This window comes from Levilactobacillus cerevisiae (assembly GCF_003946245.1).
In the GTDB taxonomy this organism is placed as follows: domain Bacteria; phylum Bacillota; class Bacilli; order Lactobacillales; family Lactobacillaceae; genus Levilactobacillus; species Levilactobacillus cerevisiae.
This window is the reverse complement of the sequence record NZ_RHNN01000027.1, coordinates 1-46,145: the sequence shown is the minus strand read 5'-3', so window position 1 is coordinate 46,145 and position 46,145 is coordinate 1. Positions and strand designations below refer to the sequence as shown.

The following is a 46,145-nucleotide window of genomic DNA, read 5'->3' as shown; positions in this document are numbered from 1 at the left end:
ATACCAAGTATCAAACCGCCCTACACATATTTGGTTTGTCGAAACAATGTTCAGTTTTCAAAGGTCTACCAAGTTATCAGAGAAGTAAGTGCTCCGTGACAACTTTTAAAGTATATCATTTGGTCAAAAACGTGTCAACTAATTTTTAAACATCTTTTTGAATAAATATCGATGTTTTCAACAACTAATTGAATAAATATTCTCAACAACGTTTACTACTATATCAAGAATTCTCAAGACCGTCAAGCCTTTTTTAAAATTACTTGAATCTTGTATCAACGTTGTCGATGCAACGCTTGTTTGCGTAATTGACAACAAAAAATAGTTTACCAATATCCGCCGCATTGGTCAAGGGTAAAATGAATATTTACTGAAAATAATTTCAACTTTCTGCCGCTGCTCATCACAATTGGCCACAGACCTCCGCTTGCTTGCTGACTACGTGAACAAATCGGTCTACCCCTGCATGACTGAGAGCGCCCTCTCTAAGCAGCAATCGGAACAATGGCTGCAACGCACTTATCCTTTTGATCCAAGCCATCATATACATATCCCGCCAAAACTACCGGCTTGCCTTCATCTCTTTACCTATCCAAAATTAGTAGCCCTAAAGTCAAACACTTAAAACACGAAGCCACACCGACGAAACAAAAAAGGCTTCACGCCACAACAATGTGGGCGTGAAGCCTCTAGTAGATTCAAAACGATTATTTCAACTCTGGTGCATCGGTCTTGTAATCAGTTGTTTTCCCGTCATTCTTTGCCAATGCGCTCGTCTTTTCCTTCTTTTCAGCTTCAGCAAGCTTCGCCATCGCTGGTGTGTACTTGTACGTAAAGGAAGACTTATCGACCTTGGTAAAGTTCTTAGGCGTGTAGAACCGGAGTAAATCACCATAGATGACCCGATCAGAAAGAGACAGCTCGGTCGTCACGTGGTTTTGCATCTGGTCAACGACCTTCTTCTGCGCCGCCGTGAGCTTCAGGACTTTCCCCGTCTTGGTATCATAGACAGTCCCACCAATCTTCGTATAGGTCGGCGAGACAAAGTTCCCATTTCTAAAAGCAACCGTCTGATTGCGATTCTTCGCCAGGAGATCTTGGCCAAACTGAATCGTATCCGTATTTTTGACTCCTAACAAGTCCAGCAATGTTGGCAAGACGTCAATCTCACCACCATACGTGTGGTTAATACCACCCTTAAGACCCGTCGCATGAACCATGAATGGCACCTTTTGGAACTGCGCTAAATCAAAGTTAGTGATCTTGCTCTTCCCTAACAGCTGGGCGATTGCTGGTCTATGGTTGTTGGAAATACCATAGTGGTCCCCATAGGCCACAATCACACTATTCTTGTAGAGCCCAACCTTCTTCAAGTAGGTTAAGAATTCCGCAAACGATTGATCCAAGTAGTGGGCCGTCTGCACGTAAGGATCCACAGTCTTGTCCCCCGTCTTGGTCGCCGGGAAGTCCGTGTTTTTCTTATCTAGTTCGTAGGGGTAGTGGTTGGTTAACGTAATCAGTTTCGCATAGAACGGTTGTGGTAACTGTTCTATGTACTTAGCTGATTGTTTGAAGAAGATTTTGTCCTTCAGACCATATCCCACCGTATACCCCGACTTCTCCGTATAGTAACTGGAGCTGAAGAAGTATTGGTATCCCCAGGATTTATAAGTGTTGTCCCGATTCCAGAAACTCGGAACATCCCCATGGAATGCTGCCGTCGTGTAACCGGCCTCCTGACTCAGAATCGCTGGTGCTGCCTGGAACGTGTTCTGTGTCCCATAGGTGGTCATCGCCGATCCTTGAGGTAACCCAAAGAGTGAGTTCTCCAACATCATTTCAGCATCGGACGTCTTTCCTTGGGCCACCTGGTTATAGAAGTTGTCAAAAGACAGTGTGTTCTTACTATGATAGAACTTGTTCAGTGTCGGGGTAACTTCCTTCCCATCAACTTTGTAGTCAATCAGGAATTGTTGGAAACTCTCCAAGTGAATCACAAAAACGTTCTTGCCCTTTTCCTTGCCGTAGTACGACACGTTCGGACTCACCCGATTTTGCTTGAGATACTTCAGGACACTCTTCATGTCACTGGCATTCGCACTCGCGCGGGTGGCACTTTCCTTTTGCGTTTGGTACGCGTTAAACGCTGCGTACTCGTTCAGGCCCATATACTTCACGATATAGTTGTTGTCAAATGTCCGCGTTAACAAGCCGGAACGATCCGCATTTGCCATCCCAAACTCCGCAAACATGAGGCCGAACGACAACACCGTGATTGAAAAGGCGTACCGACGTTTGAACGGCCGCGCGTCAATCCGAATCACATGGGTGACTAACAAGACAATTAGAATAATGATATCAATGTAAACAAAGAAATCATAGAAGTGCGTGATCTGAGCCATACTCTTGCCCAGGTTATTCCCCACGTCGCTGGAACCCTTCATAATCCCGAAGGACAAGAAGTCAGAAAACTCTCGGTAGTACAGGACGTTTGCAAAAATCCACGTCGATTCCAAGACGTTGATAATCATCATTAGCCAATAAGCCAACCGCCCCCGGAAATACAGGGCAATCCCAAATATCAGTAATGCCGCCGGGACTGGATTAATGAACAGTAGAAACTGCTGTACACTCCCCTTTGCCCCCAACGTGAACTCTGTTTGGTAGGCAATGTAAGTTTTTGCCCAAAACAGAACGATGGTCAACAGGAAAAAGCCCATGCGGGTGTTTATCCAGTTCATCTTCCCTTTAAAAAAATTCGCCATGAGACAGCCTCCACAAAATAGTTAACATCACTACAGTATACCGAATCCTATCGGGGTTTCAATCTGATTAAGGAACCTTTGAAAAAATTCAAGTTTTGGTCACCATTCCGTCATAAACGCGCTGATGCACGTGATGGTCGTTACCGGCTTGGGACCAACCATTAGGTCAGGAGAATTGTAAACGCCACCACGTTTTTATCTAAAAAAAACAAAACTATGGCAACCATAGTTTTGTTATTAGTTATCCGTCAATAAGTCAAACAATTCGATAGCCACCAAATCAATGTTATCAAATTCAAAAGTCGTTTCCGGATTGTGTTCAGTTAACGTGTAAGTGTGGGTCAGTTGATTAAACACGACCGTTGCTTGTTCCACGCCTTCTTTTTCAAAACGACGGGGTTGTGGCTCGTCGGTAGCATCCTCTTGCATCGCCTTTAAGCGATTGATGATGCCAATCAGTTGAGATTCTTCCATGGTTGGTCCCCTTTCTAGCTTTCACTATGATTTTACCAAACTTGGGCCACTATGGCACGCCCTAATCGCGAAAATATCAGGATTTCCTCAATCCGCTTCTTCTCGCACCTTGTCTGGACGAATCACCATCGCTACCAGACCGGCCAGCATGCCTAGATAGTAGGTCAATAAGCGCCATAAAATCATGGCCAGAACTAATTTACTATTTGAGGAAATATAACTCCGAAAGATCATTTCAAAACTGTATTCGGCACCCCCAGAACCACCAGGAATGGGAAAAAGTGAAATCACCATGACGATTAAAATGTGCAGACTCGTTACCATGACGATGTTGGCGGTCGTGTACCCTAGGGCCAACATGATGAAGTACGGGATTAAGTAATAGAACATCAATTGGAAAAAGGTAATCACAAACACGCGTAGCATCAACTTGCCTTGCCCACTGATCCGGACACTTTCCGCGTAGAAGGAATCAATCTTGCTGTTGATATTCGTTTCCATCCGAGCAAAGCGTTCAGGCTTCATGAACCAGCTCATGGGTTTCATCACCACAGCGACGGCTTTTTTGGTAAACGCATGCCAGAACATCACCATCAATAGACCAATAATCACGGCTAAATGAATGCTGAACCCAAAGACAACCAGCCAGGCCAATGCGTGGAGCTTGTCTTGAATACTCTGAAAGCCAATGACCAGCGCAAACAGGAAGTTGATGACAATCATGGACTGATAGACCACGAACTTCATCAGCAAGACCGAACTGGCCTTCCCCGCATCCACCCCTGTTTGCATTAAGGCAATCAACTGGGCGGGCTGACCACCAGATGAAAATGGTGTGATCCCGTTGAATAACTGTTCAACCATGGGGATTCGCAGGGCATCCTTGAACGTAAAGCCCTCGATTCGGTCAGAGATGAACACCTTGACGATCCAGGCCTCTAACCCCAGGTAAATGGCCATACACAGGACGGCCACCCCAAACCACCAAAAGTTAATATTAACAAAATCATTGATTAAAACTGAAAATTTAATGTCACGGAGAGAAAAAGCAAAGATAGCGATCCCCAAGAGCAACATCAACGCTAAGACCCATTTATTTCGACGTGACATTCAGCTACCCCTCTTTTGCTTGTTGCGTATAGAACTCACGCCAAATCTCCGTGAGATGTTCTTCGGAGTAACGGTCAGCGGCAGCCAGGCTCTGTTGCCGCCAATGCGCCAACGCGGCCGGATCCTGCGGCAACTTGTGTAATTGTACATTCATTTCATCGTAGTCCTGCGCTGGTTGATAATCCCCCGCGATAATCGCCTTGTATAAGTCGAGATCTCGCAATAGTACTGGCGTCCCGGTGCTGAAAGCCTCGAGGACGGACATGGGAAACAGCTCGTTGAATGACGGCAACAGGAACAAATCAGCCATGTTGTAGTAATCCACTAACTTATCGCGATCAACAATTCCTGGAAAACTCAGGTTGGCCGGTGGATTGTCGACGACCTTCTTCAACTCGGCGTAACCATCCGTCATGCGGCCGAACGAAAAGCCCCCGGCCCAAATAAATTGCAACGTCGGGTTGTTTTCAGCTAATTTGATAAAATCAAACAAGCCCTTCCGTTCCTGAATCTGCCCAATACCGAGGATGGTAAACCGTTGCGCGTCATACTGATACTTGTCGCGTAACGCCAATTTCTGCTGATTATCGACCGGATAGAACTCCTTACGGCTGACGAAATTGGGAATATACGTCACCTTGTCGGCTGGAATTCCGGCAGCCACCAGTTTAGGAATAAACGTCGGATTGACCACAACGATGTGGTCCATCCGCTTGTAAAAGGCAATCACGTACCAGTAAAAAATGGACCGGAACGGTTGAGGAATTTTCAAGCTTCCCTCCAGAGTTTCCGGCAAAAAATGCACGTAACCAATTTTACGGCCACGATGGGGCATAAACGTTGATAAATAGTAGGAAAAATTAATCGTATGGTAGTGGGTTAAGTCCACCCGGCGGTAACGATTGACGGACACATCAAATTCGTCCGTTAACCGGGTTGCCAATAGGTTCATGAGTTCATTGTAGGCACTCCCCACACCCTGACCCTTGACGGAATCAGCCGCCGAAAACATGTTGATTTTTAACATCCAATAACTCCTCTAATCGCTAAAGTCTGGGGTATCTTCGTGAGACTCTTCGTAGCTGGCTTGGGCATCCTGATAGAACGAAATCACGTGCTGACCAAAAGTATCTGCAGAAATTTCTGCCAGTTTGCGTGCCAACAAGTCTGGGTCCTGCTCCTCGTCGCCGTGCAGCAGGTAATCCACCACGTTGGTCACCATCTTGTCTTCCGTTGAGAAAGTCACCCCCAACGTCCGACTCGATAACAACTCATCGGTGTAAGGACTGGTCATGACGACAATTTTGGTACCCGCTGCCATGGCTTCAATGTAGGTTAACCCTTGAGACTCAGAATCTGACGACGATAGAAAAACGTTGGCCATATGGTAGTAACGGAACACGTCGTCGTTATTCACTTCGCCCGTAAATTTAATGTGGTCGCTGTAAGGGGTTGCTTGAGCCTGAGCTTCCAGGTCCTCTTTGGCCGGGCCATCCCCTACAATCAGTAACTGTGCGTTAGGGACTTGTTCCAAAATCCGAGCCATTGCAGAGATGCTGGCCTTGATGTTCTTTTCGTAGGCCAACCGACTCAGTGACAAGATGACCGGTGTATCTGGCGCGTAACCCAGCTGTTGCCGCAAGTGTGCCGTATCCGGTCGTTCATATTGATGCAAATTAACACCGGTCGGAATCACCCGAATTGGCGTCTTCACCCCATAATCGGTTAAGGTCGTCAACACCCGATCACTGGGCGCCACAACCCCTGTCAAGTGGTAGCAAAAAGCAAGAGTGGCCTGCTTCACGTGGACGGGTTTCAGAATCTTGCCGTTCGCCACGTAATGCAAGTAGTCTTCATACATGGTGTGATACGTATGCAAGCACGGAATTTCAAGGTTCCGGGCGACAAATTTGCCAATCCACCCCATTGAAAATTCTGTTTGCGTGTGAATCACATCCAAATTCAGTTCCTTCGCAATTTGGTAAGCCTGAAACAGCCCCCGTACCGCAATCCGGCGTTCTGTAAACGAAACGAATGGAATACTGGAGAACCGGAAAACGTTACGCTCATAAACGTTTTTTTCAACCTTTGGATCGGTCGTTGTAAAAATGTAGACTTGGTTACCTTGTTTTTCCAGTTGGTCACGTAACGTCTTAATCGACGTGGCCACCCCACTCACTTGAGGGAAATAGGTATCCGTAAATATGCCAATGTTCATTGCCAATCCCCCTTGCATCTTGTGTGTTGTCTATTTTTAAGTTACTCTCTTCACTGGATGACCACTGTAATCAACATGACTCCGGACCAACAACCCCTTGAACCCGGCCAGTACAGCACCCATTCAAGCAATTCCCGTGGCACCCAGCTATCTTCATATTTTACAATCATCACAATTATATGGGTTTGCCTAGGTGATTGCAAACGACAACGGGGGTTGACGGAAATTTAATCGGTCTCTGCTCGATCACGGTCCGTTCAAAACCAGTGTTTTAGCCAGTTTCCACCCGCTTATCTCTAAATTGAAGATCGAAAATTGAAATGTCGGCAACACTGTCTAGGTCTGCCGGCTTACCGTTCACCAAATTTAGGCCGGAACGCTGTGGGCAGGACGGTCCGAGCCAAAGAACGGTCTTGGACCTCGGCTGAGCCTAAATTTGGCTTACTCACGCCTACATAGGTAATGGTCAATTATAGCAGACAACCGGTGCTAGGCTAGGCCAGCGATGACCACATCAATTTTGTGGCAAAGAGCCAATCATAACCGGAGGATGCCAGAGATGCAGGTAGCTGTGACAACGGTGTCAGCTGGGAACCAGCTTACAGCGTGGGACGCGTTTGGAGACTGTCGGGTCTGGACAGGCTTCAAACCGAGCCGGAGGACCGAACCTCAGGCCGCAGGCGGTCCCCATAGCAGCCGGAATCTCTGGCAGCCGCAGGTGGCAATTCCCAACTATTTTTGCGGCTTGAATCTCTATTAGCTGAACCTGTCCAGCTGTCGGTAATCTTTCAAGTCTTTAGCCCTAAATATACCATAGTAAAAAAGCACCTCCCACTAATGTTACTTGGGAAGTGCTCACATTCATTGCTGGTTAATTTTGTGTTAGCACGCCGGGAACCGCCGCCTGTACCATGGTGATGACTTCTTGGCTAGTGCTTGCTGAATTCAGCGCTGTTTCGACCAACGACTGCAGGTCCTTGGCGTTCAGCTGACCAATCAACTGGCGGGTCTTTAGGATAGCCCCCGCACCCATCGAGAATTCATCAAGGCCCATACCTAGTAGCAAAGGCACGGCAATCGGATCGCCAGCCATTTCACCACACATGGCAACGGGAATCCCCGCCGCGTGCCCAGCCGTAATGATCCGGTCTACTAACCGTAAAATTGCCGGGTGATAAGGCTGATACAAGTAAGCCACGTCTTGATTGGTCCGATCGGCCGCCATGGTGTAGCCGATGAGGTCGTTGGTGCCAATGCTCATGAAATCAACTTCTTGGGCAAACCGGTCCGCCAACATCGCCGCAGCGGGCACTTCGACCATCATCCCCACCGCAATTTTTCCGAGTGGGACTTCCTCCGTGGTTAGTTTCGAACGTTCATCATCGTAAATGGCCTTTGCCTGGCGAAATTCATCCAGCGTCGCAATCATGGGAAACATGATTCGTAAATTACCGTATGCAGACGCCCTTAACAACGCACGTAACTGGCTCCGGAAAATATTTTGGTGAGCGAGGCTTTCTCGAATTGCCCGGGCCCCTAAGAAGGGGTTGGCCTCGGGTTTTTGCTTCAGATACGGCAACGGCTTATCACCACCGATGTCCAGTGTCCGAATCACCACTGGCCGGGGCGCTAACGCCTGGACGACCTGCTTGTAAATGGCAAACTGTTCGTCCTCGGTTGGTAACTGTTCAGAATCCATGTAGAGAAATTCCGTACGCATTAGTCCCACAGCCTCCGCACCATTCTTTAGCACGTTAGGAATATCACTAGCCGTACCCATATTGGCTGCCAGCATGACGCCAACGCCATCCTTACTCGTGGTCGTATGGTGCCGCAACGTGGCTAGTCGCCGCATATTGGCTGCGCGTTCTCGCATTTTTTGTTGTGCCGCGGCTTGTTCCTGCTGGGAGGGATTGTTGACCACGTTACCCATTGTCCCATTCACAATGACCGTCGCCCCGTCAGCTAACTGTGACGTCGCGTCCTGGGTCCCCACTACAGCAGGGATATTTAAGGAGCGCGCCAAAATTGACGAGTGTGAGGTGCGCCCACCCAAGTCAGTGACGAAGGCCAAAATGTATTTGGCATCCACCGACACCGTGTCACTGGGAATGAGATCGTGCGTCACAACCACGACGGGTTCCGTGAGCAAAGACAAGTTCGGTAGCTTGACGCCTAGTAAATGGGCCGTCACCCGCTTGATGACATCGTGGAGATCCGTGGTTCGTTCTTGCATATAGGTATTATTATCTAACCCTTTTAGCTGTTGCTCGTAGTCGGCCGCCACGTTTGCCAAGGCAAACTCTGCGTTGACGTGCTCGGCGGTCACTTGTGCCTCAACCGCACCGATCACTTCAGGGTCCTGGAGCATTGCTATGTGCGCACTAAAAACCTGGGCACCATCGGCACCCAGGGTTTTAGTTGCACGAGTTTTAATCGTCTCTATTTCTGAGACGGCTGCTTCAAGGGCCTGATGGAATCGATTTAATTCGTAATCAAGATTAGTGATTGACCGCTTTTCAATCGTGAGGTCTGGTTCTACAAACCGGTAGACCCGGCCGCAAGCCATACCATCACTGGCGGCAATTCCCTTGAGCATCGTTCTCATTAGTCAGATAAACCCTCTTTTTTCAATGTTTCCGCCACAGCGTTCATGGCATCTGCTTCGTCGTCACCGTCAGTTGTGATGGTGATGCTAGCATTTTGGCCAACACCTAATGACATCACACCCATGATGGACTTCAAGTTAACGGACTTGTCTTGGTACTGCAAGCTAACTTCAGAGTTGAACTTGCTAGCAGCCTGAACTAATAAAGTTGCTGGACGTGCATGGATACCAGTTTCTGCAGTGACACGAAATTCGCGTTTTTCCATAATTGATCGATCTCCTTTAAGCTTAGGTTGATTTTTTACGAACGTAACCCACCCTGACCTTGCGCATTGGCCAAACAACCATTTTGTGAGTCACGCCTACCTACTAAGAATATCAATATCGGTACTAAATTACAAGCATTCATGAACCGCTTACATCAAATAAACCCAATTCATCTTGACGCGTGCTCGGCTAATCATGCTTAGACTTACAGGCCACCCGGTACCAACACCGCGTTATACCCATGAATAACTTTATTGACGAGTCGAGCTAATCCGTATCCTGTTGACCATCATCGTCGTAACGATAAATTAATTTACCGCCCTTATCCGCCTGACCGACGACCCGTTTCCGCGTTTCAAACGCCATGAAGGCCTTTTGAAACGCCGGGAACTCTTCAGGGGTGACTTCAAACTCGTCTAGTTCTTTATCCTTTAATTGGTTCATCAACGCCGTAAAATCTTTATCCACAATTTTTTCTCCCTCTTACTGATTACCGACAAGTTTCATTCAGCTGATCTAGTATTCGAATAATAACCCACTACTTAGTTGCTTAGTAGCCTATCACAAACGGCTTCCTTAAATTATCACGCATCTGCCACTACAACGCAACCCGTTAGTCTCTTTGCAGCAACGTACCGTTCCTCTTCGTATGAACGACTTGATTAGCGACCTCCATCATTAATTTTAGAAATAAATTCCCAATCCAAGCGTCGTTTTTAGCATTCTACTAACGAGAGTGCTAAAATGAAATTGTTCGCTGGAAATGCCGCCAGTACCACTGATTTCGTCGCGAAACAAAATACTTGCACGGCGAAACAAACGCGGTATAATGTGGTCAATGGTCAAGAAAGGTCAAATCTTTTCTGATAGTGACCTGCGTGGGTTTCCCACGAGAATTCCAGGCAAGAAAGGAGACGACAAGATGCTATGTCAAAATTGCCACCGCAATGAAGCAACGATTCACCTTTACATGAGTGTAAACGGGCAGCGGCAACAAGTTGACCTATGCCAAAATTGTTACCAACTGCTTAAGCAGCAACAAAACGATTCTGGAAATGGAGGTGGCCGTATGGCACAAGATCCATTCGGCTTTGGTAACCTGGATGATATTTTCCGGGCTATGCAAGACGGCAATAATAATGATCAGGCTGACTACCGGCAATCCGGTGCACAACCTGGCCAACCGACGCAACCCTCTGGTACCCAAGGCAACGGAAACGGTTTACTCAGTCAATATGGGTTAAACCTGACTAAATTAGCCAAGGATGGCAAGGTTGATCCCGTCATTGGTCGTGACAAAGAGACGGCTCAAGTCATCGAAATTCTCAATCGCCGGACTAAGAACAACCCCGTTCTAATTGGGGAAGCTGGTGTTGGGAAGACGGCCGTCATCGAGGGCCTTGCGGAACGTATTGTTGAAGGCAACGTTCCCGAAAAGCTCGCTAACAAGCAAATTATTCGATTGGACGTCGTGTCACTGGTTCAAGGAACCGGGATTCGGGGCCAATTTGAACAACGCATGCAACAATTGATGAAGGAAGTTCAAAGTAGTCCGGACATCATTCTGTTCATTGACGAAATCCATGAAATCATGGGTGCCGGCAATGCTGAAGGTGGTATGGATGCTGGGAACGTTTTGAAACCAGCCCTTGCACGGGGGGACTTCCAACTCATCGGGGCAACGACTTTAAATGAATACAGAGATATTGAAAAGGACCAAGCCCTCGCACGGCGGTTCCAACCCGTCACGGTTGATGAACCAAGTGCAGATGAAGCCATCAAGATTTTACAAGGGATCCAAAAGAAGTACGAGGATTACCACCACGTGACCTACATGGACGATGCCATCAAGGCCGCCGTTCGTTTGTCCGACCGTTACATCCAAGACCGGTTCTTACCCGACAAGGCCATTGACCTGTTGGATGAGGCTGGTTCACGGAAGAATTTAACGATCAACGTGGCGGACCCTAAGGCCATTGATGAGAAAATCAACAGTGCCGAGAGTCAGAAGCAGGCCGCTTTGAAGCAGGAAGACTACGAAAAAGCCGCCTACTACCGTGACCAGGTCAACAAGTTAGAAAAGTCCAAGGAAACGGCTAAGACCGCTGATCAAAATCAGTCGGCCACCGTCACCGTTAAGGACATGCAAGACATCGTTGAGCAGAAGACGTCCATCCCCGTGGGTGAGCTCGCAGCCAAGGAACAACATCAACTGCAGAGCCTCTCCCCTGACCTGGAGAAGCACGTCATCGGCCAAAACGAAGCCGTCGACAAGGTTGCCCGGGCCATCCGTCGTAACCGAATTGGTTTAAACGGTACCGGCCGGCCAATCGGCTCCTTCCTGTTCGTTGGCCCTACTGGGGTCGGCAAGACGGAGTTAGCTAAGCAATTGGCTAATGAACTCTTTGGATCTCAGGAAGCCATGATTCGTTTCGACATGTCTGAGTACATGGAACCACATTCCATTTCTAAATTGATTGGGTCACCACCTGGCTATGTCGGCTATGAAGAAGCTGGCCAGTTGACGGAACAAGTTCGTCGGCACCCGTACACCCTGATTTTATTGGACGAAATTGAGAAAGCCCACCCGGACGTCATGAATATGTTCTTACAGATTCTTGACGATGGGCGTTTGACGGATTCTCAAGGTCGGACAGTGTCTTTTAAGGATACGCTGATCATTATGACCAGCAACGCTGGGACCGGTGACGCTGAAGCCAACGTTGGCTTTGGAGCTGCTGCTGAAGGGACGACCCACTCCGTTCTAGGTAATTTGACCAATTACTTCAAGCCTGAATTCTTGAACCGTTTCGATGACATCATCGAATTCAATTCTCTCAGCAAGGAAAACTTGATGCACATTGTTGATTTGATGATTGGCGACGTTAACCAAATGCTGGCTGGCCAAGGCCTCCACATTCACGTCACGGAACCTGTCGAAGAACAACTCGTTACCAAAGGCTATAACCCCGCAATGGGTGCTCGCCCGTTGCGGCGAGTGATCCAAGAAGAAATTGAAGATCGGATTGCTGACTTCTACCTCGATCACGCGGATGTTAAGAACCTCGTGGCCAAGATTGAAGACGGCAAGATTGTCTTAGCTGCTGAAACTGCACCGGCCAAGCCAACAACGACCGATTCCTCTACAGATAAGCAAGCTTAAAAAATGTTAACTGAATGTTAACGCACAATGAAGCGGGACTGTGACAGCTGTCACGGCTCCGCTTTTTTATTATCCGTAGTGTTTATCCATATCCTCATTTGTGCGGTCGATAGTCAATTGACCACTGGCTTTTAGTCCCCCGATAATCTCTCCTTCTCCAACCCGGCGGCACCTTACTGGAAGCGTTTTGAAAAAGGACCTGCAACCGACTAGCAGAATGCGGTATACTGTATTTTAAAGGAAACTTCTGGAGGTGAAAGGAAATGGCTTTTTTTGACTGGCTTCGCAACGTCATCGAACCGAATCGGTCGCCGAGACGTCGGCCCCGCCACGCGCAATCGCGACGGGTCCCAACCCCCGTCGGACCGACACCCCCCATACCACCCGAACCAGTTACGCCAGCTCCTTCGCCACAAGCTCTGCCACTGACAACGGCCGCCAAGCCCGTCAGCCAACCGGAACCCGCTACACAACCCGCAACCCTGGTCGTCCGCTTAGTGGACGATCAAGGCCGCCCCTTACAACCAGCGTTAGTCTTGACGGGTTATCTGAATCAACCCGTTAATTTCCGCTTTCCTAAAATTGCTGGCTACGCGTTGCGTGACGTCCACGGCTTCACTCAAGATTACATTTCAGAATACGGATTGACCACTTTGGTCTACGTTCGCCACTGGGGGCAACCGATTATTAGCTACCTGGTCGATTACGATACTGGCAGGTTACTGGAACTGCCTGGCATTCTGCGCGGTCGGTTGGGAACCTCCTTCTCGTTGACCCCCCCACCAGTTACCAACTACCATATTTTCCAGGCGCAGGGCACGCAACGGGGAACCTTTTCCCAGCAACCCGGTCAAGTGGTCTACTACTACCGGCGAGACTCCTGGCAAACGGTGCAGCGCGTTCATCAATTTGTCTTTCTCCAAACCAATCACCAGGTATACGACGAACCCGGCGGACAGGCGTACGGCTATCAGTTCCCCACCGATTCCTTGTGGCGGTTGTTCATGGTCATCACCCTGACCAACGGCGACGTTTGGTATAACCTCGGTGGCGAACAGTGGCTCTCCGCCAAGGACACTGTCCGGCGGGAACACCAATTTGTCGACCTGGGTCTCCCGGCACCCGATAAATGGCAGCCAGAAACTTTCGAGCGCATCGGCACGGTCGATTACGTGCCCGGTAAAGCCGTTTCGTTCTACCAGGAACCATATGGTGAAACGGCTGGCCAACTCAAACACGGCGAGGCACTGGATGTCCGTGGCCGGGTGGTGGACGACCAACACCTCGTCTGGTACCAAATTGGACCCAAGGCATACATCAACGCGCGTTACGTCCGGTTGGCTAAGATTGCTTATGCTTGATTGGACTAGCTGAGAACGAATTAAAAATGGGTATTTAATCTGATAAACCTAAAAGGAGTCTGGACAAAATCCCAGACTCCTTTTTCATCTTCAATTCTATGTTGCTGAAACGTGGAACGAAAGCCTAACCGCCTTTTGTCCCACTCTTATTTTCTAACCGTTCTTACGTTGCCCTAGTCAATTTCTGCGACCCAGTTAGTCGTGGATCGCCGTTGCCAGCGTTTGGCAATTTCTAACACAATTGTGGGAACAAACATCGCTGGTACCACAATCAGCCAAGCGACAGCGGGTAAGCTAATGAGTCCAAACATGCTCTGAAGTCCCGGAACAGTCGCGATTGCGATAACCAAAGCAACGGCCAATGCCATCGCCCCATTCAAGCGGGGGTTCCGTTTCAGACTCTTAAGCGTCAGCGGTTGCCGGTCCTTGATGGCGTAGATGTCGACCATCGAGCCGACCGCCAACACCAGGAAGACCATCGTCATCCCCATCGTGGCTTGACCAGCGGTAAGACCGAAGCGGCCAATCGCGTAGATTCCTAGCGTCAGGAAGGTAAACGTCACGGCACGAGTAGCTAGTCGACTCCCCAGCCCGCGGGCAAATAAACTTTCGTCGTTGGCCACCGGTGGCTGTTCCATGGCTTCCTTTTCGCCCGGTTCACGGGAGATGTAAAAACCAGGAATCCCATCGGCTAACACATTGATCAGTAAGAGTTGTTCCGCCAAGAGCGGAGCGCCCCATCCCATCAGAACGGCGCCAACCATCAAGAAGATTTGCGCAAAGTTGACCCCAACTAGGAATTCAACCGCTTTTAAAATGTTTTGATAAACCGTTCGGCCTTCACGGACCGCGGCAATGATCGTTGCAAAGTTATCGTCCGTTAAGATCATGTCGGCGGCACCTTTGGAAACTTCCGTACCTGTAATGCCCATGGCAATCCCAACGTCAGCAGCCTTGAGTGCCGGCGCATCGTTCACGCCGTCACCCGTCATCGCCACCGTCTTGCCGGCGTTCTGCCACGCCTGGACAATCCGAATCTTATCCGTTGGTGACACCCGAGCGTACACGGCAATGTCTTCGATCTGACTGGCTAATTCAGCGTCCGTCAGCGTTTGGAGTTCATCCCCAGACATCACCAGTTGTCCCGGCGTCAACAGGCCAATTTCCTTAGCAATCGCTTCTGCCGTCACCATGTGATCCCCGGTAATCATCACCGGCTTGATGCCGGCGCGTTTGGCTTCCCGGATTGCCGGAATCACTTCTGGCCGTGGTGGGTCAATGATCCCCACGAGACCAGCAAACGTTAAGTTCTTGGTGAGTGTCGCCCAGTCATGGGTCGTTGTCGCGGGCACCACTTTGTAGCCAACCGACAAGACCCGTAGTGCTTGTTGGCCAAATTGGTCATGAATCGCTTGTGCTTGGGCCAATTGGTCTGGCGTCCAAGCGATGGGTAGCCGGTCAAAGGCCCCCTTCACAATCACTAACTGTTGGCCATCAGCCAGACTGTGCACCGTTGCCATTGTCTTTTTCGTGGAGTCAAAGGGATTTTCCGCTAGCCGTGGTGCTTTTTTCTCAAACTTTTGGCGACTGCGATCGTGACTGCTCATCCACCGAACAATTGCCAATTCTGTCGGGTCACCCATCGTTTCTTCCTTGCCATTGACCACCTGAATTTCGGCGTTGGTCGCCAGTCCCAGGTAGCGCATCAACTTTTCACCAGCTGGCGTCAGGTCTTCTGCCGCCGCGGCGTTTGAGTTGGGTGTCCAGTAACGGGTAATTGTCATTTGGTTCTGGGTCAACGTTCCCGTCTTGTCGGAAGCAATCACGTCGACGCCCCCGATTGTTTCCACCGCATTCACCCGGCGCATGATGGCATTACGCTTAGCCATCCGTTTCACACCGTGGGCCAGACTGATCGTCACAATGATCGGCAACGTTTCCGGTACGGCCGCCACGGCCAGGGAAATCCCAATCATCAGGCTGTCAGCCAGGCCTTGATTTTGCATCCAAATACTCAGGGCAAAGATAACCATCCCGCCCAATACGGCAAACGTCGTCAACCAAGCAGACAGCTTATTCAGCCGTCCTTGGAGTGGCGTTGCCCGCTTCTTGGTCTTGTTTAACAGACCAGCAATCTGGCCCAGCTCCGTGGCCATCCCAGTCGTCACTACTTGAATGACAGCGGTCCCGGCAGTCACCGCCGTGCCAGAGAACACTTGTTGGCTTTCAGTGGCACCAGCAGGATCCGTCAATTTTTCCTTGGTAACCGGCACGCTTTCACCCGTCAAGACTGCTTCGTCTACGGTTAAATTCGTGCTCTGGAGCACGACGCCATCGGCTGGCACTTGGTCGCCCGCTTTTAGGAGCACCAAGTCACCAGGAACAATGTCCTTCGCCTTGAGGGTCTGCGCGATACCATCCCGCCGAACGGTTGTTTCGGGCAAGCTCATGGACTGCAACGCGGCTAAAGCTTTTTCCGCGGAAGCCTCCTGGTACATCCCGATAGTCACGTTGATCACCAGGATTGAACCAATCACAATTGTCTTAGTCCAACCGCCACCCTGGAATAGAGCCATGTAGCTGGCCAAACCCACGGCGAACAGCAGAACCAGTGAGGACACGTCGCTCAAGTGGCGGGCAATCTGTTGCCACAGGGCTGGCTTTTTTGCCGCAACCAATTCGTTGGTTCCAGTCGCAGCCAGGCGTGCTTGGGCTTCTTTAGCCGTCAGCCCCTGCTGCGCCGTTAACTGAATCTTCGTCATCTCTTTTCTCTTCATAATTAAATCCTCCGTTATATAAATGAGTCATCGTGTAAATTACTATAATCTTATTATGACGAAAAGTTTTGCGTAGATTTGGAGAAAATTGTGAAGATTTTTGGAGACTTGCTGTTTGGTTAACCCTATTCAGTGTCTGCTAGCATTTATGCCCCACGAAAAACAGCGCCACTCACTTGGTCTGACCAAGCGGTGTGCGCTGTTTCAATCGGTACTTATTTACTTTAGAAGCTATTCGGAACAACTTCGAGATTGACTTGAAGGTCCCTATGTTTCCTAATGTGACAGAAATATCGAACTAAAGTAGTGGCAATACTGGCGGAAAACACCGGCGTACCCTTCACATGGATAACCGCCAATTATTCTGGATAACCGTTGCCAGCCCAACGATGTTCACATCACTGACATGGTAAAAAACAATCATAACCGGAGGCGGAATCTCTGGCAGCCGCAGGTGGCGGAATTCAACCAATTTTGTGTTTATCTTGAAAACCGTTCTTACAGGTTCTTATCCATATTAAACGTCAGGTGCGACAAAGTCAGACCCTTTTCAATCAGGTCATTAGTCAGTTGCGTCGTGACTTTACGCATATCCGCGACGACCTGGTGGTTCTGGTCAGTCAGGTAGGCCGTGAGTGCATCGCCAGAGAGATCCTTTGCCCCAGCTAGGGCAGTAGCCACGTGCGTGCGTAAGTCTTGCTTAGCTGCAGTCACGTAGTCGGTGTTCTGTTCAATGAACTGGACGTAGTGAGATTCCACAATCATCGACATCTTCCGGTACATCCAGTACGCGCTGACGTCGTCCAAGTGGAGTGGCGTTTGGCTATAGGCGGGATCCGTGTCCGTGGCATTGGCAAAGAATGGCACGTAAGGACTGAAGGATGGCACCCCAAAGTTTAACCAGAAAATAGCGGAGCGGTCCGCTGGCACATCGTTTCGTAACTGCAACACGTGCGAGTTCTGCGTCCGGTTCATGGCGATTGGCCGGAACTTGAACTTCTCTTCACTCTCACCCGGGCCCAGTGGATCGTAAACCGTTTCGTTGTAGTGGGAACTTAAAATATATTCAACGTCTTCAACGCTAATCTTGTGACTAGTCCGGCAAATAAATGGGAGGTCACTGGATTGCGGGTCCTGGTGAATTTCAGGATTCAACACGTGCTGGCCAAACCAGACCCGCGGCGTGTTATAGTGCCGATCCTTTTCGGTGCTCGTGCCAAAGATGTGGCGGAAATTCCAGCCATCTTGGTCGGGGTTCAAGTGGTTCTCGGTAACAAAGTCTTGAATCCCCTCAGAAAACATAAAATTATCGGGATCATCGAAGCTGACCTGTTGAATTGCGACCTGGTTGGCAGTCACTGCATAGGCATCATCTGGAATGCGTTGCGCAACCCAGTGGTGACCGGTGACGATTTCCATATACCAAACTTCACCGTGATCGGAGAAGAGCACCCCGTTGCCTTCGGGTGACCCGTATTCTTTGATGAGATTCCCCAAGTAACGGACCCCGTCGCGGGCTGAGTTGATGTAAGGCAAGACTAAGGTTTGTAGTGAATCTTCGGCCAGCCCATTGGCAATCAAGGGATCAAAGGCTAAAGCGTCGGGATTACCATACACACTTTCGGTCGCGCTCATAGCCACATTCTGTTCGTTGAACCCGCTTTCGGCGTAAACGCCTTCCTTGTCGACGTCCGCGTTAGGCGTTGCCATGTAGCGGTAACCGTCGCTAGGAATCGGTGCCGTGAACCCATTTTGATTGGATACCCAGGTCCGCTGTGGTTGGTCATGCTCTGCGGGATGCACGTAGAACCGTTGCGGCGTTAAAGCTAAAAAGGTGTCGTCATTCCGTGCAATCAGCGTGGACCCATCCACCGTAGCTTCTTTACCAACCAGAACGGAGGTACAGGCCGAGAGATGCTTTGCTACTTTTGTCATTAAAAGAGTCACTCCTTCACTTGAATACCTGCGAGTTCGCCCACTAGTGAGCTTGCAGATTTATCTCTGCTTATTAGTTTACCGCTTTTCTTGAGACAAAACTAGCTTCGGGTTCTCCCTCCGTAAATAACAAAATGGTAACACTTTCAAAAAAGTGTTGACATTAACGACGAATTGTCTAAAATAGAGTTGTAATCAATTGAAAGAGTTTTCACATGGCTATGCTTGTGAAATACCTTTCAATAAATCTTGTTTTGGGAGGCAACACCATGAAAGTCACAGTTGTTGGTTGTACACATGCAGGAACCTTTGCCATTAAACAAATTTTAGCAGAACATCCGGATGCAGAAGTTACCGTTTACGAAAAGAATGATAATATTTCCTTCTTATCCTGCGGGATTGCTTTATACCTCGGTGGTAAAGTCGCCGATCCTCAAGGCCTGTTCTACTCAAGTCCTGAAGAACTGAAGAGCCTAGGTGCTAACGTTCAAATGAGCCACAACGTTTTAGACATCGACCCCGACCAGAAGACAGTCACGGTTGAGGACTTAACCACTCACGAAAAGACGACTGAAACCTACGATAAATTAGTGATGACTTCTGGTTCATGGCCAATCATCCCTAAGATTGCTGGGATCGATGGCGACCACGTGAAGCTTTGCAAAAACTGGAATCACGCGCAAACCTTAATCGAAGAAGCTAAGACTGCTAAACACATCACGGTCATTGGTGCCGGCTACATCGGTGCTGAACTGGCAGAAGCCTACTCAACGACCGGCCATGACGTCACCTTAATTGATGCGATGGATCGGGTTATGCCCAAATACTTCGACCAAGAATTCACCGACATCATTGAACAAGACTATCGCGATAACCACGTCCAATTGGCCTTAGGCGAAACGGTTCAAAGTTTCACCGACACTGGCGATGGCGTCACAATCAAGACCGATAAAGGAAGCTACGACACCAACCTGGCTATCCTTTGCATCGGCTTCCGGCCCAACACCGACCTACTCAAGGGTAAGGTTGACATGGCTAAGAACGGTGCCATCATCACTGATGATTACATGCGTTCATCCAATCCTGACATTTTTGCTGCCGGTGATAGTGCAGCAGTTCACTACAACCCAACGCATCAAAATGCCTACATTCCACTGGCCACTAATGCGGTTCGTCAAGGTATCCTGGTTGGTAAGAACCTGGTCAAGCCAACCGTGAAATACATGGGCACCCAGTCTTCTTCTGGATTGGCACTGTACGGCCGGACGATTGTCTCTACTGGTTTGACGCTGGCTGCTGCTAAGCAACAGGGTATCAAAGCCGACCAAGTCATCGTTGAAGACAACTACCGTCCCGAATTCATGCCAACGACGGAACCCGTACTGATGTCCTTGGTTTATGATCCAGAAAGCAAGCGAATTCTTGGCGGCTCTCTGATGAGCAAGTACGACGTCTCACAATCTGCCAACACCTTGTCCGTTTGCATCCAGAACGAAAACACGATCGATGACCTGGCAATGGTCGACATGCTCTTCCAACCCAACTTCGACCGTCCATTCAACTACTTGAACATCCTGGCACAAGCTGCTCAGGCCAAAGTTGCCAAGCTGGAGACTACCAAGTAAACAAGTTTTAAACAATTGCTCCTAAATAAAGTTGTGGAAACTAGTAAAAGGCTTCGCTAATCCAATGATTGGCGAAGTCTTTTTCTGTCCATATTTATCAGTGTTTCATCAACTGTCGCAAGGTCTCATGTGGCCCCTTCATCATTCGGGTACGTTGTTCAACGACCAGGTCACCGTACTGCTATACTTTCCCTGAACGGCAGCGGAGTTCACTTCCAGTAGGAGCCCGCTGTCCTCGTCCCAGTCATCAATGACGTTCGTCAGGTCATCGTTCCCGGTAGACTCGCCCTGCCCCACAGCAATGGGCGTGTCGCTAATGGGGGTCCGGTCATCCCCATCATAGTAGCTCAGGGTTCCCGCTAACTTTTGACCGTCAGCCCGAGTAAAGTCAGTACTGGTCACCTGGAGCGACCATTTGGCCCCGGCTTCGCGGGTGTCCAAAATTTCCACCTGCCAGTCGAGGGTTCGTTTCACCTTCTGTTGTGCACCAGTCAAGGTCGTGTCCTCGAAGGAGCTCTTCTCCGCCACCGTGTTGAAGACCAGCTGCGGACTAACCGTGATGGTAAACGTCACGGTGTTGGACACGTTGCCGTACGGATCCTCCACGGTGGTTACCAAGGTGTTCTTACCAGTCTGGAGATCCGCAGCGGCCACCGTCACGTCAAACCGACCACTTGCCGGATCACTCCCATCGGGAATTTTGAAATCAGTCTGGGATTTGCCATTTAAAATGGTGTGCACTGTCATGTCAGCGTTGGTTAAATTAACCCCCTCTGGCACAACCACGATTCCTTTCATGGTTGCGTCTTCCCCGGCTTCCACCTGGGTGCTGGACCCCGACAGCGAGGCTGCGTACAACTCAAGGGTCGGATTCAGCGTGAAGGCGACCGTCTCAGCTGACACGACACTGTTGACCGCGCTAAAGGTACTGGCCGCTGCATCAACGTTGACCGGCGCCTTCGGATTCGAGGCCGTCCCGGTCAACTTAATCGTCGCCTCATCGTTGGCTTCAGACAAGGCCTCACTTAACTTGATGGTCAACTGGTTGTCCGTTAAATTGCTAACATCCACCACCGTTGATGAGCCATCGGCGTAGGTGACCTCAGCTGTCTCATAGGTCAATTCTGCAGGTAGTTGGAGCTGGGCTTGGATATCTTTCCAGGACTGCTTCCCACTGAGGTAATTTAGCTGATACGTCAATTCAAAAGTGTCCTCGCCTTTCATGACATCGCCGTCATTAATTTTCTTTCCCGTCGTCGTGTCGGTCAGCGTGCTGGTTGCCTGAGCATCGACTAACCCGGGAACTTCTTCCATGACCACTAAATTATTTTCGTAGCTGTCACCAGTGGCCCCCGTAAATCCCCAGCGCGCCTCACCGGTATCGTTCGGATCAATTTTTACCAGATCTAAAGTTGCGCTCTCCGAAATACCCGTTTGAACTTTGCCAGTTGCCGGGTCCTTATCATCAAACGTATAGGTCATCTTTTTCCCTTTGGCGTTCCAATTCAGCGTCAAATGATGCCAAGCACCATTGGCGAGCATCGTGTAATCTCCTTTCAGCACACCCTCATGCGTTTGCGTGGCATAATAACCCACGCTGTAGATGGGTATCAGGGTAGACGTCCGCACCATTTGATAGGTGCTCGTTTCGGCCGGATAGTTGTTGGCGATATGCGGCCCGGAAATCCCCACGTCAAAGGAATCTGCGTCACCAGTATTCCCGTAATTCGTCGACGTATTTAGGTGCGTATCAAACTCCAACGCCCAACTATTTTGAATTGCCTTGGTGGCTAATTTATCGGGTGTCGTCTGCTTCTTGTCCGTATCTACGCCCCACACGCCCAAGGTTTCACCCGAAACGGTTTTGCCGTAGCCTGGCGTTGCAGCTAAACCGTTTTCATCATTTTGTAAGACAAAGGCCATTCCATCGGCCGCCTTCTTGCCTGTATTCCCAAAGTACAACCACATCGAAGCCGATTGGTTCTTCGTCAGGTCAAACACGTTGTCACTCGTGGACCACAGCGCCCCAAATTGCTTTTTCCCGTTGTTCACCTTAGCCGCCTGGGTGCCACTCGCCGCTGGATTCGTGGTTGTGACCACTGAGGCCTGATTATTACTGGTCGTCCCCGGTGTAAAGATATTGTCCAGCGAAATGCCTTGTGGCGCAGTCTTCAAAGCTTGATCATAATCCGCATCCGCATGACCGACTACACCACTCATTCCCAAAATACTGAGGCCCAGTAAGAGCCCCAACCAATTTCTGAACTTCATCGCAATCGCTCCTCTCCATCCCCCAAATGGTTGTGGGACACAATCTATGCACGTTACCGTCTATCATTTCGTTTATAGTGTAACATAATGAAATTTATGACGGGGCTTACACGCAAAATTCGAAGAACAGCCTTCGGGATTTGACGAGTCGCTGTGAAAATGCACTAGTTTCACCGAACGAAAAAAGAGCCCGAAAATAATTCGGACTCCTCGACTATTTCTATGATTACCCACTGGAAATCATTCCCAGCGGACTTAAATCGTTTAAGCTTACAGCTTGGAAGTCAGTTCAACGTCTGGATACTTGTCCTTAAACCAGCGTTCGGCGAAGTGATTTTCAAACAAGAACAGGGGTTCACCGCGGTTGTCCTTGACCAAGAGATTCCGGGATGAAGACATCCGTTCGTCCAATTGATCAGGGTTGATCCAGCGCGCAGTCTTCTTGCCCATTGGTTCCATGATGACTTCAGAATTGTATTCGTTTTGCATTCGGAACTGGAAAACTTCAAATTGTAGTTGGCCCACGGCTCCAAGAATGTAATCCCCGGTGGTGTAGGACGTGTACAGCTGAACGGCCCCTTCCTGAACCAGTTGGTTGATCCCCTTGTGGAAGGACTTTTGCTTCATCACGTTTTTAGCAGAAACACGAACGAACAGTTCTGGCGTAAATTGCGGTAATTTTTCAAACTTAATCTTATTCTTACCGGTATAAATGGCATCACCGATTTGGAAGTTACCGGTATCGTACAGCCCAATAATGTCCCCCGCTACGGCCGTCTCAACGTTTTCACGCGTGTCGGCCATGAACTCCGTCACGTTTGAAAGCCGCAACTTTTTCCCGGTGCGTTCCTGAATCACGTCCATGCCACGGTCAAATTCACCCGAGCAGATCCGGACGAAAGCAATCCGGTCCCGGTGATGCGGATTCATGTTGGCTTGAATTTTAAAGACAAATCCAGAGAATTCGGCATCCGTTGGGGCAATGTCGGTGTCCTCTTCCGTGTGGTGGCTAGCGGGCTTAGGCGCGTATTCCAGGTAGGTATCCAGGAACGTCTTGACCCCAAAGTCAGCTAGAGCGGACCCGAAGAACACGGGCGTTTGGTCCCCGCTGGCAATCTTGGCTTGATCAAACTGGTTACCGGCCTCACCGATCAGTTCCATGTTATCACGTGCATCCCGGTACCAACTGTCTTCTTCTAGCTCATTGTGTTCGACTAACTCACCATCGTCGTTCAATGGCAGGTATTGGTGAGCCTCGTCTTGGGGCCGGAACAAAGCAACGCGGCTATGATAACGGTCATACAGTCCCTTAAGTTCCTTCCCCATTCCGATCGGCCAGTTCATTGGATACCCTTCGATGCCCAGGACATCTTCCAGCTCGGCAATCAGGTCCATGGGATCACGACCGTCTCGGTCCAATTTGTTCATGAACGTAAAGATCGGAATGCCCCGCATCTTACAAATTTGGAAGAGCTTCTTCGTTTGGGGTTCGATCCCCTTGGCAGAATCAATCACCATGACCGCTGAATCAACCGCCATCAGTGTCCGGTAAGTATCTTCAGAAAAGTCCTCATGACCGGGGGTATCCAAAATATTGATCCGTTTCCCCTGATAGTCAAATTGCATCACGGAACTGGTCACGGAAATTCCCCGCTTCTGTTCAATTTCCATCCAGTCAGACTTGGCGAAGTTACCACTCTTCCGCGCCTTCACGGTACCGGCTTCACGAACAACGCCCCCAAACAGCAGTAACTGTTCAGTAATCGTTGTCTTCCCGGCATCGGGGTGAGAGATAATGGCAAACGTTCGGCGTTTATCGACCGCTGACGCTAAAGTTTTTTCACTCATATTTTTTCCTCACAAAATTTATTTTAATTATTTAGGTTCTCGTTTAAATTCAATCGTCACAGCTAGTAATTTTACCACATTTAGCCCGACAATTCACGGTTTGTTGGTCCTCATCGCCAATCAACCACAATTCGTGGTATCATGGAACAATGAAGTTTATTTAGAAACGGGTGAAACTATGTCGGCGTCTACTGAAACTATGCTCATTAAAGTTGTCTTTGCCATCGGCGTGCTGGTCGTTCTGAGCGGCCTGATTGGGTTAATGATTGCGCGGACCAAACGTCAACCGTTACAGCCAACCATGTCCGTCATTCTCTGTGGTGCTGGATTAGCGGTCATTGCCCTGCTCTTGAACAACCTGTTGTTTCGAAGCTATGACGATGTCCAATTAAAAAAGAATCAATACTATGAAGTCACCAGCCTAACCGCAAACATGAAAGCCTCACTGGCCAGCAGTCGTACCGCTAACCAGCCGGTCAGTACCCAATCCAAGAAGGCCAGTAAAAACGTGACTTATTTGGTGAAGAATCTCAAACAGTCTAAAAGCGCTCGCCAAGCAGCCCAGACGGCACAACACCAATTGGTCACGGTCAAACACCCTGACTTAAAGCTGGTGCGTCGAAACTACCGGATTGTTTTGCAGCACTACTTTGAAGACACCGGCATCACGGCGAAGCAGGCCAATCGCCTGACTGCTCACGCTTACCGCCAGGCAACTAGCTACAGCAAGTAACCGGATTTCTATCCACGGAACCAAAAACTGAGTACCGCCAACCACACACGTTGACGGCACTCAGTTTTTTTTTACCTAATTCCAATTAAGGCACCAAATTACTGGCAACGTTATCTAAAGCTGCCGGCTTACCGCTCGCCAAATTTAGGCCGGAACGCTGTGGGCAGGACGGCCCAAGCCAAAGTGCGGTCTTGGACCTCGCTTTGAACCGCCCAGTCCGCGTTTCAAAGTCGCCATTTTCCAAGAAAACCACATGGAAAATCCCACGGCTGAGCCTAAATTTGGCTCACTCACGCCTACATAGACTGGGTCCAATAATCTTGGACAAAAATTGACAGTCCAGCTATGGTTCACTTCAATGTCATGGTGAAAAACAATCATAACCGGAGGAGGCCAGAGATGGAGGTAGCTGTGTCGACGGTGTTAGCTGAGAATCAGCTTACAGCGTGGGACGCGTTTGGAGACTGTCGGTTTTGGACAGGCTTCAAACCGAGCCGGAGGACCGCCTCTCAGGCCGCAGGCGGTCCCCACAGACGCCGGAATCTCTGGCAGCCGCAGGTGGCAATCACCACTAATTTAACATCGAGCATCATGATTAAGGAACTGAACAGCGAAAGTTAAATGTTCTTCTCAATCTGTTGGAGGACGTAGTTGACGATTTTCAGGGAACTCAGCCCATCGTCAATCGCACAGAACCGCCGGTAGAAGTCCATAAACTTGGTGTCACCACTCATATCTGGCGTTTTTAGCTTGGCCTCAACCAAGTCCAACAGCTGGTGCTCGTCATGCGCAATTTCACCTGGCAAGTCCTTTTCGTAATCGAGGTAGAAGCCCCGCAGCTCGTCCTTGTACATGTGGTAATCGTACGGGTAAAACAAGATTGGCCGTTTCAAGTAGGCAAAGTCAAAGAAGACGGACGAGTAATCGGTAATTAACATGTCCGAGATCAAATACAGTTCAGAGATATCTGGATGGTTGGAGAGGTCGAAGACAACACCCTCGTAGCCACTGATATCTAGTGCATTTGAAATCAAATAATGCATCCGTAGAACCAAGACCGCATCCTGACCGAAGCGTTTACGGAAGTCGTCCAGGGAGAACGGCAATTCAAACGTGTACTTCCCCTTCTCGGCAAACTGATTGTCCCGGTAAGTTGGTGCGTAGAGCACCACTTTCTTATCCACGGGAATACCCAGCTGTTCCTTCAAGGCAACCACGTCATCCGGGGTGCTGTTGATCAGTTCATCATTACGCGGATAGCCGACCTTTAAAATCTGATTGTTAAATCCAAAGGCTGACCGGAAAATCCGCGTGGAATAATCATTGGGCGATACCAACGCATCCCAACGATTGGCCTCACGAACGAAATTGGCGTGATACTTCGCCGTCGTCGTTCCAGGCATCGACACATTTTCAATGTCGAGTCCCAGCTTCTTAAGCGGCGTGCCATGCCACGTCTGAATGTACGTCACGTAATTCGGCTTGCGGACCCAAGATGGAAACCGGGCATTGCTGATCCAAAAGCTGGATTTCTCTAACGTCCGTACCCACTTTGACGTTCGGCGAATGACAAAAGGAATACCATTTTCTTTACAGAACTTCTTTTGTGACCGGTCGATTGACCAAACAAAGTTGAAGCCAGGATACAGTTGCACGAACAACCGATAGATGGCATATGGTGAGTCACTGACCTGACGACCACCAAAGCTTTCGAAGATCAGGGTTGTTTGATCGAATGGTCGATGTCCTCGTTTGAATAGGCGACGCATGTAGACCAAGTTAACCTTGTCCATGAGTAGCGCTAATAACTTGGTTGCACCACCGACTTTACCGGGAACGTTGGCAAGTCGCTGAGGGAGCGTCGGAGCAGCCATTTCCTGAACCCGAATTCCGTTATCAAAGCGCTTCTCCACCAGGATTAAACGGTGCCCTGGCGTAATTGCTTGGGTCACCTGTCCGGCTAGAGACTTCGCCATCACAACCCGTTGCTCTAAGTCCTGGCCAGCAACCGTTGAGCGAATAAACAACTGCTGCTTGGTATCCTGTGCCAAATCAGAGAGTGGGATAGATGCCGTAAAGAGGCCATGCAGGCTCATGTGCGTGATTGGCCACTCAGCAGAGCTGTCTTGTTGTTCATTTTTTAAGACTAGTCGTTGATTTTCAATGGGTTGACTATTGATGCGACTGGGTCCGATTACTTGGAGCTGATTATCCGCCAAGTTAATCGCATTAATCGTAAATTCATTCTCGGCCTGCTGGGTATGCATGTTAAACAAGGCCATCCCCTCGGCATCACTGTTGACCTGGAAATAACTGGTCAACGTAAATTGCCGCCGGTCACTCAAGTATTCACTCTCCACTTGAATCAAGCCACGTGTGTTTTGTTGGCGGAGGTTCAAGTATAACTCCCAACTAAACTCACTTTGCCCGGCAGCCGCAAACTGCAGGTCATCGGCGTCAATCGTGACTTGCACCACGTCAGCACTGACAACTTTGCTGACTGGTGCGGTAATCGAGGCCTTCGTGTTCTTTTCCAGGAAGGTCACCGCTAAATCGTCAAAGGGTTCTGGCACGTCGATTAGTTCAAGTTCCAGTTTTTGCAAATTCTTTTTATGATGTAATCCAGATAAAATCGCACGCACGATGGAAAAACTCCTTAGTAATTAAAAATCAGCTGGTTCGGCATTTGTGGCGATAGCGCTGCATTGACCGCTAAGTCAACGTACAAGCGCGTGTCCGGTGTCAATAAATGGCTCAGGACCGCCTGATAGAAGGTGTACAGATTATCGAATCGCCGGTAGTTTGAGTAAGCCAGCACGCCATAATAGGTTTCGGTGGTGGACACAATCGACGTATGATCGATGGTCGCTTCTTCCGCCTTATTCCGTTGCCGTTGGGTCATGTTGGCCGCAGCGGCGTTCTGCTTGGCCGTAGCAAATTCAGTCGCAAGCATGGCCGACGAGTCACTCAAGTTAAAGACTTGTTCCACGGGCCGCTCATGACGCACGAACCGCAAGACCGCCTCACCCTTGGTGTTCAGCACGTAACTGGTCTGGGCAACCTCGTCAGACACTTTTTCAATGCCCACAACGTTGCCATCCAAGCCATAAGTATCAATTTGTTCCAACTGGTCTGCGTGATATTGGCGCAAAACCATTGGCGTCTCGTCATCCAATTGTCGCAGTTCGGCGACCAGGTGGCCAGCGTCTAAGTAGCGCTTAACCTGTTGTTGATTGTCGGCAAAGAGCCGTTCATCAAAGTCGGTCAGCACCGGCATATTCCGCTCTCCACTGGTAAGTTTCAGTCCAGTCTCATCCTGATACAGATCAGCCAACATCATCAGAGTGACCTGCTTCACATCCCGGTCCTTTTTAGCTAATCGGTTCAAATATTCCCGAACCTGCCAGGTCGCTTCGAAATCCACCAAGGCGACGAGCACACTAACCTGAACGCCTTGGTGCACTACCTGTAGTAATTGCTGGGAAAAGTTCGGTTTATGCATGCCGTTTAAGGACGTCACTAAAAAAATAATCCGTTGCATTCGTTTACCTCCGTCTACACTCTCTAAGAAAAAAGCCTGGGACAAAACCCCAGACTCGCATTGCATCTCCAAAACGCTATTGCTGAAACGTGCGACCAAAGGCAGCTGGCTCCGCTTAAAACTGATAGCCAAATAATCCAAACCCGGGATTATCCGGCTATCGGCCTTAATGCTCACCAGCTAACCGCCTTTTGTCCCACTCTTATCACCAACACTACTCTTTTTCTTGCCAGTCTTCTTCCTCTGACAAGCCCAAGTCGTGCTTAATTTTAGTCGTGGAGATGCCTTCCGTCCGTGGTAAGTAAATGACTTCACAGTAATCCTTCAAAAAGTCAAACTTGCCCTTCCAGTCGTCACCCATGACGAAGATATCAATGTCATTTTCCTGTACGTCACGAATCTTTTGGTCCCAAGTTGTTTCTGGGATCACGTGGTCCACGTACTTAATGGCTTCCAAAATGTACTTCCGGTCTTCATATGAGGTATAAGCCCGCTTACCCTTCTCGGCGTTAAATTCGTCGGAAGACACGCAAACCGTCAAATCATCACCTAAGGCTTTTGCCCGTTTCAATAACCGAATGTGACCTTTATGCAACAGATCAAACGTTCCGTACGTAATTACTTTTTTCATGTAGACTCTCCTACTTTATCTGGTTAATTTCCCTCGGCAATCCCAGAGGGCGTCGCTAAAAAATCCAATAACAATCTAAATAGTAGCATATTCAGCGGTCACGTCAACTTCAAACCACAAAGGTTACCCTTTTCTTGAGAAATTTTGCCGCTCAAAGCTGTGATTTTTCGGTGTGTTCGAGCTGCCAAATACTGTAAAGATACTGAACAATCGTTTTGACCACGGCATAGAAGGGAATCGCTAAAATCATCCCCAACAGCCCAGCAATGTTGCCAGCTGCCAATAAAATAATAATAATCGTCAGCGGGTGAATTTGTAAACTCTTCCCAATAATGTTTGGGTATACCAGGTTGCCATCAATCTGCTGGACGACCACCACCACGATGATCACGTAAATCACGAGACTGGTGCTGGTGGTGAACGCCACAATCAGGGCCGGTAAAATCCCAATGTAAGGACCCACGTAAGGAATCAGGTTGCAAATACCAGCAAAAAAGCCGAGCAGCAACGCATATTTTTCCCCAACGAAGAAGTACCCAATTGCCGTGAAGCTCCCGACGAACACGCACTCGACGATTTGCCCACCAACGTAGCGCGCAATCGTCTTGTTCATCCGTCCCAGGAGCTCCGCAATTTGTTCGCCGTGACGATCAGGTAACCAACTGCGGATGGCCGGCATGAATTTGTCACCGTCCTTCAACATGTAGAACAGCATCACGGGCACTGTAACGGCCGTGACGGTCACCGTGGTCACTGTCCCAATAATTGTGCCAATACCACTGGTTAAGCCGCTCATGAAGTTCTGAGCGTACTTAGCGAAGGCGGCTTGAATCTGACTCAGGTATTTGGAAAAGTCAATGGCCTTAAACGCCGGTTGGTTGATGAATTTACTCAAGACACTTTCAGTCGACTTGGCAAAGTCAGGGATGTTGCCAACTAACGTGGTAATCTGCGTCACCAGCCGGGGAATCAGCCACATGCCACCGGCAACCAAAACCAGCACCAACAGCAGGAAAACAATTGCTACCGCGCCAGTACGGTTAATGTGAAATTTCTTCCACCGAACCTTTTCCAAGAGTCTAACGACTGGATTCAGCAAATAAAACAGAATACCTGATAACAGGAGCGGCGCAAATATCGTGGATAAAAAAACGCCAATTGGTGAAAATAGAAAGCTGATTTGCGTGCACACCCAGATTAGGGCAGCCACAATCAGTAACTCTAGTGACCAAAACATGACGCGTGAATTTGCAACCCATTTCATCACCGTAGCCCCTTTCAACTTTGCCGATAGCTTAACTTTCGCTTCTTAGAAACCTCACAACGCTTGGGATGTCACCTTTAAGCAACTCACCTATTTTAGAAAAAAGGAGCGAGCCACGAATGGACTTGCTCCTGGTGGTACGGAAGACAACTCTTACTGATCATTCGAGCGCCGTAACAACTCTTGGTACCGTTGATACCAGAGATCGACGTAGGCTTGGGAAAAGGGGCCCTTATGATGATTAATCCAATCGACTAAGGTCAACACATTGGCCTTTAAAATCTGGTCAGTCTCTTCGCCGTAGTGCCACCGTTGGCTGAAATCTTCATACTCGTCAACGTCGAGCAGGCGTTTTTCACCATCCGGAAAGACCTTCACGTCGAGATCATAATCAATGTATTTGAGCGCTTCTTTATCCAAAACGTACGGGGAAGCCAAATTGCAATAATACGACACCCCGTTGTCCCGAATCATCGCAACAATGTTGAACCAATAATGCTTGTGAAAATAAACGATGGCAGGCTCTCGTGTCACCCACCGTCGCCCATCATCTTCAGTGACCAAGGTGTGATCATTGACGCCGATGAGCGCATTTTCGCTTGTTTTGAGTACCATGGTATCGCGCCAAGTTCGATGCAAACTTCCGTCGTGCTTGTAGCTTTTGATCGTAATGAAGTCGCCTTCCTTAGGTCCTCTAGCTTCGCGCGTCATGTCTAAACCCTACTTTCCAAAAGTAACGGGTAACTATAAAAATTCACTCAATATTATACCAGATTCGGCGTCCCTTGAATAGGTTCAGACCGATTCTCCCAAACAAAATACTTGGAAATCCCCTAAATTTCCCGTAAAATACAAACTAATTAACGAGGTGAATAACTATGGCACAAGCTCCTTTAAGTACTTTTGAACCCATGATTCCCCAGGTGGCTGCGTTGTTAGCAGATGACGCCCAACTCACCAACTTCTTCAATGACCTAACCGTTGGCTATCAACGGGAATGGGCCCGCTACATCTTCGGCGCCAAAGCTGAGGACACCAAGCAGCGGCACATTGCGGACATGCGGGTGATTTTGGCAGCAGGCTACAAGTCTAAACGTGCTTACGGCAGTCGCCCCAAAGCGTAAACCCTTAACCACCACGCTAGTCGGAACCAGCCACCTGCGGCTGCCAGAGATTCCGGCTGCTATGGGGACCGCCCGCGGGCTGAGAAGCGGTCCTCCGGCTCGGTTTGAAGCCTGACCAAGACCGTCAGTCTCCAAACGCGTCCCACTGTAAGCTGGTTCCCAGCTAACACCGTTGTCACAGCTGCCTCCATCTCTGGCCTCCTCCGGTCATGATTGTTTTCACCATGACAATGATGTGACCATCATCGGACTGGCAGCGTTTGCCCACCATGATTGATTCCAGTCTACGTAGGCATGAGTGAGCTAAATTCAGGCTCAACTGTGCGGGTGGTGTTCTCTGAATTCATATTGACAGAATATGTCGTAGGTTTAGACCAAGTCGCAGTAATTTCAAATCAATATTCGGAAAGATTTCAGCCTTGCAAAAAGACCTGGTTCACCAGAAAATTCGTGGTGAACCAGGTCTTTTTGCATGCATTTAGTGATTTAATTGGCCGCCCTCCAGCAGATTCCAAATCTGGATTGCTGGCGTTTGTGATAACTGATTAGCCCGGTAGTAGTTACTCAACAGGATCACGCCATCCTGCCCATCCTTGCTAACCAGTGCCGTGGCTTCGTACCCGTAGGCCAGTCCGTGGACCCGAATGTACCCCGGGTAGACGTAAGCACCGCCGCCGTACATGGAAGAGGATCCCGGTGCCAGCAACACATTAACGTCGCTCTGTGGATACAGCTTGCCCAATAACATATTCCGCTCCCCTACAAACAGGTCGTGAGCTGACATGTAGACTTGGCCGGTCCCAAATTGATACAGCATGGACGCCCGGGATTCAGGATACTTGGCATCGTAGCTCGTCCCGACATCGGCCTGGTTGTTGTTCTGATACCCCTGTGAAAACGCCTTTTTATGTGCCATGTTAAAGACGAATCCGGTGTGGTTCAGGTGCCACGGTTCGGTAATATTTTCGGTAAAATACTGACGATAACTCTCACCACTGACCTGTTGGATGATCCCCGCCAGTAGCATGAAGTTAACCGGCGCGTAGTTCCACTTGCCGATGTCCCGTGGCTGGCTAATGATGTGGTTCAGGATAAACTTGATCATGCCATCTTCAGAGTTCAGCGTATTGGGAAACGCCTCTAACGACAAACCACTCTTCATGTCCAGCATGTCGCGCAGCGTAATCTGCTTGGCACCGCGAATTTGTGGATAGTACTTGGACAACGGATCCGTCAACGACAGCTTTTGTTCAGCCGCCAGCTTCATAATCAATCCCGCTGTAAAGGATTTTTGCACGGAAGCCAACTGGTAAACGCTGTTGAGACCGTTCTTCTTTTGCTCGCTGACCCGGGCATAGCCAAATCCTTGCTCGTAAATTGCCTTGCCCGAGTGCATGACTAGTGCCGTTCCCACGAACCGGTTGGCCCGCAAAATATCATCAATTTCTCGGGTAGCCGCCGTTTGTTTTGGTGTCACTTTTTTCTTAATAACCTTCTTGGCCTTCGGTTTCGGCTTTGGTTTGACAATCGCACTGCTACTGCTTGAAGCCACCGTTTCCGGATGTGATTCAGCCTGGCCGTTGAACCACCAAGCCAAGCCACCACCGATACCCAACACCATCCCAAAGGCAATCAAGGCCCCCAGAGTCTTCTTCCGCATATCAATTCCCCCTTACTCCGTGAATCCAACCATGTTATTCGCCCGATTCCCCTAAATCGGCCAGCCACTGACTAATGTCATCCAGCTGAAAACCCTTGCGGTAAAGCATTTGTTTCGTTTTGTATTTCCGTTCAGATGGACTTAGCGCACGGTAACGATGCCAAATCTTTTCACCCTGTTTCACCAGTAACTCATGTTGTTCATCAACGTCCGGTGTAAGTGACAAGGTCTCAATCATTTGGCCAATCTCATCAGTGCCAAAGCCGCGTGACATTAATCCCTGACGAATCTTCTGCTGTTGATTGCCAAATGGTTGCCGCTGATACCGCTTAGCCAGTTTTTCCGCAGCCGCTGTCCCCACAGCTAGCCGCTCCTCTGGCGTGTATAAGACCAGCGCATCATCGATGACCTTTTCACCAACGCCTTTCTGCCGCAAGTGCTGGCGAATCACGCGGGGGCCCTTGTCGCCGGTGTGCATGACGGTACGCACATAGCTCGCGGCGTAATGGGCATCATCCACAAGGTTTAGCTCCCGTAACTTGTGAAACGTCAGGTCGATAGTTTCTTCTGGAATTTCCAATTCAACTAATTTATCGTGAATTTCTTTTTCTGTCCGTAATTGGTTCGACAGGTAGTCTAGGGCCCGATTATAAGCCTTGGAAACGTTGTCGGCGTCTACCAGCTGTGATTTCAACTCTTCATCAATTTCCATCCCCTTGAAGAGCCGGAAATCAATCAGGACACTCTCACTCACTGGAAAGGCGTACTCACCGTCAACGTAAACGTTATAACGACCGCTACGTTTCTGGGCTTCAATCGTGGTAATGACGGCCATTAAAGTCACATCCTTCTCCAATTTTTTTGGAACACAGCTTACCTGTTCTTGGCATTTATTTTACCAGTTTGTGGGGCAGCCTGGGAAGTAGAAAGATAGATTTGTTAGTCAATCATCTTTTCGGCGGGTCACGGTCAGGCGGCGCAACGATTTCTAGCCCCCACGCCCCCAACCTGCTATAATTAAGGCCAAACTTGTGCTTGGCAGCCGCCTTGCCGGACGGTCAACACAAATTTAACCTAGTCTATTGGTTTGAAAGCCTTCAGCGGTCACCTAGACTTGTCTCACCCTCCGCCTACATAGGACAGTGGCCAATTTTTTTGGACAAACGTTACCAGTCCAGCGATGATCACATCAATGTTATGGTGAAGAATAATCACGGCCAGAATCTCTGGTAGTTGCAGGTGATAATTTCCAACTAATGTTATGTACAGAATTTAGCTGAGCTGCTCCAGGTACTTTTGGACTTTCAACCTTTAGTATCCTATCTTTCAAAACAATAAATCTTATCAACTCAAGGAGTGAGGACTTTGGTAACTGCACAAGTTGTTTTCGCCACAATTACCGGTAACAACGAAGATGTCGCGGACATCGTCACGGAAAAATTAGAGGACCTGGGATGTCAGGTCACTGAAACTGAAATTTCTCAGACGGACGCCGCTGAATTTGAAAACGTGGATATCTGTGTTGTCTGTGCCTACACCTACGATGAAGGTTCTCTTCCCGACGAAGGCATGGACTTTTACGAAGACCTTCAAGACCTCGACCTTACCGGCAAGATTTACGGTGTCGCCGGCTCTGGAGATACCTTCTACGGTGAGTACTACAATACGACCGTCGATCACTTTGACCATACCTTTCAAGCGACCGGTGCCACCCGTGGTGCTGAACCAGTTAAGATTAATTTAGCGCCGGACCAAGCTGGCATCGAGCAGCTCGATGCCATGGCCCAGCAGTTGGTTGACAGCTACCATCAACAGCAATCCTAATCGAAACTAAGGATTTAAAGTCCAAAAGAACCTATAACGACCCAGCTAACAGGGATTCAATCCACAAAATTAGTGGTTAATTACCACCTGCGGCTGCCAGAGATTCCGGCTGCTGTGGGGACCGCCTGCGGCCTGAGGGGCGGTCCTCCGGCTCGGTTTGAAGCCTGTCCAAAACCGACAGTCTCCAAACTCGTCCCACGCTGTAAGCTGGTTCCCAGCTAACACCGTCGACACAGCTGCCTGCATCTCTGTCCTCCTCCGGTTATGACAGTTCTTCCACATGACATTGAGCTGGCTATCGCTGGATTGACAACGTTTGCCTACCATCATTGGGTAAAGCTTAAGTAGACGTGAACGAGTTCAATTTAAAATCACCCGTTGGATTTTGTCCGTCAACATGACATTGTCAAAATGTGTGTCCTACCGGCTTGCCATTCCGGCCTAAATTTGGCGAATGATAAGTCGGCAGTTTTAGATCATGTTACCAACACTCAACGTTGTATCCCTACTATCCCAGTGGGTTACGTCGCCAATTTAAGGTTTATCCGTTTAGTTAGAAAACGTGTGTCACCAGGCAACTCTCATCGCCTGGTGACACACGTTTTTATTTACCACTTTTATTTTTCAGATGATATTTGCGATACTTTAACAGATTCGGAATCGCCAGTGCCTTCTGTTCCTCAATGGCGCCGACAATCAGCTCTTGAATGGCCGCGTTTAAAACCGCTCCGAACATCAAAATCAGCCCCGTAAAGTCCAACCAGAACATCAAAAAAATGAACGTCCCAATGGTTTTATAGCTATCAATGTTGTGCACGAAATATTTAACGTAGATTGAAAAGGCTTGCGACAATAACAGCCAACCGACCGTCGCCACAATGGCCCCCGGCCAAACGAACCGCCATTTTAACTTGGCATTCGGCACGAAATAAAAGAGAATCATCAAGACAATGAAGACCACGAAGAAGGTTAACGGCCATTTCAACGCATTGACGTAGGCCAGAATGGCCCGTGGCAAATGCAGCAACGGCGTTAATTTCTCCAAGACAATCTGGCCGAAACTGAAGAAGATCATTAAGGCAAACAGAAAGGCAATCAAGACGACCATCCAAAAAAAGGACACAACCCGGTTCACGAAGGCATTTTGGTTTTTCGCCACACCATAGGCCCGATTCACGGTCCGCTGAAATGCCGCAACCGCGCGTGAGGATGACCAAATCGAGACGATCACCCCAATTGATAGCACACTGCCGCTTCGGTTATTCAGGAACGAGTGAATGATGGGTTCCAGCATATCAAAAATACTCTCCGGCACCATCGGCTCGATGCTATTCAAGACCGTAGACGTCTGAATATTCAGGTACGGCAGAATACTGGCCAGGACCAGCAAGGCCGGGAACATGGACAATAGGGTATAGTAGGCCAACACAACGGCCGAGTCGGACACGTTGGCCATGGCGTAGTGCTTCATGATGGTTTCGTAGACGTGTTTGATTTGCGCGCCCCGCTTGCGCCATTGAATGGTCACGGTGTTCGCCCCTCCTTTTTCTTTAGACTGTTCTCAGCATCCCCGTCAGACTAGTCTAAAACGACCCGTAGTCCTCGGCAAATTTGAGTGTGCCAATCATTCTTTCTAGGGTCTTCCGGCTAAAGCGGACCCGCTTAGCTTGACGGAAGGATTCGATGAAGGTAGCCAAATCATCATAATTCGCCACCGCCGTGCAATTGTAAGCATCCTGGGGATTCAGTTTTGTCTTATTCCCCACCACCAGCGAATTACTGTGGTCATACCGGTCGTAATAATTATAATAAACCAACGGCTTCACAAAGTCGATAATCCGATCGTTTTTATCCTTCAACTGCTTGTGCATCGTAATTTCACTATTAATGTAGCGCACCAGCAATTTGGATGACAGCTCGGACTGTGTCGCTGGGTTACTGATCCCCGTGTGCAACGTAATGGTCCGTTGGCCACGCCCCTCCTGTTCCAGGCTCATAGTGTATCCCTGGGTCAACGACTCATTTTCCTCCGACAAATTCGGCAAGAAAAAGCGGTCTAACCGGTTGGTCAACGCCTTAGAGGTATCCAGATTCTTTTCACGGTTAGTCAAGTTCACCGCCGAGAAATCATCCAGGCTAGACGAGAAAATTTCCTCCGAAAGGTCATGGAAAATCATCCCCCGCCAATACTTACTTTCAACGTTGATGATGCCAAATGACGTGACCAACAAATTATCGATCTGCATCACTCGCCACGAATCCCCGTCATTCATTTCTTGGGTCACGGGATTCTTGACCTTGTTGGCAAAATGGACGTTCCGTAAAATCTTGTAATCAAATCGTTCGTTATTTTTCTCTGCGGCTAAATGAATATCCCGCATAATTTCCGACAACTGTTCTGTGGTCTTAATTTCGGCCCGGTCATAAGCCGTCTCAGCCATTTGCATTTCCTCCATTGATGGTCGTTTCGATTGCGGCCAAAATTCTTTCTGACGCGTGGCCATCCCCATAAGGATTCTTGGCCTGCGCCATTTGATCGTACGCCGCCTGGTCAGTTAACAGTGTTTCCATAGCCGCCGTGACCTTGGCAGGATCGGTGCCGACCAATTTCAACGTCCCGTTCGTCACGCCTTCAGGCCGCTCTGTCGTTTCACGCAACACTAACACCGGCTTGTTCAGCGAGGGCGCTTCTTCTTGGACCCCACCGGAATCAGTCATGATAAAGTAGCTCCGCGCAGAGAGGTTGTGGAAATCGACCACATCTAAGGGCTCGATTAAATGAATGCGGTCCATGCCATCGAGTTCTTCGTGCGCCGCCGACTGAACTGCTGGGCTCAAATGGACGGGATAGATGAGTTCGACGTCCGGATGCGCCTCAACAACCTTGCGAACGGCCTTGAAAACGGCGTGCATGGGTGCCCCTTGGTTTTCACGACGGTGCATCGTCAGCAGGATCACCCGGTTGCCGGCCTTAACTTGGTCCAGCACGTCATGGTGATAGTCCGCATTAACCGTTTGCTTCAGGGCATCGATGGCCGTGTTACCGGTCACATAGATTTGATTATCTGGATGCGCTTGCTTCAGCAGGTTGGCACGGGACAATTCCGTCGGCGCAAAGTAAAGGTCGCTCAAAATATCCGTCAGTTGCCGATTCATTTCCTCTGGGAACGGCGAATACTTATCCCAAGTCCGTAACCCGGCCTCCACGTGGCCCAGCATCGTCTGGTGGTAAAAGGCACTGACGCTGGCAGCAAAGGTCGTCGTCGTGTCGCCGTGAACCAGCACGATATCCGGTTTGGCCGCCGTCATCACGTCGTCCATGTGGGTCAGCACGCGGGTCGTAATGCCACTCAACGTTTGTTGCGGCCGCATGATATTCAGATCATAATCAGGTTTAATTTTAAAAATTTCTAGGACTTGATCCAGCATCTCACGGTGTTGGGCCGTGACCACGGTAATCGGTGTAAACTCGCTCGGCCGTTGCTGCATCGCTAAAATAATTGGGGCCATCTTGATGGCTTCTGGACGGGTACCAAACACCGTCATGACTTTTATTGGTTTTGTCAAAGATTTATCCTCCAAGTGGTGTTGATTAGGTCAATTATAGCAGATGCGCTTGCGGCATGTTATTAATTCTGGTTTTTCCGGTCAACGACAGTTTCTGACAGCTGAAAACGCCCTTGCCATTTTTCACGCCACCCAATGGTTTGTTCTGGTCACGTATTTTTAAGCGAATTATCATGGTAAGCCCCCCATATTTGAGGTAAGATAGTAACGTTGTGTGAAAGGAATGTCTATGATGAAAAAGTTAAGTCTGGTCGTTCCTTGCTATAACGAGGAGGAGTCTATTCCATTATTTTACCGAACCGTTAGCAAGGTGATCGATTCAATGAACACCCCTACCCCGACGGTTGAGCCGGAGTACATTTTTGTGGATGATGGGTCAAGCGACCACACCCTTAAGGAAATGAAAGAGTTACACCAAAACCATCCCGAGACCGTCCACTTCCGGTCGTTCTCGCGAAACTTTGGGAAAGAGTCAGCCCTCGCAGCTGGGCTACAAGCCACGACCGGAGATATGGTTGCCGTGATGGACGTCGATCTCCAAGATCCGCCTGAACTGTTGCCCCAAATGGTCGACCTACTTGAAAATGATGACTACGATTGTGTCGGCACCATTCAAAAAGAACGCCGCGGTCAAAGCAAGTTGCGGGCATTTTTGTCTAGCAGCTTCTACCGTGTCATTAACAAGCTTTCGGACGTCCGGATCGAACCCAACGCCCGTGACTATCGCCTGATGACTCGACAGTTCGTAGATACCGTGATTTCGCTGCCCGAGTTCAATCGCTTTTCTAAGGGAATCTTTAGTTGGGTCGGGTTCAAAACCACCTACCTCACCTACGAGAGTCAGCCCCGGGCGGCTGGTACTACGCATTGGAGTCTGCGGCAACTGTTCGCCTACTCCATTGAGGGAATTATTGATTTTTCCAACGCGCCATTGCGCTTGGCAACCTGGGTCGGCAGTATTTCATTTTTCCTGTCAATTATTGGTTTGCTCTTCGTCATCATCCGGGCATTGACCGTGGGTGGTGCCGTTGCTGGTTGGCCATCCCTGGTCGCAATTCTGCTCTTCATTGGTGGGATTCAATTGTTCTGCTTGGGAATTTTAGGCCAATATATCAATAAAATTTATCTTGAAACCAAGCACCGGCCAAAGTACATTGTCCGGGAAGAGAAATAAACGGCTTGGTGACGTACGCCAAATGAAAAGGTGTGTGACGTTTTTCCGTCACACACCTTTTTAATATCTAGTGAATAATCGCGTTCATCAAGAGAACCATCAACAGCCCCACCACGGAAATGACCGTTTCCAATGTTGTCCAAACCTGGAACGTTTGCTTAACGCTCAGATCAAAGTACTCGGAAAACATCCAGAAACCAGCATCGTTCACGTGAGAAGCGGCCAATGAACCGGCCCCAATGGCTAAGGCAATCATGACCGGATCAGCACCCAATGTGTGCATCAATGGCGTGATTAAGCCAGAAGCCGTCATCCCGGATACCGTTGCGGAACCCAAGGAAATCCGGAGAATCACCGTAATCAACCAAGCCACCAGAATTGGTGAGAACGTAGAGTTCATCATTAACTGTTGCACGGCCTTACCGACCCCACCATCAATCAGGACTTGCTTGAAGGCAGAACCCCCGGCAATAACCATCAGTAACATGGCGATTGATTTGATAGCGTCCTCCAGCGTCCCACTGATTTCCTTCATGGAACGACCACGATGGAAACCCATGGACCAGATGGCAAAGAGTAACGCGACGACCATGGCGATGACGGGATTCCCCAACATCGTGATGACCGCGTCCAAGCCATGCGGATTCTTCGGTGCCGTTCCGCCGTTGGCCACCATTTGATAAATCGTTGCCAGAATCATGAAGACCACTGGGAACAGTGACGTGAAGACGGACAGACCGAAGCCAGGTGTTTCGTCCAAATCGAATTCCTTCACTTCACCAAAGGCGGGTAAGGATTTCTTGACGACGAACAGATCCGGATTGAACCGGCGAATCACGCGCGTCCAAACCGGCCCCGCAATGATCACACAGGGGATGGCCACAATGATACCGACCATTAACATCTCACCAACGTTAGCCCCTAACGCCGTCGCAACGGCGGTTGGTGATGGTTGGGGTGGTAAGAACCCTTGCGTGGCGGATAAGGCTGCCGCCATGGATATCCCCAAGTACAGGAATGGTACGTCGGCTTCCAACGCAACCGCGAAGACGATTGGTGTCACCAGGACCAGCCCAACTTCAAATAACAGGGAAATCCCAATCAGGAAGGACGCCACCACGATGGCAACTTGGAGCCGTTTCTTCCCGAAAATCTTAATCAACGTCCGGGCAATTCGGTAGGAACCCCCAGCGTCAGACACTAACCGGCCAATCATGGCCCCAAATCCAAAAACGATAATCAGTTCGCCCATGGAGCTCCCAATACCGTTTTTGATGGAATCCGCAATGTTTGCGGGGTTCATGCCTAATCCAAGCGCTACCAAAATAGACGTAGCGATTAATGAAACGAAGGTGTTTAACTTTACTCGAATAATTAAAAAGAGTAATAGTAAAATACCCAATAGCAAAATCACGAACTGCATATTTCTCTCTCTTTTCTTATGCTCAATTCTGATAAAAATCGCCTGCCGCAGCGAAATCTATCTTGTTGCATAAGAACTATTGTATGAAAAATATTTTCAACTTGCAAGGGGCCAACTGAATATTATTTACAGTTTGCTTGTGAAAACACGGATGAAAACGTTATCTGACAATCATCACGGAAACTGGAGAATATTTTGCCATGTATGCCGCCTGGCTACCAAAGTACTTCCGGACACCAGATTGAGACAGTGACCCCACGACTAGCAGGTCTGGCTCCACCTCTGGGATGATTTTTTTCACAATCGTTTCGCCGGGATCCCCTTCACCAATGATAATTTTCACCTTGGTAATGCCAAACCGTTGCGCTAATTTTTCATACTCTTGTAAATGGGCCTGTAAATCACTCCGTTGCCCGTGAACGTAATCCTTGCTGAGAGCTTGGTAGATATTCATGTTGTCAGATTCCAATACGGAACAAATGACTAACTCAGCGTCGTCAAACTTGGCCCGGTTCATCGCATACCGGAAAGCCAACTGGGCGTCTGGTGAGTCATCTACCCCAACCAAAATTCGGGTAAACTTCTTCGGGTTCATTGATCCTGTCGTATCCATTGAAAACTCCTCCTCACTTTTCTTAGCTACGTCCATTATAACGGAAAACGGTTCCATTGGGGAGGATGATGCTGGGAAACTTCCGTTGGCTGGTTGAAACCAAGCTGTGAGCTGATTACAACCACTTACTGTCACGGGTTTCAGCGATATACACGCGGAGCTATCAAAAGAGCCTGGGAACTTGTCCCAGACTCTTCGCTATTATCTAATTACTCCCCGATACACAGCCCAGTAGTAGCTATATGCGGTCCCGCTTTCCTAGCCACTTGTTCAGGCGTAGAAAAAGGTAAATTACTACCGTCAGTAACAGCCAGCAGCCCACACCAACACCCACCATGAAGAGTAGCGTTCCCGGTGAATGGCCCGTTTGCCACCAATACTGCACGAGCTCCCACAATTTGATACCGGACTGGTGCCGGACAACCCATTCGACTGGTGAAAAAATGAGATCAAGAACCACTCCTAACAGAATAAATCCCCAGGCTGCTTTCATTGCACCTCTAAACATGTCATCCCCTACTTCCACTTATAGAATAACATAGTGCGAATATGGAACACTAGGGTATTGGCGGCATCGCTTAAACCTGCCATCTTACCGTTCGCCAAAGAATCCATTCAACGCGTTTTCTAGCGATTCGGAAAAATCAAAAACCGCTCCAAATCAATGATTTAGAACGGTTTGCGCTGATACACGCTTGAAAATAATGGCCCCACCCGGACTCGAACCGGGATCATTCGCTTAGGAGGCGAGTGCCCTATCCAGTTGTGCTATAGGGCCATATTAAAAGATCCGTTATTAATTCTCACACGGATCTTCCTAATTGTAAAGCTTTAGTTCTGCTTATCCTGATCGCGCCACTTCTTGCGCATCCCTTTATTCTTCATGTGGCGATTCTTATGTTTCTTTTTCTTGCTAGGATTTGGCGTTTGCGCCTTGGCTGGTGCTTGCACGGTCTTGACTGCTGAATCTTTTTTGGCCCCAGCCAGCTTAACCTGGTCCGTAGCCGTCGTCTGGTTGGCTTTGGGTTGCGTTTCCGCTTGCCGTTCCGCCTTAGCTGTTTCGTTAGCTTGAACGGTCGCGGCAGTTGGCCGTTCCGTCGTTAGCTCACGTCCACTGAAATACAGTGGAATCAAGTCATAGTCCGTTTCCTTCAACAGCCGCTTCAGATCACGTAAATCATGGTCATCGCCCAAACTGATGACTTGTCCCGGTTCACCCATCCGACCAGTCCGCCCAACCCGGTGAACGTATTCGTTGACCTTGTCGGGTAAATCATAATTGATCACAGCCGGTAATTTGGGAATATCCAAGCCTCGGGCGGCGACATCAGTGGTTAACAGCAACCGAATTCGGCCTTGGCGAAAGTCCTGAAGCGCCTTTTCCCGTTGTACTTGCCGCAAATCACTGGTTAAGCTGGCGGCAGAGACGTGCTCGTGGTAAAAACGGGTCGCCGTCTTCCGCAGCGTATTCGACTGCTTAAAGAAGACCAGCGCCCGGAAGTTAGGCATTGCTAGCAGGCGTTTTAGCATCTGATCCCGCTTGTTCATCCCCACCTGCAATAAGCCATGGCGCACAGTTCCCTGCGTGTCGTCCTGTTCACGGACGTCGATTCGTTCCACCGTTTGACCAAACCACTTATCCAAATCATGTAGAATCGGCGTATCCGTGGCAGAAAAGAAACCTAACTGCACGTCGGCCGGCATGGCTTGTGCAATCTCGCGAACGGTATCCAACGTATCTCCCGTTAACAAGTCATCGGCTTCATCAACGATCATCATCGAAATCAAATGGAGTTTCAATTTACGATCAGTAACCAAGTTTAAAACCCGACCTGGTGTACCGACCACAATTTCTGGCCGCTTCTTTAACCGTTCCGTTTGACGTTTCACGTTGGCACCACCGGTTAGGGCAGCGACTTTTAAATCCAATAGTTTCGCCCAGTCCCGAATGACCCGGCTGGTTTGAATCGCCAACTCTTGGGAAGGCTCCAAGACAATGAGCTGAATGCCATCCCCTGGTAAGAGATTGGCCAAGGCTGGCAAGGTAAACGCCACCGTCTTGCCTGAACCCGTTGGTGCTAGCCCCAGAACATTCTTGTCCCCGACCATTTCATCGTAGACGGCCGTTTGAATGGCTGTTGGTGCCTCATATCCTAAATCTGTAAAATGTTTTTCAAATTGTTTTAACATGCTGTTTCCTTTCTAGTCGTTCTCATCAGCTGGGAAACGCAGGTTAGCGCTGACCCGTAAGCTGTAGAGCACTTGATTGACAATTGTGCTCCACTGCAGCCACCGGCGGTAATCAGCCAGGTTTTGGGGATCCGTTGGGGCATCCAAGACACGGGCAAAGTCGTTCGCCTCGGGTAACATGGGATTGGCCAGTTCTGGTTCACTCAAGTCAGTCACAGTCCCATCCGCAGCCCGCTCTTCGACGTGGGTCAGTTCCCCCGCGCTATCCAGCGAAACGGTTTCCCGCAAGCCATAGATTTCAGAAGGCGCGTCCGAATTACTGGTCTTACCAAACGATACGGTGATATCGAAGCCCGTGTACCGTAAAATTGCGACCCCTTTGCCATCGACGCCAGTGGCAATCCAAGTTGGAAAGTATTGCACGTGATCCGGCTGGCCAAAGAGTGCCACCGCCAGATAAATGGGGTACACGCCCAAGTCAGCCAGTGCGCCCGCTGAAAAATGGCGACTAAAGACGTTGGGTACTTCCCCGTCCAGGACCAAATCGTACCGGGATGAGTATTTCATGTAGGTCAGTGCGGCTCCTTGGATCGTTGGTAAGCCCAGCAAAGCCTTGGACAACACCTGAAAATTCGGTGTGTGCACGTGCCGCGCAGCCTCAAAGAATTTCACTTGGGGATGTTGGGCCAGTTCAGCTTGGATGGCCACCATTTCTCGGCGGTTACTGAAGGCTGGTTTTTCCACGATAATTGAAATATCCCGGGCAATGGCGGCCCTGGCCTGGTCAAAGTGGAGACTATTCGGTGACGCAATGTAGACGGCATCCAGATCAGCTTGGTCCAGCATTTCCTCGTAGTCCGTGTAGCTGGTTTGTGCGTGATTCTTGGCAGCAAACGCGTCGGCGGTGTCTTGGTGTCGCGAATAGACGCCAGCTAGCTCGTAGCGACCACTCAAGTCTAGGGCCTCCACAAATTGTTGTGTGATCCAATTAGTGCCTACCGTTCCCATGCGTATCATGCAAATCCCTCCAAAAGTTTAAATGTCTTTAAGTTCACTTGGTTATCTTCTATAGAACGAATCAGTTCTTCGGGTAAAAGCTAGCTCAGCCGGTTTCAGCCGCTGGGTCACCACCGTACTAGCTGCTAAGACTATTTTAACAGTCCCCGGTGTTTGGCGATAGCATTAGAATTAATTTTGCAAAATCTGAGGGAAATAGTACAGGTTCCCGGGGGAAAAATGTTATATTTAAGAAGAATACTTAATTCAAGGGAGGGATTACCGGTGAAAGGTCGAGACATTGCCTTATTTGGAATTTCACTGGTTGCCGGATTGACTGGCGGCTTTTCGTTGCGCAAGAAGAAAGACCCACAACCAAGCACATCGCCACTCTTCTACGTTGGCACGTGGCAGTTTGTTGACCCCCACAACCAGCGGCATCACCGGTTAGAAATTAGTCCTAATCTTGACGTGCAGATTGATGATCACCAGCTTCAAGTCCGGGTTCAGGACCTCAATGAGCAAGAATTGACGTTCCAGGATAAGTTTGGCTATCACCTGACGATCCACGCCAATGAACGTCAACCAATTTCATTTTTCGATGAAGCCGATGATTGTACGTATGCCATGCACCCACTGAAAGTGACGAAAGATGATGCGTAACTGAGAACAGTGAGCTTCAGTGCTCTAGTTTAAAAAGGAAGACCTGTGACGGGTGTTATCGTCGCAGGTCTTCTTTGGGGTCTCGGTTTACTCATGGTGGGAATTCTCTCAAGCTATATTGCTGAAACGTGCGACAGAAGACTGGCTCCGCTTAAAACTGATAGCCCAACAATCCAAGCCCAGGATTACTGGGCTATCAGCCTTAATGCTCACTAGTTAATCGCCTTCTGTCGCGCTCTTTTTGGTTCTATGTCAACTGTTGTTGGTAATTCCATTTATAAAATTGTCTAATCCTTTGAGATTAGGCAATTTTTTTTGAG

The 46,145-nt window shown here is 49.1% G+C and carries 34 protein-coding genes and 1 tRNA gene; 8 read left to right on the top strand and 27 right to left on the bottom strand.

What is annotated here, in order from left to right:
* Positions 1-707: 707 nt before the first annotated feature.
* The 8 genes from EKM99_RS12155 to EKM99_RS12120 form a co-directional block, all read right to left on the bottom strand.
* The gene (locus EKM99_RS12155; protein ID WP_125583692.1) at positions 708-2,765 is read right to left on the bottom strand and encodes an LTA synthase family protein; all 2,058 of its coding nucleotides are present in this window, start codon (positions 2,763-2,765) and stop codon (positions 708-710) included.
* A gap of 237 nt (positions 2,766-3,002) precedes the next feature.
* The gene (locus EKM99_RS12150; protein WP_125574787.1) at positions 3,003-3,239 is read right to left on the bottom strand and encodes a YkuJ family protein; all 237 of its coding nucleotides are present in this window, start codon (positions 3,237-3,239) and stop codon (positions 3,003-3,005) included.
* A gap of 87 nt (positions 3,240-3,326) precedes the next feature.
* A complete protein-coding gene (locus EKM99_RS12145) occupies positions 3,327-4,349 on the bottom strand; it encodes a lysylphosphatidylglycerol synthase transmembrane domain-containing protein (protein WP_125583691.1) in 1,023 nt (340 codons plus the stop codon).
* A gap of 4 nt (positions 4,350-4,353) precedes the next feature.
* On the bottom strand, positions 4,354-5,376 hold the full coding sequence (locus EKM99_RS12140) for a glycosyltransferase family 4 protein (protein WP_125583690.1): 1,023 nt from the start codon (positions 5,374-5,376) through the stop codon (positions 4,354-4,356).
* A 12-nt stretch (positions 5,377-5,388) separates the two neighbouring features.
* Entirely contained in the window at positions 5,389-6,567 is a 1,179-nt protein-coding gene (locus EKM99_RS12135) for a glycosyltransferase family 4 protein (protein WP_125583689.1), read from the bottom strand.
* An 871-nt stretch (positions 6,568-7,438) separates the two neighbouring features.
* Positions 7,439-9,175, bottom strand: coding sequence for a phosphoenolpyruvate--protein phosphotransferase (ptsP, locus tag EKM99_RS12130; RefSeq protein ID WP_125583688.1), 1,737 nt, complete (start codon positions 9,173-9,175; stop codon positions 7,439-7,441).
* Positions 9,175-9,441, bottom strand: coding sequence for a phosphocarrier protein HPr (locus EKM99_RS12125; RefSeq protein WP_125583687.1), 267 nt, complete (start codon positions 9,439-9,441; stop codon positions 9,175-9,177). Before EKM99_RS12125 ends, ptsP begins: the two co-directional genes overlap by 1 nt.
* A gap of 268 nt (positions 9,442-9,709) precedes the next feature.
* Positions 9,710-9,910 (bottom strand): hypothetical protein, encoded by a 201-nt coding sequence (locus EKM99_RS12120; RefSeq protein WP_125583686.1) that lies wholly within the window; start codon positions 9,908-9,910, stop codon positions 9,710-9,712.
* Between the two features lie 454 nt (positions 9,911-10,364).
* Between EKM99_RS12120 and EKM99_RS12115 the strand changes: the two genes are divergently transcribed.
* The gene (locus EKM99_RS12115; protein ID WP_125583685.1) at positions 10,365-12,605 is read left to right on the top strand and encodes an ATP-dependent Clp protease ATP-binding subunit; all 2,241 of its coding nucleotides are present in this window, start codon (positions 10,365-10,367) and stop codon (positions 12,603-12,605) included.
* A gap of 263 nt (positions 12,606-12,868) precedes the next feature.
* Positions 12,869-13,966 carry a MucBP domain-containing protein gene (locus EKM99_RS12110; protein WP_125583684.1) on the top strand — a complete coding sequence of 366 codons (1,098 nt, stop codon included), beginning with the start codon at positions 12,869-12,871 and terminating at the stop codon, positions 13,964-13,966.
* A gap of 173 nt (positions 13,967-14,139) precedes the next feature.
* Here the strand turns inward: EKM99_RS12110 and EKM99_RS12105 are convergent, their stop codons facing one another.
* Positions 14,140-16,743: a cation-translocating P-type ATPase gene (locus EKM99_RS12105; RefSeq protein WP_125583683.1), complete on the bottom strand. Its 2,604-nt coding sequence runs from the start codon at positions 16,741-16,743 to the stop codon at positions 14,140-14,142.
* 498 nt (positions 16,744-17,241) lie between these two features.
* Complete coding sequence (locus EKM99_RS12100) at positions 17,242-18,678, bottom strand: C69 family dipeptidase (RefSeq protein WP_125583682.1); 1,437 nt, start codon at positions 18,676-18,678, stop codon at positions 17,242-17,244.
* A gap of 269 nt (positions 18,679-18,947) precedes the next feature.
* Here EKM99_RS12100 and EKM99_RS12095 point away from each other — a divergent pair, with 269 nt between their 5' ends.
* A complete protein-coding gene (locus EKM99_RS12095; RefSeq protein ID WP_125583681.1) occupies positions 18,948-20,303 on the top strand; it encodes an FAD-dependent oxidoreductase in 1,356 nt (451 codons plus the stop codon).
* Between the two features lie 141 nt (positions 20,304-20,444).
* Here the strand turns inward: EKM99_RS12095 and EKM99_RS12090 are convergent, their stop codons facing one another.
* Together EKM99_RS12090 and EKM99_RS12085 are read right to left on the bottom strand one after the other, a co-directional pair.
* Complete coding sequence (locus tag EKM99_RS12090; RefSeq protein ID WP_125583680.1) at positions 20,445-22,574, bottom strand: lectin-like domain-containing protein; 2,130 nt, start codon at positions 22,572-22,574, stop codon at positions 20,445-20,447.
* Between the two features lie 270 nt (positions 22,575-22,844).
* Positions 22,845-24,422: a peptide chain release factor 3 gene (locus EKM99_RS12085; RefSeq protein ID WP_125583679.1), complete on the bottom strand. Its 1,578-nt coding sequence runs from the start codon at positions 24,420-24,422 to the stop codon at positions 22,845-22,847.
* Positions 24,423-24,621: 199 nt separating this feature from the next.
* Between EKM99_RS12085 and EKM99_RS12080 the strand changes: the two genes are divergently transcribed.
* A complete protein-coding gene (locus EKM99_RS12080; protein WP_225419860.1) occupies positions 24,622-25,155 on the top strand; it encodes a hypothetical protein in 534 nt (177 codons plus the stop codon).
* 617 nt (positions 25,156-25,772) lie between these two features.
* Here the strand turns inward: EKM99_RS12080 and EKM99_RS12075 are convergent.
* From EKM99_RS12075 to ntdP, 5 genes are all read right to left on the bottom strand, one after another.
* Positions 25,773-27,797 (bottom strand): CDP-glycerol glycerophosphotransferase family protein, encoded by a 2,025-nt coding sequence (locus tag EKM99_RS12075; RefSeq protein ID WP_125583677.1) that lies wholly within the window; start codon positions 27,795-27,797, stop codon positions 25,773-25,775.
* Positions 27,798-27,811: 14 nt separating this feature from the next.
* Entirely contained in the window at positions 27,812-28,696 is an 885-nt protein-coding gene (locus EKM99_RS12070) for a hypothetical protein (protein WP_125583676.1), read from the bottom strand.
* Between the two features lie 214 nt (positions 28,697-28,910).
* Positions 28,911-29,327 carry a glycerol-3-phosphate cytidylyltransferase gene (tagD, locus tag EKM99_RS12065; protein ID WP_125583675.1) on the bottom strand — a complete coding sequence of 139 codons (417 nt, stop codon included), beginning with the start codon at positions 29,325-29,327 and terminating at the stop codon, positions 28,911-28,913.
* Positions 29,328-29,478: 151 nt separating this feature from the next.
* On the bottom strand, positions 29,479-30,591 hold the full coding sequence (locus tag EKM99_RS12060) for an AI-2E family transporter (RefSeq protein WP_125583674.1): 1,113 nt from the start codon (positions 30,589-30,591) through the stop codon (positions 29,479-29,481).
* 153 nt (positions 30,592-30,744) lie between these two features.
* Positions 30,745-31,302, bottom strand: a complete 558-nt coding sequence (gene ntdP, locus EKM99_RS12055) for a nucleoside tri-diphosphate phosphatase (RefSeq protein ID WP_125583673.1) — start codon at positions 31,300-31,302, stop codon at positions 30,745-30,747.
* Positions 31,303-31,469: 167 nt separating this feature from the next.
* Here ntdP and EKM99_RS12050 point away from each other — a divergent pair, with 167 nt between their 5' ends.
* Positions 31,470-31,715 (top strand): YdeI/OmpD-associated family protein, encoded by a 246-nt coding sequence (locus EKM99_RS12050; protein ID WP_125583672.1) that lies wholly within the window; start codon positions 31,470-31,472, stop codon positions 31,713-31,715.
* Positions 31,716-32,193: 478 nt separating this feature from the next.
* On the opposite strand, the gene EKM99_RS12045 is transcribed toward EKM99_RS12050, so the two are convergent.
* On the bottom strand, positions 32,194-33,375 hold the full coding sequence (locus EKM99_RS12045; protein WP_125583671.1) for a serine hydrolase domain-containing protein: 1,182 nt from the start codon (positions 33,373-33,375) through the stop codon (positions 32,194-32,196).
* Positions 33,376-33,409: 34 nt separating this feature from the next.
* On the bottom strand, positions 33,410-34,210 hold the full coding sequence (gene recX / locus EKM99_RS12040) for a recombination regulator RecX (protein WP_125583694.1): 801 nt from the start codon (positions 34,208-34,210) through the stop codon (positions 33,410-33,412).
* Between the two features lie 530 nt (positions 34,211-34,740).
* On the opposite strand from recX, the gene EKM99_RS12035 reads away from it, so the two are divergent.
* Positions 34,741-35,199, top strand: coding sequence for a flavodoxin (locus EKM99_RS12035; protein ID WP_125583670.1), 459 nt, complete (start codon positions 34,741-34,743; stop codon positions 35,197-35,199).
* 604 nt (positions 35,200-35,803) lie between these two features.
* Here the strand turns inward: EKM99_RS12035 and EKM99_RS12030 are convergent.
* From EKM99_RS12030 to wecB, 3 genes are read right to left on the bottom strand one after another with little or no spacing between them, the layout of a single operon-like run.
* A complete protein-coding gene (locus EKM99_RS12030; protein ID WP_125583669.1) occupies positions 35,804-36,727 on the bottom strand; it encodes a YihY/virulence factor BrkB family protein in 924 nt (307 codons plus the stop codon).
* A 55-nt stretch (positions 36,728-36,782) separates the two neighbouring features.
* A complete protein-coding gene (locus EKM99_RS12025) occupies positions 36,783-37,640 on the bottom strand; it encodes a nuclease-related domain-containing protein (RefSeq protein WP_125583668.1) in 858 nt (285 codons plus the stop codon).
* Positions 37,633-38,766, bottom strand: coding sequence for a non-hydrolyzing UDP-N-acetylglucosamine 2-epimerase (gene wecB / locus EKM99_RS12020; RefSeq protein WP_125583667.1), 1,134 nt, complete (start codon positions 38,764-38,766; stop codon positions 37,633-37,635). Before wecB ends, EKM99_RS12025 begins: the two co-directional genes overlap by 8 nt.
* A 232-nt stretch (positions 38,767-38,998) precedes the next feature.
* Here wecB and EKM99_RS12015 point away from each other — a divergent pair, with 232 nt between their 5' ends.
* The gene (locus EKM99_RS12015; RefSeq protein WP_125583693.1) at positions 38,999-39,940 is read left to right on the top strand and encodes a glycosyltransferase family 2 protein; all 942 of its coding nucleotides are present in this window, start codon (positions 38,999-39,001) and stop codon (positions 39,938-39,940) included.
* A 67-nt stretch (positions 39,941-40,007) separates the two neighbouring features.
* Here EKM99_RS12015 and EKM99_RS12010 read toward each other — a convergent pair whose 3' ends face one another.
* The 5 genes from EKM99_RS12010 to EKM99_RS11990 all read right to left on the bottom strand — a co-directional run bounded on the left by EKM99_RS12010 (position 40,008) and on the right by EKM99_RS11990 (position 45,183).
* Positions 40,008-41,363, bottom strand: coding sequence for a gluconate:H+ symporter (locus EKM99_RS12010; RefSeq protein ID WP_125583666.1), 1,356 nt, complete (start codon positions 41,361-41,363; stop codon positions 40,008-40,010).
* A gap of 160 nt (positions 41,364-41,523) precedes the next feature.
* Positions 41,524-41,976, bottom strand: coding sequence for a universal stress protein (locus EKM99_RS12005; RefSeq protein ID WP_125583665.1), 453 nt, complete (start codon positions 41,974-41,976; stop codon positions 41,524-41,526).
* 705 nt (positions 41,977-42,681) lie between these two features.
* Positions 42,682-42,754: transfer RNA gene (locus EKM99_RS12000), tRNA-Arg, on the bottom strand.
* Positions 42,755-42,807: 53 nt separating this feature from the next.
* The gene (locus EKM99_RS11995) at positions 42,808-44,166 is read right to left on the bottom strand and encodes a DEAD/DEAH box helicase (RefSeq protein ID WP_125583664.1); all 1,359 of its coding nucleotides are present in this window, start codon (positions 44,164-44,166) and stop codon (positions 42,808-42,810) included.
* A 12-nt stretch (positions 44,167-44,178) separates the two neighbouring features.
* The gene (locus EKM99_RS11990) at positions 44,179-45,183 is read right to left on the bottom strand and encodes a Gfo/Idh/MocA family protein (protein WP_125583663.1); all 1,005 of its coding nucleotides are present in this window, start codon (positions 45,181-45,183) and stop codon (positions 44,179-44,181) included.
* A gap of 264 nt (positions 45,184-45,447) precedes the next feature.
* Between EKM99_RS11990 and EKM99_RS11985 the strand changes: the two genes are divergently transcribed.
* Positions 45,448-45,825, top strand: a complete 378-nt coding sequence (locus EKM99_RS11985) for a DUF4828 domain-containing protein (protein ID WP_125583662.1) — start codon at positions 45,448-45,450, stop codon at positions 45,823-45,825.
* Positions 45,826-46,145: the final 320 nt, after the last annotated feature.

Bases quoted from the DNA above. Each gene is read 5' to 3' on its own strand.
- EKM99_RS12155 (WP_125583692.1), bottom strand. From the start codon at position 2,765: ATGGCGAATTTTTTTAAAGGGAAGATGAACTGGATAAACACCCGCATG.
- EKM99_RS12150 (WP_125574787.1), bottom strand. From the start codon at position 3,239: ATGGAAGAATCTCAACTGATTGGCATCATCAATCGCTTAAAGGCGATG.
- EKM99_RS12145 (WP_125583691.1), bottom strand. From the start codon at position 4,349: ATGTCACGTCGAAATAAATGGGTCTTAGCGTTGATGTTGCTCTTGGGG.
- EKM99_RS12140 (WP_125583690.1), bottom strand. From the start codon at position 5,376: ATGTTAAAAATCAACATGTTTTCGGCGGCTGATTCCGTCAAGGGTCAG.
- EKM99_RS12135 (WP_125583689.1), bottom strand. From the start codon at position 6,567: ATGAACATTGGCATATTTACGGATACCTATTTCCCTCAAGTGAGTGGG.
- ptsP (WP_125583688.1), bottom strand. From the start codon at position 9,175: ATGAGAACGATGCTCAAGGGAATTGCCGCCAGTGATGGTATGGCTTGC.
- EKM99_RS12125 (WP_125583687.1), bottom strand. From the start codon at position 9,441: ATGGAAAAACGCGAATTTCGTGTCACTGCAGAAACTGGTATCCATGCA.
- EKM99_RS12115 (WP_125583685.1), top strand. From the start codon at position 10,365: ATGCTATGTCAAAATTGCCACCGCAATGAAGCAACGATTCACCTTTAC.
- EKM99_RS12110 (WP_125583684.1), top strand. From the start codon at position 12,869: ATGGCTTTTTTTGACTGGCTTCGCAACGTCATCGAACCGAATCGGTCG.
- EKM99_RS12105 (WP_125583683.1), bottom strand. From the start codon at position 16,743: ATGAAGAGAAAAGAGATGACGAAGATTCAGTTAACGGCGCAGCAGGGG.
- EKM99_RS12100 (WP_125583682.1), bottom strand. From the start codon at position 18,678: ATGACAAAAGTAGCAAAGCATCTCTCGGCCTGTACCTCCGTTCTGGTT.
- EKM99_RS12095 (WP_125583681.1), top strand. From the start codon at position 18,948: ATGAAAGTCACAGTTGTTGGTTGTACACATGCAGGAACCTTTGCCATT.
- EKM99_RS12090 (WP_125583680.1), bottom strand. From the start codon at position 22,574: ATGAAGTTCAGAAATTGGTTGGGGCTCTTACTGGGCCTCAGTATTTTG.
- EKM99_RS12085 (WP_125583679.1), bottom strand. From the start codon at position 24,422: ATGAGTGAAAAAACTTTAGCGTCAGCGGTCGATAAACGCCGAACGTTT.
- EKM99_RS12080 (WP_225419860.1), top strand. From the start codon at position 24,622: ATGCTCATTAAAGTTGTCTTTGCCATCGGCGTGCTGGTCGTTCTGAGC.
- EKM99_RS12070 (WP_125583676.1), bottom strand. From the start codon at position 28,696: ATGCAACGGATTATTTTTTTAGTGACGTCCTTAAACGGCATGCATAAA.
- tagD (WP_125583675.1), bottom strand. From the start codon at position 29,327: ATGAAAAAAGTAATTACGTACGGAACGTTTGATCTGTTGCATAAAGGT.
- EKM99_RS12060 (WP_125583674.1), bottom strand. From the start codon at position 30,591: ATGAAATGGGTTGCAAATTCACGCGTCATGTTTTGGTCACTAGAGTTA.
- ntdP (WP_125583673.1), bottom strand. From the start codon at position 31,302: ATGACGCGCGAAGCTAGAGGACCTAAGGAAGGCGACTTCATTACGATC.
- EKM99_RS12050 (WP_125583672.1), top strand. From the start codon at position 31,470: ATGGCACAAGCTCCTTTAAGTACTTTTGAACCCATGATTCCCCAGGTG.
- EKM99_RS12045 (WP_125583671.1), bottom strand. From the start codon at position 33,375: ATGCGGAAGAAGACTCTGGGGGCCTTGATTGCCTTTGGGATGGTGTTG.
- recX (WP_125583694.1), bottom strand. From the start codon at position 34,210: ATGGCCGTCATTACCACGATTGAAGCCCAGAAACGTAGCGGTCGTTAT.
- EKM99_RS12025 (WP_125583668.1), bottom strand. From the start codon at position 37,640: ATGGCTGAGACGGCTTATGACCGGGCCGAAATTAAGACCACAGAACAG.
- EKM99_RS12015 (WP_125583693.1), top strand. From the start codon at position 38,999: ATGAAAAAGTTAAGTCTGGTCGTTCCTTGCTATAACGAGGAGGAGTCT.
- EKM99_RS12010 (WP_125583666.1), bottom strand. From the start codon at position 41,363: ATGCAGTTCGTGATTTTGCTATTGGGTATTTTACTATTACTCTTTTTA.
- EKM99_RS12005 (WP_125583665.1), bottom strand. From the start codon at position 41,976: ATGGATACGACAGGATCAATGAACCCGAAGAAGTTTACCCGAATTTTG.
- EKM99_RS11995 (WP_125583664.1), bottom strand. From the start codon at position 44,166: ATGTTAAAACAATTTGAAAAACATTTTACAGATTTAGGATATGAGGCA.
- EKM99_RS11990 (WP_125583663.1), bottom strand. From the start codon at position 45,183: ATGATACGCATGGGAACGGTAGGCACTAATTGGATCACACAACAATTT.